Annotated in this window: 50 protein-coding genes and 1 tRNA gene (1 of these 51 running past the window's edge); 11 read left to right on the top strand and 40 right to left on the bottom strand. The window is 53.6% G+C overall.

Annotated features, from left to right (window positions below; translation table 11 throughout):
- Positions 1-832: 832 nt before the first annotated feature.
- The 6 genes from NYE33_RS28255 to NYE33_RS28280 all read right to left on the bottom strand — a co-directional run bounded on the left by NYE33_RS28255 (position 833) and on the right by NYE33_RS28280 (position 5528).
- A complete protein-coding gene (locus NYE33_RS28255; protein ID WP_042135668.1) occupies positions 833-2041 on the bottom strand; it encodes a M14 family metallopeptidase in 1209 nt (402 codons plus the stop codon).
- Positions 2042-2269: 228 nt separating this feature from the next.
- On the bottom strand, positions 2270-3076 hold the full coding sequence (racE, locus tag NYE33_RS28260; protein WP_039308737.1) for a glutamate racemase: 807 nt from the start codon (positions 3074-3076) through the stop codon (positions 2270-2272).
- A gap of 233 nt (positions 3077-3309) precedes the next feature.
- A complete protein-coding gene (locus NYE33_RS28265; protein WP_081969923.1) occupies positions 3310-3777 on the bottom strand; it encodes a YtxH domain-containing protein in 468 nt (155 codons plus the stop codon).
- A gap of 98 nt (positions 3778-3875) precedes the next feature.
- A complete protein-coding gene (locus tag NYE33_RS28270) occupies positions 3876-4541 on the bottom strand; it encodes a helix-turn-helix transcriptional regulator (RefSeq protein WP_171718466.1) in 666 nt (221 codons plus the stop codon).
- Positions 4542-4583: 42 nt separating this feature from the next.
- The gene (locus NYE33_RS28275) at positions 4584-5024 is read right to left on the bottom strand and encodes a DUF86 domain-containing protein (RefSeq protein WP_042135666.1); all 441 of its coding nucleotides are present in this window, start codon (positions 5022-5024) and stop codon (positions 4584-4586) included.
- Positions 5025-5240: 216 nt separating this feature from the next.
- Entirely contained in the window at positions 5241-5528 is a 288-nt protein-coding gene (locus NYE33_RS28280; protein WP_039308729.1) for a Dabb family protein, read from the bottom strand.
- A gap of 199 nt (positions 5529-5727) precedes the next feature.
- Between NYE33_RS28280 and NYE33_RS28285 the strand changes: the two genes are divergently transcribed.
- Entirely contained in the window at positions 5728-6312 is a 585-nt protein-coding gene (locus NYE33_RS28285; protein WP_039308727.1) for a helix-turn-helix domain-containing protein, read from the top strand.
- A gap of 83 nt (positions 6313-6395) precedes the next feature.
- Here the strand turns inward: NYE33_RS28285 and NYE33_RS28290 are convergent, their stop codons facing one another.
- The 8 genes from NYE33_RS28290 to rpmG form a co-directional block, all read right to left on the bottom strand.
- A complete protein-coding gene (locus NYE33_RS28290; RefSeq protein ID WP_341068806.1) occupies positions 6396-7019 on the bottom strand; it encodes a class I SAM-dependent methyltransferase in 624 nt (207 codons plus the stop codon).
- A gap of 67 nt (positions 7020-7086) precedes the next feature.
- Complete coding sequence (locus tag NYE33_RS28295; RefSeq protein ID WP_341068807.1) at positions 7087-7506, bottom strand: DUF6157 family protein; 420 nt, start codon at positions 7504-7506, stop codon at positions 7087-7089.
- Positions 7507-7659: 153 nt separating this feature from the next.
- Positions 7660-7929 (bottom strand): 30S ribosomal protein S14, encoded by a 270-nt coding sequence (gene rpsN, locus NYE33_RS28300; protein ID WP_039308720.1) that lies wholly within the window; start codon positions 7927-7929, stop codon positions 7660-7662.
- A gap of 24 nt (positions 7930-7953) precedes the next feature.
- Positions 7954-9084, bottom strand: a complete 1131-nt coding sequence (locus NYE33_RS28305; protein WP_341068809.1) for a metal ABC transporter substrate-binding protein — start codon at positions 9082-9084, stop codon at positions 7954-7956.
- Positions 9085-9105: 21 nt separating this feature from the next.
- Complete coding sequence (locus tag NYE33_RS28310) at positions 9106-9945, bottom strand: metal ABC transporter permease (protein WP_341070059.1); 840 nt, start codon at positions 9943-9945, stop codon at positions 9106-9108.
- Entirely contained in the window at positions 9891-10598 is a 708-nt protein-coding gene (locus NYE33_RS28315) for a metal ABC transporter ATP-binding protein (RefSeq protein ID WP_076244189.1), read from the bottom strand. Before NYE33_RS28315 ends, NYE33_RS28310 begins: the two co-directional genes overlap by 55 nt.
- Before the next feature lie 379 nt (positions 10599-10977).
- Positions 10978-12186, bottom strand: a complete 1209-nt coding sequence (locus NYE33_RS28320; protein ID WP_042135660.1) for a GTP-binding protein — start codon at positions 12184-12186, stop codon at positions 10978-10980.
- Between the two features lie 95 nt (positions 12187-12281).
- Positions 12282-12431, bottom strand: a complete 150-nt coding sequence (rpmG, locus tag NYE33_RS28325) for a 50S ribosomal protein L33 (protein WP_042135659.1) — start codon at positions 12429-12431, stop codon at positions 12282-12284.
- Between the two features lie 292 nt (positions 12432-12723).
- Between rpmG and NYE33_RS28330 the strand changes: the two genes are divergently transcribed.
- The 3 genes from NYE33_RS28330 to NYE33_RS28340 all read left to right on the top strand — a co-directional run bounded on the left by NYE33_RS28330 (position 12724) and on the right by NYE33_RS28340 (position 15722).
- Entirely contained in the window at positions 12724-13755 is a 1032-nt protein-coding gene (locus tag NYE33_RS28330; protein ID WP_042135657.1) for a CobW family GTP-binding protein, read from the top strand.
- Between the two features lie 22 nt (positions 13756-13777).
- Positions 13778-14776, top strand: a complete 999-nt coding sequence (locus NYE33_RS28335; RefSeq protein WP_341068812.1) for a permease — start codon at positions 13778-13780, stop codon at positions 14774-14776.
- Positions 14777-14864: 88 nt separating this feature from the next.
- On the top strand, positions 14865-15722 hold the full coding sequence (locus tag NYE33_RS28340) for a TIGR03943 family putative permease subunit (RefSeq protein WP_341068814.1): 858 nt from the start codon (positions 14865-14867) through the stop codon (positions 15720-15722).
- A gap of 8 nt (positions 15723-15730) precedes the next feature.
- On the opposite strand, the gene NYE33_RS28345 is transcribed toward NYE33_RS28340, so the two are convergent.
- The 9 genes from NYE33_RS28345 to NYE33_RS28385 all read right to left on the bottom strand — a co-directional run bounded on the left by NYE33_RS28345 (position 15731) and on the right by NYE33_RS28385 (position 24739).
- Positions 15731-16126 carry a NusG domain II-containing protein gene (locus tag NYE33_RS28345; RefSeq protein WP_042219308.1) on the bottom strand — a complete coding sequence of 132 codons (396 nt, stop codon included), beginning with the start codon at positions 16124-16126 and terminating at the stop codon, positions 15731-15733.
- 90 nt (positions 16127-16216) lie between these two features.
- Positions 16217-16405: a DUF6954 family protein gene (locus NYE33_RS28350; protein WP_042135652.1), complete on the bottom strand. Its 189-nt coding sequence runs from the start codon at positions 16403-16405 to the stop codon at positions 16217-16219.
- Positions 16406-16436: 31 nt separating this feature from the next.
- A complete protein-coding gene (locus NYE33_RS28355; protein ID WP_341068817.1) occupies positions 16437-19907 on the bottom strand; it encodes a PAS domain S-box protein in 3471 nt (1156 codons plus the stop codon).
- Positions 19908-20123: 216 nt separating this feature from the next.
- Positions 20124-20756, bottom strand: coding sequence for a hypothetical protein (locus tag NYE33_RS28360; protein WP_042135648.1), 633 nt, complete (start codon positions 20754-20756; stop codon positions 20124-20126).
- Positions 20753-21982 (bottom strand): ABC transporter permease, encoded by a 1230-nt coding sequence (locus tag NYE33_RS28365; protein ID WP_336101322.1) that lies wholly within the window; start codon positions 21980-21982, stop codon positions 20753-20755. The genes NYE33_RS28360 and NYE33_RS28365 overlap by 4 nt, the downstream gene beginning before the upstream one ends.
- Positions 21979-22905: an ABC transporter ATP-binding protein gene (locus NYE33_RS28370; protein WP_341068818.1), complete on the bottom strand. Its 927-nt coding sequence runs from the start codon at positions 22903-22905 to the stop codon at positions 21979-21981. Before NYE33_RS28370 ends, NYE33_RS28365 begins: the two co-directional genes overlap by 4 nt.
- Positions 22895-23188 carry a hypothetical protein gene (locus NYE33_RS28375; protein ID WP_042135644.1) on the bottom strand — a complete coding sequence of 98 codons (294 nt, stop codon included), beginning with the start codon at positions 23186-23188 and terminating at the stop codon, positions 22895-22897. Before NYE33_RS28375 ends, NYE33_RS28370 begins: the two co-directional genes overlap by 11 nt.
- A complete protein-coding gene (locus tag NYE33_RS28380) occupies positions 23151-23891 on the bottom strand; it encodes an RNA polymerase sigma factor (RefSeq protein WP_076244179.1) in 741 nt (246 codons plus the stop codon). The genes NYE33_RS28375 and NYE33_RS28380 overlap by 38 nt, the downstream gene beginning before the upstream one ends.
- Positions 23892-24061: 170 nt before the next feature.
- Positions 24062-24739, bottom strand: a complete 678-nt coding sequence (locus NYE33_RS28385) for a TetR/AcrR family transcriptional regulator C-terminal domain-containing protein (protein ID WP_336101320.1) — start codon at positions 24737-24739, stop codon at positions 24062-24064.
- Between the two features lie 264 nt (positions 24740-25003).
- Between NYE33_RS28385 and NYE33_RS28390 the strand changes: the two genes are divergently transcribed.
- Positions 25004-26476: an MDR family MFS transporter gene (locus NYE33_RS28390; protein ID WP_341068820.1), complete on the top strand. Its 1473-nt coding sequence runs from the start codon at positions 25004-25006 to the stop codon at positions 26474-26476.
- A gap of 1136 nt (positions 26477-27612) precedes the next feature.
- Here the strand turns inward: NYE33_RS28390 and NYE33_RS28395 are convergent.
- Positions 27613-27696 (bottom strand) — tRNA-Leu (locus NYE33_RS28395).
- A gap of 214 nt (positions 27697-27910) precedes the next feature.
- Between NYE33_RS28395 and NYE33_RS28400 the strand changes: the two genes are divergently transcribed.
- The 3 genes from NYE33_RS28400 to NYE33_RS28410 are packed head-to-tail and all read left to right on the top strand — an operon-like array spanning position 27911 to position 30254.
- The gene (locus NYE33_RS28400) at positions 27911-28378 is read left to right on the top strand and encodes an Lrp/AsnC family transcriptional regulator (RefSeq protein ID WP_341068822.1); all 468 of its coding nucleotides are present in this window, start codon (positions 27911-27913) and stop codon (positions 28376-28378) included.
- Positions 28375-29007, top strand: coding sequence for a LysE family translocator (locus NYE33_RS28405; protein ID WP_341068824.1), 633 nt, complete (start codon positions 28375-28377; stop codon positions 29005-29007). The genes NYE33_RS28400 and NYE33_RS28405 overlap by 4 nt, the downstream gene beginning before the upstream one ends.
- On the top strand, positions 29004-30254 hold the full coding sequence (locus NYE33_RS28410) for an MFS transporter (RefSeq protein WP_341068826.1): 1251 nt from the start codon (positions 29004-29006) through the stop codon (positions 30252-30254). The genes NYE33_RS28405 and NYE33_RS28410 overlap by 4 nt, the downstream gene beginning before the upstream one ends.
- A gap of 6 nt (positions 30255-30260) precedes the next feature.
- Here the strand turns inward: NYE33_RS28410 and NYE33_RS28415 are convergent, their stop codons facing one another.
- The 4 genes from NYE33_RS28415 to NYE33_RS28430 form a co-directional block, all read right to left on the bottom strand.
- Complete coding sequence (locus NYE33_RS28415) at positions 30261-31862, bottom strand: helix-turn-helix domain-containing protein (protein WP_341068828.1); 1602 nt, start codon at positions 31860-31862, stop codon at positions 30261-30263.
- 110 nt (positions 31863-31972) lie between these two features.
- Entirely contained in the window at positions 31973-32995 is a 1023-nt protein-coding gene (locus NYE33_RS28420; RefSeq protein WP_341068829.1) for an ABC transporter substrate-binding protein, read from the bottom strand.
- Positions 32996-33396: 401 nt separating this feature from the next.
- Positions 33397-34629: a CynX/NimT family MFS transporter gene (locus NYE33_RS28425; RefSeq protein WP_341068832.1), complete on the bottom strand. Its 1233-nt coding sequence runs from the start codon at positions 34627-34629 to the stop codon at positions 33397-33399.
- Between the two features lie 240 nt (positions 34630-34869).
- Positions 34870-34974, bottom strand: coding sequence for a YjcZ family sporulation protein (locus NYE33_RS28430; protein ID WP_216626667.1), 105 nt, complete (start codon positions 34972-34974; stop codon positions 34870-34872).
- Between the two features lie 220 nt (positions 34975-35194).
- Between NYE33_RS28430 and NYE33_RS28435 the strand changes: the two genes are divergently transcribed.
- A complete protein-coding gene (locus NYE33_RS28435) occupies positions 35195-36910 on the top strand; it encodes an ABC transporter ATP-binding protein (RefSeq protein ID WP_340946917.1) in 1716 nt (571 codons plus the stop codon).
- A gap of 150 nt (positions 36911-37060) precedes the next feature.
- Positions 37061-37765: a hypothetical protein gene (locus NYE33_RS28440; protein WP_144026084.1), complete on the top strand. Its 705-nt coding sequence runs from the start codon at positions 37061-37063 to the stop codon at positions 37763-37765.
- Positions 37766-37861: 96 nt separating this feature from the next.
- Here the strand turns inward: NYE33_RS28440 and NYE33_RS28445 are convergent, their stop codons facing one another.
- The 3 genes from NYE33_RS28445 to NYE33_RS28455 form a co-directional block, all read right to left on the bottom strand.
- A complete protein-coding gene (locus NYE33_RS28445; protein WP_042135629.1) occupies positions 37862-39091 on the bottom strand; it encodes a M20 family metallopeptidase in 1230 nt (409 codons plus the stop codon).
- 640 nt (positions 39092-39731) lie between these two features.
- Positions 39732-41183: a DEAD/DEAH box helicase gene (locus tag NYE33_RS28450; protein WP_341068834.1), complete on the bottom strand. Its 1452-nt coding sequence runs from the start codon at positions 41181-41183 to the stop codon at positions 39732-39734.
- Positions 41184-41273: 90 nt separating this feature from the next.
- Positions 41274-41927 (bottom strand): HD domain-containing protein, encoded by a 654-nt coding sequence (locus tag NYE33_RS28455; RefSeq protein WP_076244154.1) that lies wholly within the window; start codon positions 41925-41927, stop codon positions 41274-41276.
- 287 nt (positions 41928-42214) lie between these two features.
- Between NYE33_RS28455 and NYE33_RS28460 the strand changes: the two genes are divergently transcribed.
- A complete protein-coding gene (locus NYE33_RS28460; RefSeq protein WP_336102212.1) occupies positions 42215-43495 on the top strand; it encodes a histidine--tRNA ligase in 1281 nt (426 codons plus the stop codon).
- A gap of 498 nt (positions 43496-43993) precedes the next feature.
- Here the strand turns inward: NYE33_RS28460 and NYE33_RS28465 are convergent, their stop codons facing one another.
- From NYE33_RS28465 to NYE33_RS28505, 9 genes are all read right to left on the bottom strand, one after another.
- Entirely contained in the window at positions 43994-45772 is a 1779-nt protein-coding gene (locus NYE33_RS28465) for a glycoside hydrolase family 2 protein (RefSeq protein ID WP_336102211.1), read from the bottom strand.
- An 81-nt stretch (positions 45773-45853) separates the two neighbouring features.
- Positions 45854-47494 carry a response regulator gene (locus NYE33_RS28470; RefSeq protein ID WP_336102210.1) on the bottom strand — a complete coding sequence of 547 codons (1641 nt, stop codon included), beginning with the start codon at positions 47492-47494 and terminating at the stop codon, positions 45854-45856.
- The gene (locus tag NYE33_RS28475; protein ID WP_336102209.1) at positions 47487-49298 is read right to left on the bottom strand and encodes a cache domain-containing sensor histidine kinase; all 1812 of its coding nucleotides are present in this window, start codon (positions 49296-49298) and stop codon (positions 47487-47489) included. The genes NYE33_RS28470 and NYE33_RS28475 overlap by 8 nt, the downstream gene beginning before the upstream one ends.
- 29 nt (positions 49299-49327) lie before the next feature.
- The gene (locus NYE33_RS28480; protein WP_336102208.1) at positions 49328-50650 is read right to left on the bottom strand and encodes an ABC transporter substrate-binding protein; all 1323 of its coding nucleotides are present in this window, start codon (positions 50648-50650) and stop codon (positions 49328-49330) included.
- A 45-nt stretch (positions 50651-50695) separates the two neighbouring features.
- Positions 50696-52360 (bottom strand): family 43 glycosylhydrolase, encoded by a 1665-nt coding sequence (locus NYE33_RS28485; protein WP_336102207.1) that lies wholly within the window; start codon positions 52358-52360, stop codon positions 50696-50698.
- Positions 52361-52838: 478 nt separating this feature from the next.
- The gene (locus NYE33_RS28490) at positions 52839-53672 is read right to left on the bottom strand and encodes a carbohydrate ABC transporter permease (protein ID WP_042135609.1); all 834 of its coding nucleotides are present in this window, start codon (positions 53670-53672) and stop codon (positions 52839-52841) included.
- Positions 53673-54566, bottom strand: coding sequence for a carbohydrate ABC transporter permease (locus NYE33_RS28495; protein WP_231575329.1), 894 nt, complete (start codon positions 54564-54566; stop codon positions 53673-53675).
- Positions 54567-54660: 94 nt separating this feature from the next.
- Entirely contained in the window at positions 54661-55965 is a 1305-nt protein-coding gene (locus NYE33_RS28500) for an ABC transporter substrate-binding protein (protein WP_340946928.1), read from the bottom strand.
- A gap of 998 nt (positions 55966-56963) precedes the next feature.
- Positions 56964-57671, bottom strand: partial view of a phosphotransferase enzyme family protein gene (locus tag NYE33_RS28505; RefSeq protein WP_042135604.1) — the 3' portion only. Its footprint extends 315 nt past the window's final position; 708 of the gene's 1023 nt are visible here — the last part of the coding sequence; its start codon lies off the right edge, out of view; its stop codon occupies positions 56964-56966.

Here is a 57671-nt window from a genome sequence, read left to right on the forward strand (position 1 = left end):
GAGCTGGAGCTGGTATAGGCCGTTGGAGTAACGTTAGCACCTTGTGTGGGGGGATGTGGAGGAATGGACGTATGTATGCTCTGCGAGCGTGCATTGTCTTTGCGTATACTTAGCAGAACCTCTGCCAGGTTCAACTAGTGATGAGGACTGAGATTCCGCTAAATGATGGAATCAGGCGAAATCGCCTGTCAAGCGCACAGATTCCGTTATGTGTCAGAATATCCCCCATCTTGAGCCCGAATGAACAAATTAACGGAATCTCAGTCCGCGTCTCTCCATTAGAGTGCCCACTCCTGCATCACCAGTAACCAATTTTGGCAAGCCACTACCCAAGCGGCTGTCTCCGGAAAAATTAGTTTAACTTATTCGTCCATCCAGCCCACTTCCGGCGGAATCAGGGGCATTTCTGCCCCTCATTTACTCCACCCAGCCCACTTCCAGCAGAATCAGGGGCATTTCTGCCCCTCATTTACTCACCCAACCCACTCCAGGCGGAACCAGGGGCATTTCTGCTCCTCATTTACTCACCCAGCCCACTCCAGGCGGAATCAGAGACATTTCTGCTCCTCATTTCCCCCTTCTCCCCAGCGAATACAAAAAGAAACCGCCCCTTAAGCGTCGGGGGGCAGCCCGCCCGCTCTTTAAGGAACGATTTCTTTGTGTGCCTATTATTGCGTTTATTATTGCGACTCTTAAACGACTCCATGGACCCGATTGGTCTCCAACCGGCAATACATTAAAAAAAGGATACAGCCGCGGAGGATCGATAGGGAGGATTGCGGCCGTGCCCTTTGCTGCTATCTTACGCAAATTTGCAGAGATTGTTTCATTATTATTTCAAATTTGAGAGTATCGCCCCGAGTATGAGTCCGGTCTCCAGGGCCATATCCTCAAAATCAGCCGCAGGCAGCGGATTCTTGCCTATGCCCAGCTCTACCGTGAATCCCGGCTTGCGGAAGCGCTGGATGAACCAGTCCTTGTATCCGGCATCGCTGCCGGTCAGCTCGACGGCCCGGTAGCCGCTCACCGCCGCAAGCCCCGCTGCCCACCGCTTACTCTCCGGCGGCTCGTAGCCCCGGTAGTTCCAGTAAATCTCTGCACCCTGGCTGTGCAGGGATACGGCCGCATCGCCGGGAATCCGCTCGGTCAGAGCCGCCAGCGCCGCTGCCTCCGGCTCACAGAGCGGCGCATGCCCGCTGTAATCCCGCGGAGCCGGACCGGGAACCTGCCGCCGGTCGCGTTCCTCTTCCCAGTGGGCAGGGAACTGATCGCCAAGATCCACGCCGCGGATGTTGGCCTTCCAGTGGCGGAAGCTGCGCCTGCCGCTGTTCCATTTCATCAGCGCATCGTAATAAGGATGGTCCGGCAGCACACCTTCCTGCACCAGCTCGACACCATCGGGATTCGCCATCGGCACCGCCCATAGCGTCCAGTCCCGGTGCCAGTCCGCCGGCTGATGGCCATGCCACGCGCTGCCTGAAGCAAAAGCTGCTGCGTATTCTTCAATGAAGCGCATCAGAGCAGGCGCTGTAAGCCATTCGTTTGCATGCAGCGCGCCATTCACATGCAGATGCCGTGCGCCGCTGCCGATCCGCAGCAGAGTGATTGGCTTGCCGAGCACGCTGGTGCCGATGGCTTCAGTGCTGACAAAAGGATATTTGCCCGCCAGCCTGGCGGTATCCGCCTCCAGGTCAGCCGGTCCGTATTCACCGCGCAGATAGACTTCCTCACGGCGGGCTGCGGCCGGAATCACAAGCACCTTGCCCGGTATGCATATGCGCCCCGAGCTTACTCCCGGATTCAGCATTTCCAGTTCGTCAATTCCCACACCGAACAGGGAAGCGATGCTGTGTGCATCGTCCCCTTCCTGCACCGCATAACGCTTACGCGGAGCAGACGGCAGGAACAGCACCTGCCCCGGATATAAATAAGGCTGGCTTCCAGCCCATGGATTCCCTTGAATGACATGCTCCGGTGTCAGTCCTTGTCTTGCGGCTATACGGCTTACGGTGTCTCCCCTGCGGGCAATATATTGCTGCATATGTCTCATCCTCCCGGCCCTCTTGAGCCGCCGTCCCCTCCAGCCTGTCCGGGTCTCTCCGCGAATACAGGCGGGACACAGCCCTAGCCTAGTATATGAGCAGCAGCTCCATGTCATGAAAGATTTGAACATACAAAAAGCCGGGAATCCCGCTCCCGGCTTGTAACATCCGCCCCGTGATGCCTGGGGGTTTGTCCCTATTCAATTCACCACAGAGAGCATCCCAGCCTACATCGAGGATACCTGCCATACTACAGGGGTACGGCTAATCTGCTCGCCAAGCCAGTCCCGGGCGATCCGCTGGAACATCTCTGCATCGCCGCTGCAGAAGAATTGGTGGATCGGGCTTTCATCCCCGCGCGCCAGCTGGCCTTTGTCATACAGAATGGTGCTGATCTCCCGCGCCGTCTCGTCTGCCGAGCTGATCAGCTTGACTCCCGGCCCCATTACTTTACCGATCGGCTCGACCAGGAACGGATAATGGGTACAGCCCAGAATCAGAGTATCAATCGGCTCGTATTTGATGCCGTTCAGCGACTCTGCTACGGCAAGGTGACTCTCCTCCGAGCGGAACAATCCCTGTTCTACAAAGGGGACAAGCGCCGGGCAGGCCTGGCTGACCACCTGCACGAACGGTGACAGTTGCTTCAGCGCCGCCGTATATGCACCGCTTTTGATCGTACCGATGGTACCGATGACGCCGACCTGGCCATTCTTGGAAGCGCTGATGGCTGCGCGGGCACCGGGGTGAATGACTCCGATCACAGGAATGGCTACCTTGGCGGAGATATAATCAAGAGCTGCCGCTGTTGCCGTATTGCAGGCAATAACAATCATTTTAGGATTAAATTGAATTAAGTAGTCCACGATTTGTTCAGTGAACAATTTCACTTCCTCAGTCGAACGGGGGCCGTACGGAGCTCTCGCCGTATCGCCGAAATAGATGATTTTCTCCCTGGGGAGCTGTCGCATCACTTCCTTGACAACGGTCAATCCTCCCACACCTGAGTCTAATATAGCTATTGCTTGCTGCACGAACACACCGCATCCTTTAACTTGTTTTGTGTAGCTTATGTAAGGCCGGAATAAAGTGTACCAGGATTTCAGCCCCAATTGCAGATAATACCCCATTTACCGGCTTAGTTCAAGTAAGGGATTCATCAGGCACAGCCCCGGGCCGGAACAGGCCCGACCTGGGGAGGGACAGGAACGGCAAAAGCCGCCTCCCGCCAGTCTGCGGAAAGCGGCTCCTCTATTGTTTGGTAAGCTTAGGAAAGCTCGCCTTCACTTTTGCCGTCAACAACCTCTTCAGCTACAGCAATATCCGTGTCTGATTCAGCTTCGATCTCAGCTTCAATGGCTTCCTCTTCCAGCACAGCCTCAGCAATTTCAGCAACTTCATCCGCTTCTGAGGCTTCCACAGCCTCTTCAGCAATTCCGCTTACGGTAGCCGTCTTAGCTTCTTCAACTGTATCTGTGACGGCTTTGCTCCATTCTTTGACTTCACTGACGACCGACACTACAGCTTCTTTAGCCTTGCCGTAGATCTCTGTAGTCTTCTCACTGGCCTGAACAGCGATTTCCTGGACCTTATCGACTGCTTCAGTCGTTCCTTCGGCAATATCCTTACGGAGCTCCTTACCCGGTTTAGGCGCGAACAGCAATGCTGTCACCGTTCCGACCACACTGCCGGCAAGCACACCCCAGAGCAAGCTTTTGGTATCCTTTTTCATCATCAATCTCTCCTTTGGATTCAAAGTGCCTCTGCCCGGCCGCCCGGGCGATCGCCTAGTTCTGGTATATCATAAGCATAGAGAGTTTGTCCTGTGACTGATCATTTGGAGTTTTCCGAAGTTTTCTCCTTTTTGTTCGGTGTGATTGCATAACGGCAGCATTGGCCGCCTTCCGCCATACATTCACTGCGGGTAACCTTCGCATCCAGCAATTCCTCGAACAAATGCTGCTCGCACTGGCAGGCCTTGCGGTACTGGGTAGCGACCTGGCGGATGGGACAGTTAAATTCACGCATCACATACGAACCGTCCTCTTCCTTACTCCATTCCGCCATATACCCTCCGGCATTCTGAATCGCTGACAGCTCGGCAACACGCTGCTCAAGATCGCGGTTCTGCATCATAGGGGTGTACTGGGCAAGCATACGCCGCCTGCGGCCTTCAAAAAGCACATTAACCGCATCCAGCCCGCTCCCGTGATCCAGCTCCCGCAGCAGCTCCAGCGCCAGATTGTGATAGCTTTTGGGAAAATGATCTTCCGCCCGCTCGGTAAGCGAGTATACATGCATAGGACGTCCCATGGCCTGGCGCACCACCTTGGTCTTGGCAAGCGACTCCTGCTCCAGTTGAAGCACATGGCGGCGGACGCCCATTTCGGTAATGCCCAGCTCTTCCGCCAGAGCGCCGATTGTCAGCGGCCCTTTCATCTTCAGCAGCGTCATAATCATCCGCCTTGTCGAACCGCTTTCCTGACCCTTCTTCGCCATAAAGGACCTCCTTTCTGTCTGACTACATACTTTACGTTATGATTACACCGTTACTTCAATTCCCAGCTCCCGGTCCAGATAGCCGCGCACCTCGGAGGCGAACTGTTCCAGCACACCCGGCAGCACCAGCGTCAGCGGATGCAGCGCCTTCCGTTCCCACACATAATAGTCCTGAACCAGAGGCTTGCGCAGGGCTACCAGCGAGGTCAGATCAGGGTAAATCCCGCTGTCACCCAGCACCTTTTCCTCATGAATAATGGAAATAATATCTTCATAGCTCCCGGCATCCCGCATAATGAACCCGTCGATCAGACAGCTGCCCACATCGGTAACCACTTCTACCGCCAGATGCAGGCAGCGTTCCTGTACAAGACCAAGTATCGTACTGCCATCCCAGGAAGATGCCGCGTGCCGGAGACCGTTATTCAGATCAGGGATTTGTTCAAGTATCGTTTCAATTTGCTTACGGTTGACATAATACACAGATGACCCTCCACCCTGCAGTAATTTGTCCTGCCACTCCATAATTGCCGCTACTTCCCGCGTTTGCCCCGGCGCTTCAGCCAGAACAGCATAATGAAGCAAGCCGCCAAAAATACAACCAGATACGTTAACGCTTCCATTGGATACTCAAGCTCACGCATAACCGTCACCGCTTTCCGTACTTATTGGGTTCCAGCCTTGCAGATCATTTGCTGCCTAAATCTCGTAATCCACAGCCACAGAAACATCTTTGACTTCGTTAATGTGGGCGATAACTTCCTTGTGGGCCGGATGAACCTGGTAAGCCTGCAAATCTTCCATGGAGGCTACAACGGTAACCAGGGCAATATCATACGAACGCTCGGAGTGAATCAGATCAGCCCCTACTTCAATAGAGATAAGCTGCGGAATTCTTCCTTCCATGTTGCGTAGAACGGCTACTGTCTCTTGTACTTTGTCCGGGGACCGGTCCTTTAATTTGAAGAATACAATATGCTTGATCATCTATCTCGCTCCCAGCTCTTGATTAATATAAATTTGATTACTAAAAATATATCATAAACAGCAGCATTACTGAAAGAAACTTAGCGCTGCACGAAACGGAGGCATTTGATCTGGACGAAAGCATTGGTGTAATGTTAAAGTCATATACAGCTAAACTAGAAGAATTACCACTTCATTAATTCAGTATATCGGAGGAATTATGCCTAAGAATCAGCAAGAACCACATAAAATTCAGGCCTGGTCTCTGATCAACCGCAAATATCTTGGACAAGGTGTACGTGTCAAAAGATTCCGCCGGCCAAAGCGCAGCCAGATCCGCAACCGCGTTCTGCTGGCCATTCTGATGGCTAAGGACATGAAGCTCTCCAGACTTGCAGAAGAGCTATCCGTTTCCTCGCGCAGCGTAAGCGCATGGGTGTATGAAGGCCGCATTCCCTCCAGAACCAATCTGGACAAGGTCTGCCGCCTGCTCGGTTATCCGTCCCATATCTTGTTCAATGAAGCTCTTCTGCGGCAGAGTCCGATTGTGTGCCAGCCGACCCCGTCCCGTTTCATGAAAAGAACGATTGCCCGTTCACCGCAAAGCAATGCCATCCTGACCGGACTCTGCATGGTGTATGACTTCTCGGTAACCGATGTCAGCATCTGGATCGGTGTCCATCCCGGCACGTTCCGCAAGTGGCTGCACCAATGCCATCTGCCTACGCTGGCGCTGCAGGAGAAAGCCGAGAATTTCTTCCGGATTCCGCGCCATATCCTGTTCGCCGATTGTGAGCTTCACTAGTGTAACCGCCTGAATAAACATCTGAATAAGGCCCTCCTCCTGTTTGGAGAAGGGCCTCTTGATGCTGCGCTCCCTGCACCTGTTTATTTTTTGCGCGCGAGAATGTATCTTAGTATGTATTCATGGGTCCCGCCCTGCGGACTCTCCAGCGGTTCGGTAAATGCACCCGTCTCCAGAATCTCAGTACCGGCAAAATGCCCTCTTAAATCGCCGTCGCTGAAAAAATGGGCATACTTATCTGCCTTGTATTCATAAGTGCCCGGTTCAAGCTCCTTCCCACACCCATAATTAGGATCTTCATCGGAGAAGCTGGTGAAATAGAGCAGTCCTCCGGAGCGCACCTGCTCAAGACACGCTTCAATCAGCCTGCGGCGGTCATCTGCCAGGAATAGATGCAGCACGTCATAGCAATACACGGCATCCACCGGATGTTCAAGCTGCGGCTGCAGCGCAGATCCGGCGATAAAGGTTGTCCCGGGATCCCATTCTGCGGCCAGCTCCAGCGCGGCTTCACTTAATTCTATGCCGTAAACGGTAAATTCGGGGGCAAACACTTTGGTGTTCCGCCCGTAACCGGCACCCGGAACCAGGACGGAAGACGCCCCGTCTTCCATAAACCTTTGTTTGGCCCACCCGGCAGTCGGACTGGGCCGGCTCCCCCAGATCATCCCCTCCCGGGCAAACCGCTGACTCCAATACTGTGACATAACGCTTCCTTCTTTCTATCCAGGAAATTGTGATGGTACTTTGGGCTCCCCGCTCCCGATTCCCTGCTCAGCGGCGCTTACTGCGCATAGCATTCAGCAGCTTCACCCCGGCTTCACCGCTGGAAGTATAATAATCGTACTCTGGAGACTCTTTGGCGTACAAGGCGATTTTGCCTTCAGCATCATAGTGGACTCCCCAGCCGTACTTCTTGGGCAGCATGGAGGCCCGCAGGCAAGGATGATTCTTCGCGAACAGCTCTGCCCAAATCTCCTCCCGGCGTGAATCCCGCTCCTCTTCTGGAATTTCTTTGTGCCGCACATGTACCTGATACAGCAGCTCTTCATGGTTATATTGGTAAGGCGCACCTGCCAGCAGCTGGTATTGAATGACATGAGCGGGCAGAAGCGGCCGTCCCGAGACCGGGGTTATGCCAATTTCTGCCGGACAATCTTCAGCAACACGGATAAAAGTATCGGTATAGCTCATTTAGAAGCCTCCTTCAGCTGCGGAATATCTTTTTCCTCTATCATAATTCACTCCGCTGCATCAGGCAAAGTCAATGAATATGGCAAGACGGCTGGTCCCCTGTATCCCAGAGAATCAGCCGTCTTGCGGCAGAGCATCTATGAAGTTAACGGTCTACCAGCTGGACTTGGTGATACCGGGAATTTGTCCCTGGAGTGCGAGCTCGCGGAAGACGATCCGGGAAACATGGAATTTGCTTAAGTACCCCCGTGGTCTGCCGGAGACGGTGCACCGGTTTTTTTGACGGGTAGCCGAGGAATCACGGGGCAGCTTCTGCAGCGCCATATAATCTCCCGCCGCTTTCAGCTCTCTGCGTTTGTCCGCATATTTCGCCACCAGCTCCTGCCGCTTCAGTTCCTTGACAACCTTCGATTTCTTAGCCATTGTATGGATCAGCCTCTCTTCTTCTTATTCGTTCAGCGCCGCGCTCAGAGCTTCAAGATTCTGGCGCATAACGCCCAAGTAATCCAGATTATTCCTGGTGTCTTCCTCCGTCAGTCCTTCAATCGGATTCAGCACAGCTGTCTTCGCTCCAATTTCCTGGGCAATAGTGTCAGCCACGCTGGAGGATACCAGAGTTTCGAAAAAGATCGTTTTTACGTTATTCACCTTGGCAAATTCTACGATCTCTGCCATTTGAGCAGCGGAAGGCTCCTGCTCCGGTGACAACCCGGCGATAGGCACTTGAGTTAAGCCATATTCACGGGCCAGGTATCCGAAAGCGGCATGCTGGGTAATAAAGTCCCTACGTTTCGTATCCTTCAGCCCGTCTTTGAACTCCTGGTCCAGCTGCTGCAGCTTGGCGATATAGGTTTCGCTATTCATTTTGAAGGCTGCTGCATTCTCAGGCGAGGCTGCGGATAAAGCCGCTTCAATCGTGCGGACCTCCTGGATCGCCATAGCCGGGGCGAGCCACACATGCGGATCAAGGCCGCCGTGATCATGGCCATCTCCGGCATGTGCTTTTTCCCCATGTTCATCCTCGTGGTCATGTTCGTGATCGTGACCAGCCTCGCCGGACACTGTGCCTTCTTCATGGGCATGCTCATGCTCATGCTCATGGTCATGTCCCTCTTCCTCTTCCGTTCCTTCCATGATTTCCAGCCCTTTACTGGCTTCAATGGTAATCAGTTTGCTGCCGGAAGCCCCGTCCACAACCTGCTGCGCCCAGCTTTCCATACCGGCTCCGTTATAGACAAGCACATCCGCATCAGAAATCTCAGCCATATCCTTAGCGGTCGGCTCCCAGTCATGCGGCTCGGTGCCGGCCGGAATCAGCACTTCCACATCCGCAAGCTCACCGGTAATATTCTTCGTGAATTCATACATCGGATAGAAGCTGACCTTAATATTCAGCTTGTCCGCCGCAGGTACGGTTGTAGCTGCAGCCGCAGAGGACGGGGCGTTAGCAGGGCTGCCGGTAGAGGCAGCATTGCCTGCAGTATTGTTTCCGCAGCCGGAGACAATAAGCATAGCGGTGAGAGACAAGACAGCAAGGTGGCGGATTTTGAATTTGGACTTTGATTTGGAATTCATCATATTTTTCGGAGACCCCTTTTCTTAAATGGTAGTAGATTTATGAATGTTGCGGCGGTTTTTCAAGGTAATCAGCCGTTGCACAGCAATGGCAATTAGCAAAAATACGAGCAGAATAAGTGCAATCGTGCCTCCGGGAGGCGTGTTGATATAATACGAAGCCGTTAAGCCGCTAAACACGCCGGTCAAACCGACAGCGACTGAAATCAGAATGGCTGTGGTAAAACCGGACGCAACCCGCAGCGCAATGGATGCCGGGAGCACAATAAGAGCGGATACCAGCAGCACACCTACAACAGGCATGGCTGCGGCAACGGTCATGCCGGTAAGAACGGCGAACGAGAAGGACAGTAATCCGGTATGGACTCCGCCGATGCTGGCGGTTTCCTCGTCAAATGTCAGGTTGTACAGCGGCCGGCGCAGCACAATGAAGTAGACAAGTCCGGCAGCGGCCACGATGGCAATCAGCTTAAGCTGGGTATCACTCACGGCAACGATGGAGCCGAACAGGTAGGAGCTGAAGCTCTTGGTCAGGTTCTGCTTCAGGCTCATCAGCACGACGGCCAGCGCCAGGCCGGAGGTCATAATGATAGCTACCGGAAGCTCACTGTATGTACGGTAAGAACGGCGCAGCTGCTCGATAACCAGCCCTCCGGCTACGGCCACAGCGAAACCGCTGATGGCCGGGTTCCACTGCAGGACTGAACCCAGGGCCACACCTGCAAGTGAGACATGGGACAGGGTGTCCGCCATCAGCAGCTGCCTGCGCAGCATCAGATATACGCCAAGCAGCGGACCAATAATGCCAATCAGGCCTCCTGCCCAAAATGCACGCTGCATGAATTCGTAACCAAGCATGTCCAGCCCTCCTGTTCCTGCCGTTCCAGGCTGATCACCGTATCCAGATAGGATCTTGTCTCTTCCAGGCCATGTGTAACCATAATGACGGTGCGGCCATGCTGGCTGACATAATGCCGCATCAGCTTGTAGAAGCCGCTGCGGCTGGCAGTATCCATGCCGGTTGCCGGCTCATCCAGCACCAGCACCTGCGGCTGCTGGGCCAGCGCCCGGGCGATGCAGATCCGCTGCTTCTGCCCGCCGGACAACTCGCCGATTCTGCGGTTGCGGTACTCCCACATATCGACCTGACGCAGGCTGCTCTCCACCAGCGCTTCCTGTTCCTTCGTGAAGCGGCGGAACAATCCCAGCCTGGAGTAGCAGCCGGAACGGACCAGCTCGATGACCTTGCTGGGGAATCCGGCATTGAAGGAGGCAACTTGCTGCGGCACATAGCCGATCACCAGCCCGCCCCCGACGGTAAGCTCCTTATTCAGGGAGACCGTTCCGCTCCAGGGCTTCAGCAGGCCCAGCATAAGCTTGAGCAGCGTTGTCTTCGCCGCTCCGTTGGGGCCGGTGATCCCGATGAACTGCCCGGCTTCAATATCCAGCGACAAGCGGTCAATGACCGGCTCGTTCCCGTAGCCGAACACAACATCCCGCATGGATGACAAAATCATAGCGTATCGTCCTCCCTTCTTCATTCAACTTCAGACGGAGCTAATGCACCGGCAAAGTCTATTAACATTCGCAGATAATGAATTTATTCGTAATAATTACGTTTTAACTCCATTGATATTATCGTAATAATTACGATCTGTAAACCCAAAACCGAAAATTAATCGTAATCAAACTGATTAACACTGTAATCTAGGCAGCAAAAAGCCGGAACCGACAGTCCCGATTCCGGCTCTTCCGCGAAATTAGATGCTCTTCTTGCATACCACCGTAACTCCAGATGCCTGTCTTGTATTCCACCCGGATATAAATCCCTTGTATCACCCGAGTTCAATTCTTAAACCCTAACCTTCCGCCCGCTGCACGCTCCTCCTCAGCCCTCTATTCCTGCCCGGCAGCAAGCAGCTCGTCTGCCGGCCATGGCAGCGGATTGTTGAACTCATTCCAGTCCAGCTGCATTTCTTCCGCGCTCAGCAGGCAGCGGTCCAGCCGGGCTTCGATGTCTGCACGGTTCATGCTGACGCCGATGAACACGATCTCGTTCAGCCGGTCGCCCCACTGCCCGTCCCACTTCGCCTTCACATCCGGCTCGGCGGCCAGCACCTCCTGCTGCTGGTCCTCCGGCATCGTCGCCAGCCAATAACCGGCCGGACCGAACTGAATGGACGGTCCCGCCTGGCTGACGGTTGCGGCCAGATCCCCGCGCGCGGCCAGCCATACCAGACCTTTGGCCCGGACTACCTCGGCCGGCCAGTTGCTGAAGAAGAAGCTCAGCCGTTGCGGATGGAACGGCGTTCTGCGCCGGTAGACAAAGGAGGTGATGCCGTATTCTTCCGTCTCCGGTGTATGCTCCTCCTTGCCGAGCTCCGCGATCCAGCCGGAGGACAGACTGGTCTGCTCGAAATCAAACAGACCCGTATTCAGGATCTCTGAAGGGTCGACCTCCGCATTAACCGTACGGATGATCTTCGCGCGCGGTTGAAGCCTGCGCAGCACAGCCTCCAGCTTGTTCAGCTCCTGCTCGTCCACGAGATCGCATTTGTTCAGCAGCAGCACATCGCAGGTCTCAATCTGGTCAATCAGCAGATCAACGATATCCCGGAAGTCGCCATCGCCCGCAGTCATATTGCGGTCAAGCAGACTGTCCCCCGATGCAAAATCATGCCAGAAACGGTTGGCATCGACTACCGTAACCATCGTGTCCAGTCTGGCAAGCTCAGTAAGATCAATATCCAGCTCCGGGTTCGCATAGGTGAAGGTCTGGGCTACCGGAACCGGCTCGCTGATGCCGGAAGACTCGATCAGAATATAATCGAAACGCCCTTCCGACGCGAGATTATTCACTTCCCGCAGCAGATCATCGCGAAGCGTGCAGCAGATGCAGCCATTGGACATTTCCACCAGCTTCTCCTCTGTCCGGGAGAGGGTATTGCCGGATTTTACCAGGCCCGCATCCACGTTCACCTCACTCATATCATTCACAATGACCGCCACCTTCAGGCCATCGCGGTTATGCAGGATGTGATTCAGGAGTGTGGTTTTGCCGGAACCGAGGTATCCGCTGAGTACAGTAACAGGAATTCTCTTCATTGATTTACTCCTTACACAAATTTAGTTTAGGACAGCAGCGCACCCGCCGCCCGTCTATCAGAACTTCTTCCTTCCCAAGGTACGGCTCAGCATGCTTAGCGGGTCTCACGGTGCAGCGTTACACGCTTCAGGCGCGGGCAGTATTTCTTCATCTCAAGCCGTCCGGGCGTGGTTCTCTTATTCTTCGTAGTGGTGTAGTTGCGGTCGCCAGTCTCTGTGCAGGCCAAGGTAACGATTACTCTCACTAAAATTCAACTCCCTCTCTTTTATTCGTAATTATTACGATTTACACATTCTACATGTTCCGCCTGTCCGCTGTCAACTGGTGATCCGCAAAATTTCAACTCTCTTAGAATTGTGGTCTTTCCTGCGGAGGAATTACGTATAGATGGAATTACAAGTGAAAACGGCTTGGCCTCCTTCAAGAGCGGGGCCGTTTCAGCAGGAAACAGACGATTGCTCTGGTGAGATGCATCGAAGGTTTTATTACAAAGATATGATTCTTGCAATTCCAAGAACGAAGCGGGAGAGTGAGCCATGAAGATACCTGTGATCATACTGAGCGGATTTCTGGGGAGCGGAAAAACTACTCTGCTGTTAAGTCTGCTGAAGGAGAGCAAGCGGCGGGGGCTGAATCCCGGCGTAGTCATGAATGAGCTGGGGAAAAAGGATGTCGACGGCTATATTCTGCAGGAGAATACCGGCACTAGTGTGGAAAAGCTGCTGGACGGCTGTGTATGCTGCAGCCGCAAGGAAGAGCTGCCGCGCAGCCTGGCCGCCCTGCTGGCGCGCCGTCCGGATATCATCTACATCGAGCTTACCGGCGTAGCGGACCCCGATGAAATTGCCAAATCGCTGCTGGAGATGCCTTTAGCAGACCGGCTGAAGCTGCACTTTACCATCACGCTACTCGACGCCGAGAATGCGCTGGACTATAACAGCCGCTTCTCCGCCGATAAACAGCTGGTCCGCACTCTGCGCAAGCAGCTCACGGTGGCCGATCTGATTATCGTGAACAAAAGCGATCTGGTCGAACCGGAAACCCTATGGAAAATCGAGAAAATGGTCTATAAGCAAAACTCTGAATCTGAGATTGTTTTTACCCATTACAGCCAGATTAATCTGGCCCCGCTGCTGGCAGGCATCGCCGCCCGTGAACTGCGGAGGCCTGCGCCGCAGCGCGGACCTGGTACTATAAACGGCACATCGCTTAAACGAACCAGTCCTGGCTACGGGGGGAGCGCGACTGCTGTACAGGAGCCCGAGTCCGGCTCAAGCACCTCCTATTCGCAGGTAGCGGCAGTTACGCTGACCGTTCCGCAGGGGGGGAACGGAAGGATCCGCCGGGAGCAGCTGGAGCTTTTTTTCCGGGAATGGGGAGACAGTCTGCTTAGAGCCAAAGGTCATGTCCAGCTTGCGGAGCAGGATTCCGTACAGCTCGTGCAATATGCGGGACACCGCACAACCTGGGAAGCCTCGCGTTATCCGGGCCAGCCTTACATTGTGTGCATCGGCCTGAATTTGGACGAGAGGGCGGTCAGCCGCCGCTGGGCAGCCTTGTTCAGCTAATATCAGGCGCGGGAAGGAGCCGATGAAGCCTTTGACAACCTTTTCTTCGTTCAAAATACTGCCGCTGCTCATTCCCGCTGCCTTCCTGCTCACGATTGGCATTCTCTGGCTCCCCGGTCATCCGGAGCTGCTTAACAACGGGTATGTGGACACGTTCAAAACAGCGTTTCTCGGCATTCTGCTCGAAGCCCTGCCGTTCGTGCTCCTGGGTGCGCTGCTCTCCTCACTGCTCCGCGTCTTTGTTCCGGACGAGATGATCTCACGCTGGATTCCGCGCCATCCGGTTCCGGCTATTCTATTCGGCTGCCTGCTCGGGATCATCTTCCCCGTCTGCGAATGCGGGATGATTCCGCTTGTCCGCCGGTTAATGCACAAAGGCATGCCGCTCTACGTCGCCATCGTCTTCATTCTATCCGGTCCGATCCTGAATCCGGTCGTCTACGGGGCCACCCTGACGGCTTTCCGTTCCCATCCGGAACTGGCCTATGCGCGGATGGGACTGGCTTTTGCCGTAGCCGCCCTAATCGGCCTTGTCATCTATGCCACCGTCCGCAAATCACCGCTGCGTCTATCCATCCCCCGCGAGGGCGGCGAGGAGCATCACCGCACTACCCGCGGCGGGCGTTTAGTCGCAGTCTTTGTGCATACGTCGGATGAGTTTTTTGAAATGGGCAAATATCTGATCATCGGCTGTCTGTTAACCGCCGGTATCCAAACCTTCATGAATCACGGCAGCCTGGCCACTATCGGAGAGCGCCCGCTGGGCTCCTACCTGTTCATGATGGGGCTGGCCTTTGTACTCTCGCTCTGCTCCACCTCAGATGCCTTCGTCGCCTCTACCTTCCTGCATTCCTTCCCGGCCGGATCTCTGCTGGCGTTCATGGTGCTGGGCCCGATGCTCGACTTCAAAAACTCACTGATGCTGCTGTCGCTGTTCAAAACCAGATTCGCGCTTTATCTGTTCTTCCTGATTGTCTCGGCCGTCTTCACCGGCTCGGTGCTGGCTTCACTCTGGCTGTAGCACCCTCACAAACTCAGCATATGCTTCCGATGCAGTTTGTCCGCAGAAACTCAGGGAGCAACCCTCACAAACTCTTAGGAGGTTCCGTATGAATAACGCCCGGAGCATCCGGTTTCACTATTTACTGAGGGCGGTTATTCTGCTCGCCTTCGCCCTCTATATCGGACATCTGGTCCAGCAGGACGCGCTTCATTACTACGTTGCCCCCAAGCTGGCCCGCTGGATCAGACTGTGTCCGGTTCCGCTCTCCCTGATGGCGCTGAGCCTCGGGCTTCAAGCCGTCCTTGGCAAAAGCAGTGTCCTGTGCGACTGTGAGCACCGCCTCCCCCGTTCCGGGCTGGGCAGCTCCGCACTGTACAGCCTGTTCCTGCTTCCGCTGCTGCTAGGGTTTCTCCTGCCTGACCGCGCACTGGGCAGTGCTGCAGCGGCCAGAAAAGGCCTCACCCTGTCTTATACAGCCGCAGAGTCCGGCAGCGGCGCGAAGTTCACTCCCTCTAACCCCTATGAGGCGGAATTTGCCGAGCTGGCCGGCAAGCTGTTCGGAGAGTCCGTTATTCCTGTATACCCGGAGATTTTCTCCGAGACCCTGGGCGCAATCAACCTGTATAAATCACAGTTTGAGGGCCGGGAAATCTCGGTATCCGGCTTCCTCTACCGCGAGCCGCAGGGTGCGGGCCAGTCCAGCTATGCGGTCAGCCGGTTCCTCGTCCAGTGCTGCACGGCGGATGCCACTCCGTTCGGTATTCTGCTGAAGCCGGGAACACAAATAAGCCTGCCCGCCGATACCTGGATTGAGGTTCGGGGCAAGCTTCATGTGGTGCTCTATCAGGGAGTGGAGACACTGCAGATTACTCCGGAAGTCCTAACCGCAGTTCCTGAGCCGTCCACACCTTATGTATACACTAGTGCCGACGCCGCAGCGGCCTGGGAGGAGCTGCAGCCTTGAGTGCCAGCTTAGATCACCGCATCCAGCGCATCATCGTCATCAATGGATGAACCGGGATTTACGACCTCAATGAGAAGCCGGGCCGGAATACAGATAATCTGCTGTTTGGGCCTGGAGATGAACCCCATATCCAGCGCAATGGTCAGGGGAGCATCCGAGTAAGTCATCTGTATCCCATAGTCGAACACCTTCAGGGTATTGTGGCCGAACTTGGTACGGATGTCTATAATCTGTTCTTCCTTGGTCAGGTTTACCGTCTTGTACGCCTTGCCGTTCACTGTAATAACAGCCTTCAGATCTCCCTGTGCATAATGCTCATTGTGATTCGAGAACCACTTATAGCCGTAAATGGAACCGGCGGCAAGCAATACGACCAGGATCATGATGAAATCGCCACGTTTCATGGTTTTCAATGCCGTAACCCTCTCGCTGACTCTTTTATAATCGTAATAATTACGATCCCTATAAATAATAGTTTAGCCAGGGGAAGATTGTCAACGTCTGCCCAGCCGCTTCAGCAAACTCCGCAGCCACCAGGTAATTCCGGCATAGATCAGCAGTACAATGGCCAGTGTCAGCATCCGCTCCCGGAACGATCCGTCAGCCAGCAGCACCGGCCCCAGCCCATATAGCGTTGTCAGCCCATAGAGTATGGCAAATAAAATATAGATGATCCATCTCATTCCTGTTTGCTCCTCCTCAAGGCTCTGCCTGCTAATTCCGGAGATTAATCGACCATTCCCGCAGAACCCTGTCCAGCTCTTCCACCCGGATCGGCTTGGAGATAAAGTCCTGCATCCCTGCTCGAAGGCACATTTCCTTATCTTCTTTCCGGGCAAAGGCGGTAACCGCAATAATAACCGGAGATAATCCCATCGCCTCGCGGATCCGCCCTGTAGCCTCAATACCATCCAGCACCGGCATCTGAATATCCATAAACACCAGATCATAATGACGTGTGAGCACAGCGTGAACCGCCTGCTCCCCGTTCAGGGCCACATCCGAGGTATAGCCGCGCTTATTCAAATACTTCTGCAGCAGGTGCAGATTCACCGGATGATCCTCGGCAATAAGGATCGACAGCGGACCATATTGCCCCTCCGGATAATCCATATCAAAAATTCCGTTCTTATACTCTTCAGCTGCAAGGATCTCCAGGGGCAGCGGAGGCCCCGCAACCTCACCAGACGGCATAACCTCAATCGTGAAATAGAACTCCGAGCCCTCATCTTCGGTACTGTCCACACCGATCGCACCATCCAGCAGCTCGACCAGCTTCTTGCTTATGGCCAGCCCCAGTCCGGTTCCGCCGTATTTGCGGTTAATGGAAGGATGCAGCTGGGAGAACGACTGGAACAACAGGCTCTGGCTGTCCTGCGGAATTCCAATACCGGTATCTGTCACCGAGAATCTGAGAATCATTGACCCGGGTTCCCGTACAGGTTCCAGCTTCACGGAAATACCGACTTCCCCTTCTTCCGTGAATTTCACCGCATTGCCGACCAGATTCACGAGGATTTGCCGCAGCCGGATTTCATCCGTTATTACAAGACCGGGAATCTCCGGGTCTGCTTCGCTGCGCAGGGTCAGCCCTTTTTCTTTGACCCGCGGATAAAAGAGTTCACATACATTCTGAATCACTTGCCGGACATCGACCGGCTGCAGATCCAGCGTCATCATACCGGATTCAATCTTGCTGAAATCCAGCACCTCATTCAGAATATGCAGCAGTGCTCCGCCGCTTTTATTAATAATCTGCGTGTAGTATTCCTGCTCTTCCGTAAGCTCTGTCCCCGAGAGCAGATCAGCCATGCCAATAATCCCATTCATCGGAGTGCGCAGCTCGTGGCTCATAATGGCCAGGAATTCTGATTTGGCCCGGTCGGCCTGCTCCGCTGATTCCTTGGCACGCACAACCGCCTTCTCCTCGGTAATGTCACGGAATACCACTACCGCACCCTTGCGTTCCCCGTTATCATATAATGCCGTCATGCGGTATTTAACGAGGAAGCTGGAACCGTCCTGTCTCCAGAAAATCCCTTCCTGCTCCCGCTCATAGGAGAGATTAGTCGTAAGCAGCTCTGCGAGGGTCCTATGCCCTCCGCGGTAGAGTTCCCCGTCCATCCAGGTCTGGGCGATCGTCTGCAGCTTGATATTGCTGGCCAGCTCCCCGGGAGCGTAACCCAGCATAATGGAAGCCGCCGGATTAATAAAGACCGTATCCCCCTGCAGATTGATGCCAAAGATCCCTTCCGAAACCGAATTCAATATCAGCGCATGCTCATAACTGAGCTTCTCAATCTGTTCCAGATGCCGTTTGCGTTCGGTGATATCGCTCGTGATCGCAAACACGCCTACCACCTGGCTGTCCAGCAGAATAGGTACATAAATCATGCCAACCTCAACCGTCTGCCCGTCACGGCGGATGATCCGGGTCTCAAAGGTCTGGGCCATCCCCCCGGCAGCGGCAAGAAAACGGTTATTCACAAATGCCAGCTCATCCGCATCAATAATCTCACTGTAGCTTGAATGCAGCAGTGTTTCACGGGAATAGCCGGTGAGCTGCTGCAGACTGGCATTCAGCGACTGGATGCAGCCCTGCAGATCCATTGCACTGATCGCGGACGGATTATATTCGAACAGCGACTTGTACCGGTTCTCGCTTTCCAGCAGCTTCAGTTCATATTGCTTGCGCTCAGAGATATTCCGGGTAACCCCAATCATCTCTGTAATTCCCGGGGTTCCCGTCTCCGTATGCCGCAGCGTAGTCTCCACCCACAGATAAGAGCCGTCCTTGCACAGATAACGGAAGACGATAGGCTCCAGCTTCAAGCCCTTCTTACTGTCGTCCAGAAAAGCCTGCACACAGGCAAAATCGTCAGGATGGATATAATCCATCCCATTCGTGCCGACCATTTCTTCCGGAGTATATCCGAACATCTGCTGGCAGACCGGAGAAGCATACAGATATGTCGCCTGTTCATCTGTCGCATTGCGTGAGATAAAGTCCTGAGAATTCTCCGAGATCAGGCGGTAATTCCGTTCGCTGTCGCGAAGCTGTTCTTCCATCCGGTGGCGTTCCGTAACATCCTGCACAATGCCGCGGATCTGCTGAACCTTGCCTGTCGCATCAAGGATAACCTCCCAGTGCGCATAGATCACTTTACGCCCGCCGCTGCCATTCCTGATTCTGAAGGTCGCCTCACCTTGGGTGCCTGACTTCAGTGTATGATGCAGCTCCTCACGCAGCGCCCCCAGATCATCCTTCACCACACAATCCAGGAGCAGCTGATAATCAATCCGGGTATGACTGCCCTGGCAGCCGCCCAGTTCAAAAATAGCCCGCATCTGGCTGGAAACCGTCAACTCCGCATAGACCGAATTCCATTCCCACGAACCCATCTGCCCAAGCTCCTGTGCAGACGCCAGCATCTCCTCATATTTCTTCCGTTCTGTAACATCACGGGCAATGGTCAGTACCTGCTGCACTTCACCTTCACTGTCCCGCATAACCTGAAACGAGCTTTCAATCCAAATGTAATGGCCGTCTTTATGCCTTGCCCGGCGGGTAAAGACATCGTTGTCCGAGTATAGCTTGCCCTGCTCGGTCATCTCTAGCGCGTCAACTTCATGATAATATTCCGGCCTTTTCCTGCCGATCATCTCACTTGCGGAGTAACCCATCACTTTCTCAACAGAGGGAGAAACATATCGCAAGGTTCCATCCGGATCGGCAAAGGAGATCATGTCCGGAGTATTTTGCGTAATCAGCTTGTAGAGCTGGTGATCCTCCTCAATCTTCTTCTCTGCTACCTTGCGTGCGGTAATATCGGTCATCTCCGCAATCAGCTGCAGGGGCCTGCCTGTCGATTCATCAATAATTAAAAATAGATGCAGCGCCACCCAGATGATCTCCCCATCTTTGCGCACAAACCGTTTCTCTTTATCTACAGCCGCGCCGGGACTGCGCAGCAAATACTTCATAATCACGCCGTGATCCACGATATGCTCATCCTCCGGATAGGCAATATCCAGATAACGCAGATCCTTAAGTTCATCCTCTGTATATCCGAACATCCCGCAAAAGGCAGGATTGGCCATGAGCATTGTACCATTGTCAATGGATACTACCGCATAGCCTATGGAAGAACGTAAATACAAATGCTTAAAAAGTGTGTCAGACAAAGCTCGAGCCTCCTCTGTGAAAGTGGGGGACATAAATTATTATCAGTATACCTTTTTTTCGGAAAATATGCTCCAGCTCTGAAGTCACACCAAAAATCAGGCAGTATATTCAATGCGTCAAAAAACCGCCCCGGTCAAGTAAATGACGTCAAGGCGGTTGTTATATGATTTTTATAATATTGGATTGTACCTGATATAAGACAGGGCAGGCCTCTATTAGTCCAGCCTCTTGCGCGGCAGCCAGAAGGCACAGAACACGGCAAGGACAAGAGAACAGCCTGCGAGCAGCCATTTATCGTTATCCCATTCGCTATTTATCAGGCCGAATAAATAAAATCGGCCGGTCAGCTTGCCTTTGGTCATGAAATCAAGCAGATACCAGGAGAACCCGGCAATGTATCCGGCAGAGATGTTGCCGATCAAGAGCGCAGCCGTCATTCCCGCTGATCCTATCGCAACTGCGGTAATCACTGTCCCGCCGATCATCGGCCACAGTTCAAAATCAGCACCGCTCCCATGCATCCATGTGAATAAGGCAGTCACCACAAGGAAGATATAGAGAACGGTGAGCAGCCAGCGGAAAAGAAATACCGGATGATGCCTTACCCGCTTGGCATAGAGCACTTCACCAATCCCGCCATCCTCCAGCAGGCCCAGGTGGGGGAAGACAATCAATCCCAGAAAGCTGATCAGCTGTTCCCCCAGCTTCGCAGCCTGAACCCTGTTCATCAGTGCCGGCTCCATGAAGAACGGGACGACAGCCAGAAGCACTGCGGACAGGAGCCATGAATAATGTGCAGTCAGCCTGAGGTTGTACCCGGCCAGCGGGCGGATGATCTGCCGGCTCATCTAAGCGCCTCCGCTGCAGATGCCGCCACACTTCCTTTAGCTGTCTTCCTGCTCAGCGTTTTGGCTGAATCCAGCCGGCTGCGGTTTCTTTCCCATAACCAGGCGGCTCCTGCAGCCAATAATACAGAGAGTATTAAATAGAAGCTACGGTTAAGTGCAATCTCATCCGTCCACTTCCAGTATAACTCGTAGTCATTAGGCGAGTTGAAGCGGATGAACAGCCGGTTCAGCCCATAAGAGCCCAACAACGGCAGTACCGATACGAACCACCAGATAATCTGCAGGGCGATGGGTACGATCCCCCGGCGGAACAGCATCGAGCCGAACATCCCGAAGGCAACGGAAACCCATAACGTCGGCAGCAGCCACCATGCTGTGTATCCAAGGAAGATTACAATAGCCTGTCCCGTCTGGCCGGTAAGCCCCAGTGAATATACGGTCTGCCAGCCGCCGATGACAGCCAGGATGAGGTAGATCAAAGAGAGCATGACACCTTGTGCAATAAACTTCGAACCGACATACACCCAAGGCGAAATCCTGCGGCTGTAAATCAATTCATTCATCCGGCTTGAGCGGTCCCGGAGCAGCAGAAAGGCAGACAGAAAGACCGGAAAGATCCCTGCTGGCAGCGAGAGATAATCACTGAAGTAGCGTGCGGCTCCGGGCAGCAATTCACCTGCATCCACCTTAGCGTTATAGCGGGCAAGATCCGCTTCCTGCGCCTTTATGGCTTCATCAACAGACTCAATGGCAGAACCGAATTCCCCCAGCCCTTGCTGGTATATACTTTTCCCGCCCAATTGATTGTTCACTGACTCAGCGATAGTGTATACCTCATCCATAGTATACTTATCCGGATTCTTCAGAACCTCATCCAGCTGGGAGATCGCTGCAGACAGGGCTGTCTTCTCCTTCTCGCTCAGCTTAACCTTGAATGGAAAACCCAGCCTGATCTTCTGGCTGGTTCCGGCATCCAGATTCCAGCCCATTTCCTTCCTCATTTGTTCGGCCAAATCGCGGGTATCCGCCGGCTGCTTCCAGCCGTAATACGGGTGTTCAATAGTACCTACATTCTGCGGCGTACTTATAACCGGGGAACCCAGCTCGCCCCAGGTTTCCTCCGTAGCATAAGAGGTGAAATAGAAGAACACGCTCGCGATAATAAACAGATAAAAAACCAGGCTGCGCAGCGTCATGCGCATCTCTTTGCCGATCAGTGCCATCATACGAAGGATTCCTCCCTGCGCATGAGATGCAGATAAGCATCTTCAATCGACGGCGCGGTCTGCTGTGCCCCTGCATAAGGCTGTTCATCTGCCAGCACCCGCACCCGCATATTCCTTCCTTCCGGCACAGCTGACAGAACCGGGAACCGGTCGCGGTCGCGGTCCCGTTCCCACTCCACCCGGTCAAGCTCGGCTATCCAGACACGGCCGGCGGCGGCGGCAGTCAAATCGCCTATTCTGCCGTGATAACGCAGGCGCCCCTTATGCAGCACGGTCATCTGCTCACAGGTGGACTCCACGTCTTCGACGACATGCGTGGATAAGAGAACAATTCTGCCTTCGGCAAACCGGCTGAGCAGCCGCCGGAAACGGATCCGCTCTTCAGGGTCCAGCCCTGCAGTCGGTTCATCCACGATCAGTAGCTTCGGCTCATGCACCATTGCCTGGGCTACGCCGAGCCGGCGCTTCATCCCTCCGGATAATGCCTTCACCTTGGTACGGCGCTGCTCGGTAAGGTTAACCAGCTCCAGCAGATTGTCTATTCTCCGCTTCCGCTCCGCGCGGCCGGCTATGCCCGATAGCAGCGCCAGATAATCCATCGCCTCCACTACCGTCATCCCCGGATAAAAGGCGAATTCCTGCGGCAAATAGCCGACCAGTTCCCGGATCCGGGCCTTATCTTTCAAGGCAACACCACCAATCTCCACCGTTCCCGAGGTAGGCTCCAGCAAGGTGGCAAGCAGACGCATCAGCGTGGTTTTACCTGCTCCGTTAGGTCCGAGCAGGCCGTGAATGCCTTCGCCCACCCGGAAGCTGATATCCTGCAGTGCCTGCTTGTTTCCGTAGGTCTTGGTTAAATGATTAATAATTAGCTCCATCCCAGTCTTCTCCCCCGTTCTTACAATTCCCTGTTCACCCGTCATTCTCCGGACTCCACGACAATTCAAGCTTCTCAATCAGCAGACCTGCTGCGATCAGAAGGAGCGACAGCGCCACGCATAGTTCCTTATCAATCTTTCCAATCGAGATCATCAGGGCAAAAACAGCCGTTAGGATTGTGACACATGATATTGTCATTGCCTTGCGCCTGGCCAGCATCCTGCGGTTATGCAGCACTTTCTCTGCATCACGCTTGTCATATTCCAGCAGACGCGCTTTGCGGTAGACCTCATCCAGAAATAACTGTTCCGGTTCGTTTGACCTCACAATCCCACTCCTCCTTTTCGTAAATCTGCCTAAGCTTCTTGCGCGCCCGGTGCAGCAGCACCTTGAAGCTAACCATATTGCGTCGCATTACTGCTGCCGCCTGCTCATAAGACATCTGTCCCACATCCACCAGATAGACCGCCTGGCAGTAATCCGGCTTCATCTGGCGCAGCCTTCTGCGCCATTCCAGGTCTTCTTCACGGATAATAGCCAGCCGCTCGGGATCGTCTGTTCCCTGTGTATGTACGCAGCCGTATCTCTCGAATCCGCCGCGGTCTGCCGGACCATCACCCTGTGACCTGCGGTCTTCAGGATTATGGCTCTCTTCCGCGGTCAAGGTACGCTGTCTGCTGCGCTTGCGGATGGAGTCAATGCTTTTATTGCGCAGGATCGTGAACAGATAGGTTTGGAAGGATGCACGGTGATCATACTTCTCCGGATACACCAGCAGATAAGCGAAACAATCCTGCGCCAGATCCTCGGCCGTATGATAATCTCCGGTCAAGTGGTACGCAAAACGTACCGCCGGCTTCCTGTACTTACACACCAGCCACTCAAAAGCCTCCAGGCTTCCGTCCCGGAACCTGACCAGTACAGCCTCTTCTTCCGCGGAATTATCCTTCGCTTCCTCTGACTCAGGGTCTTCCGCATGTTCTCTTCCGTTTCCGTTCGTCTTACGCCGCCTCCTCTCCCGCTGAGCCATCTACTGGTTATTCGTTTACCTCCGGCAAAAGGTTACAGTCTGTCCGCAAAAAATAACCCCACTAAGTGGGGACCCCAAAACAAAAATTATCCTTACAACAGAAACGGTAATGCCGTCCTAATGAGGGCTGTCGTTTCTTCAAGAAGCTGGATGGAGCAGCAGACTATGGCTTACGCCTGCTGCTGGGCCAGCTGTGAGATTCCTGCAATGATTATTTTCAGGCCTGTACGGAACATGTTATCCGAACCCAGCTCGCGGAATAAGCCATTATGGTGCATACGCTGCACCACGTTCGGTCCTTCTCCGGACAGATGTGCAAGCGAATCCATAAACATTCCTTGCGCTCCGCCCTCCGCTTCCTTCTTCATGGCTGTATCGACTCTGCGTTGCTCATATTTATCGAGTTCAAAAGCAATCACATAGTTCAGCAGGCAGGCAATCGAGGAAAACTTGTCGCTGTCGCTGACGGGAAGATGATCCACGATCTGCAGAAGCGAGTTGATTAAGGCCAGATAGTCCGGCTCGGAAGGTACCGTTCTCATTAACAGCTGGGCGGAACACGGATACTTAATCATTACGCTGCGGATCATCGATGCACATTGAAACAGCTGCTCTTCCCACTCTCCTTCGAGCTTAGCAGACTGCAGGGCCTCTTTCGCCACCTCATTGGCGAGCGTCTGAAACAGGCTCTGCTTGCTTTTGAAATGCCAATACAGCGAAGGGGCCTGGATATGCAGCAGATCCGCCAGCTTCCTCATACTGAAATCCTCAATGCCTATTTGGTCAAGCAGCTCCCAGGCTGCCTTGATGATATTTGGTTCGGTAATTTGCAGATTTTTGATTCTCATACGAGCCCTCCCGAGTACAAGCTGTTTCTATTCTAAGCGATCCTGCAAACAGGGTCTACCATCGTTAGATAATTCATGCGGCAGAATAAACTTACAGCGTTAGATATTTTCCTTTACAGTTAAAAAAGGCAGTGCTATATTAATCTCACACCGTTAGATTGAGGGTGCAGAGATCCTTACCGGCCGGAGGGGTCAGCTGCTTTCCGATCATTATTCAAGCTTCGCAGGATGACCCATATTAATTTTAAGAGGACGTGTACTGCAATGAATCCATCCGCAACAGAAGCCGCCCTGCAAGGCGGCAAGCCTTTTTCGATCAAACCGCTTATCCCTGTACTCTTCTCGCTCATTGCCGGAATGCTGCTGGTTATGCTGGACAATACCATTATGAATGTGGCCATACCTGAGCTGGAGAATGTATTTCACACCAGCCTAAAGACCATCCAATGGGCGATTACCGGCTACACGCTGGCTACCTCCATGATCATTCCGCTCGCAGGGTGGTTCTCGGACAGATTTACCGCTAAGCGTGTTTTTCTTGTATCTATTCTATTGTTCACTGTCGGCTCCCTGCTGTGTGCAGCGGCCCAGTCCCCGGCTCAGCTGATTGTTTTCCGGATTATGCAGGGTCTTGGCGGCGGCATGGTGGCTCCTATCGGCATGGCCTTATCCTTCAAAATCGCCCCGCCTGAGCGGAGAGGCGAGCTGATGGGCTTCCTCGCCATGCCCATGCTGATCGCTCCGCTGCTCGGCCCCGTGTTATCCGGATGGCTGCTTGAATATGTGAGCTGGCATTGGATTTTCCTGATCAATCTGCCTATCGGCCTGATCGCAATCTATTTAGGGATGAAGTATCTTCCGGTCTCCGACAAAGGAGCCTCCGCCAAGTTGGACATTTGGGGAATGATCCTGTCCCCGCTGGCCTTCTCCAGTCTCGTCTTCGGAGTGCACAGAGGTGGCGCGGAGGGTTGGACAGACTTCTATACATTGCTGCCGCTTACCTTCGGCTTAGTTGCTCTGTCATTATTTATTGTTGTAGAGCTGCGACAGAAGGAGCCGCTGCTTGAGCTGCGCTCCTTCCGTTCCTTCGAGTTCACCAAAGGCATTATTCTGGTCTGGATTAACCAGATCGCGTTATTCGGTTCGATACTGCTCATTCCCTTATACCTCCAGCAGGTTAGAGGCTTCTCTTCGTTTGAATCGGGGATGATGATCATTCCGCAAGCGCTGGTCAGCTTCGCCGGCGTTATGGCTGGGGGCAGACTTCTCGACAAATACGGAGCACGGATTCCTGTGTTCTCCGGTCTTGTGCTGCTCTCGGCTGCACTCGTTCTTCTGTCACGGCTGGACAGCGATACGACGATCTATGCGATGATTGGATCCTTCGCCCTTCTGGGACTGGGCCAGGGCCTCACCACCATGCAGCTCGGCACCCATGTACTCAAGTCGGCACCCAAAGACCTGATCAGCCGGGTAACCCCGCTGACCACCTCCGCCCAGCAGATTGTCGGCTCCTTCGCCATTGCCATCATCTCCGGTCTATTGTCTTCCAACATCGCTGAGCACATGAGCCAGGCCAGCTCCGCTTCAGCTTATGCCCATACTGCAGCGATGGTTGCAGGGTTCCACGACACCTTCCTGCTTCCGCTGAGTCTGGCACTTTGCGGGGTTGTATTGAGTCTGTTCCTGCGGAAGCAGGAGCACGGAAGCGGGAGCACGGAAGCGGGCAGTGAATAAGGTATTTAAAGAGGCCATCGCGCTACGCAAGTTGATCGGCATGAAGTTAAGTGCATCCGGATTCGCCTCACATAGCGTACATCACGTATATCACGCATCACGCATATCACGCATATCACGCATATCACGCATATCACGCAAAAAAAGATGCTCCCCTTACCGGGTAGCATCTTTTGCGGCTTCACGTTTCTCATCCCGCCCACATCAGTCCTATAATTGGTGCATTGTCTTCGGTTTTTCGCATACATCCGGCCCATCTGCCCTAACATTGGTGCATTGTCTTCGGTTTTTCGCATACATTCGTCCCATCTGACCTATCGCTGGTGCATTGTATTCGGTTTTTCGCATACATCCGGCCCATCTGCCCTAACATTGGTGCATTGTATTCGGTTTTCCGCATACATTCGGCCCATCTGCCCTAACATTGGTGCATTGTATTCGGTTTTCCGCATACATTCGGCCCATCTGCCCTAGCGTTGGTGCATTGTATTCGGTTTTTCGCATACATCCGGCCCATCTGCCCTATCGCTGGTGCATTGTACTCGGTTTTTCGCATACATCCGACCCATCTGCCCTAACATTGGTGCATTGTCTTCGGTTTTTCGCATACATTCGGCTCATCTGCCCTATCGCTGGTGCATTGCTCCGATTGTATTCGGTTTTTCGCATACATCCGGCTCATTTGCCCTATCGCTGGTACATTGTATTCGGTTTTTCGCATACATCCGGCTCATCTGCCCTATCGCTGGTACATTGTATTCGGTTTTTCGCATACATCCGGCTCATCTGCCCTATCGCTGGTGCATTGTATTCGGTTTTTCGCATACATCCCGCTCATCTGGCTACTTTTGGTGGACTCAGAGGGAACTTCACCCCCTGATTTCCCCACAACGCCTACTTTCGGCGAATTCAGGGGCACTTTTACCCCTCATTTCCGTTTGCCGCCCAATTCCGGCAAATTCAGGGGCACTTTTACCCCTCATTTCCGTTTGCCGCCCAATTCCGGCAGATTAGGGGCACTTCTGCCCCTCATTCACCCACCCAGCCTCTTTCCAGCCTACATTCCACCCATTAGCTCAAAAATCAAAATGGCCCGTAATTGCCTGAGCAATTACGAGCCATATTTGTAAAACGGATGCGGTCAAGAGGACTCGAACCTCCACGATATTGCTATCACTGGCACCTGAAGCCAGCGCGTCTGCCAATTCCGCCATGACCGCATATTATGTAGTTCAGTGATTCAATCACCGTAATTAAGAATATACTCTCTTTAAATATAAATTGCAAGCATTATTTATTGGTGATTATTACAGCACTATGAAAGTCCAGCTATCCACTCAATGACCCGCAAATAATATGCATGGAATATTATTGAAATACTTATTATTATAATGTATATTCCTCATATGGATTAATAATATAAGGAGGAATAACATGGATTCTTTGGATTACAAGATCATCTCAGCAATAATGAATAACGGCAGGATCACCTGGTCCGAGCTTGCAGGATTGCTGGGTCTTTCTTCTCCTGCCACTGCAGACAGGGTTCGGCGGCTGGAAGAGCAAGGTGTCATTACCGGATATACGGCGCTGATCGACGCGGAATCTGCCGGTTACGGATTGGCTGCACTGATTGCCGTATCGCTGGAGCGGCCGGAACACCGGCAAGGCTTCATAGAACTCGTGATGAAGCTGCCGGAGGTTCAGGAATGCCATCACACTGCCGGGGATGATGATTATGTCCTGAAGCTGCGCTGCCGGGGAACGCGGGATCTGGACCGGATCATCAGCGAGGAGATCAAAGGCCTGCCGGGTATCGTGCGGACCCGCACTACGATTATCCTCGGAACGGTCAAAGAAACTCCGCATGTACCGCTGCCCCCGGCAGAACGCACACCATGAATACATGGCTGGTCCTGTTAAGCGGTCTCAGTTTCGGCTTCATTATTGCCGCTCCTGTCGGCCCGATGTCTCTGCTGTGCATGAACCGTACACTAAAGTCCGGCTTCACTTCCGGCCTCGCTACGGGTGCCGGAATTGCGCTGGCTGACGCCTTCTATGCGCTGGTGACCGTTGCCAGCTTCCGGGTTGTGAATGATTTCACCACCGTCTACGCCCTTCCGCTCCGTCTGCTCGGCAGCCTGTTTCTCGGCTATCTGGGGCTGCGGGCGCTATGGCCGGGTCCGGCCAAGGGAGATCCGGTAACAACCGCCGTGCGCAGCGGAATTATCTACAGTCTGTCCTCCGCCTGCCTGCTGACTCTGGCTAATCCGGCAACACTTCTGTCCTTCATGGCTCTTGCCGCTTCCCTGGGCCAGGCAATCAGCGCCTCCCTGTTACTTCCGGCAGGTATTGCTCTGGGCTCCTTCGCCTGGTGGCTGCTGTTATCCGGCCTGATCTCCCTGATCAGGGGCAGGCTGTCCGGCAGCTTCAGCCGGTTCCTGAGCCTGGGCACCGCAATCATACTGGTTCTGTTCAGCTTATACGGCAGCTTCACCGTATTGTCCACTTATTGGGGGCAATTGTTATGAAGACCGCCCGCGGTTCCTCTGCTAATCCAGCCTCTGCTTTGCCGCAAGAACAACAGCGTCACTCCCGGCCGCACAGCCCGCTCCAGCTGGTGCATTTCCTGGCCGGATATTTCATTTCCAGAATCGGAGACGCCCTATACACCTTTTGTCTGCCGCTGCTCTCCTACAGGCTGACCGGGTCTGTGCTGGTAATGAGCTCGCTGTTTGCCGTCAGTGTGCTGCCGGTCATACTGTTCGCCCCTTTTGCCGGAGTGATCCTCGACCGGTTCAATCGCAAGCAGCTGATGCTCTGCGCAGATCTGATCCGAATGGGGCTCATTGCCCTCATTCCTATACTGGCACATTACGGACTGCTCGCCATTTGGCATCTGTACGTCATTTCTCTGCTCTTATCCATTGTATCAACAGGTTATGATATAGCGGTTGTAACCCTCATTCCGGCGCTGTCAGGGAAGAATCTTACCCGGGGGAATGCCGGAGTGCAGACCGCAGGCCAGCTGGCCGATATGCTGGGACCGGCAATCGCTGGCGGATTGGCCTCGCTTATGAGCATTACCTCCATCCTGTGGCTGGATGTCGCTTCCTTCGCGGTCATTCTCTACGTTCTGTATCGGCTTCCGCAGGAACCCGCACGGACACGCAGCGCCAAGCCTGCTTTTGCCGCCGAAATGTCCCAGGGCTTCCTCTGGCTGATCCGCAGCCCGGTCCAATTGGCCCTCTCTGTACAGGCAGCCATCGGCAACTTCGGCTACAGTGCAGCGTATGCCACCCTGACCTACTACCTGATTACTAATCTTCATTTAACTACAGGTCAAATGGGCATGACTTATACCTTGCTCGCTGCCGGAGGAGTCGCCGGGAGCCTTGCGGTTATATATCTTGACCGTCATTTCAGGCGCGGCCGCCTGATTCCGTTGCTGCTGCTGGCCGGAACCTGCGGATTTGTGCTGGCCGGCTTTGGCGCCTCCTGGCTGGCGCCGGGAATCGGCTTCGGCCTGGTTGCTGCCTGCAACACCTCCTGGTCCGTCTTGTCCGCTTCCATCCGCCAGGAGCAGGTTCCGCCCGAGCTGCTCGGCAGAGTGCTGAGCTTCTCCAGAGTCGTCACCCGCACGGCTATGCCGGCCGGTGCATTACTCGGCGGCTGGATGAGCGGTGCATTGGCCCCCGGTGCAGTATTTCTGCTGGCCGCCGCCGCCAAACTGATCGAGGTGCTTATTGCTGTTGCTTCACCAATCCGCAGATTGTGACTGTGCCTACGCCAGTACCTTCAGCACATCCTCGATTTTACGCTGGTGGGACAGCACACCATAATTCATCCAGGCCATGAAGTCAACCTCGTACACGCAGCGGTTGCGCACAGCGGGCAGGCTTCTCCATAGCTGTGTATCGAGCAGCTCCCGGCTTTCACCTTCCTGCTTGTCAAACGTTATAAACAGATGATCTGCGGTCAGCTCAGACAATTCTTCACAGCTCAGGTTCACACGCTTCTGTCCCCGGGTAAGCCTGCTGACGAATCCATGCCGCTGGAGCCCCAGATCCTCATGCAGAACGCTTGCTGAATATCCCAGCTCATCACAGCCATACAGAGCAACTCCATAAGCGGATATCCGCAGTAACGCTACCGTCTGTCCCCTGATGCTGCGGCTGAGCATCCGCTTGGCCTGCCGGGCCTGCTGCTCATAATGGCCGATGACCTCCTGCACCCGTTCCGTTCTGCCGAAGACAGCGGCTGCGGAGCGGAGCGTTGCCCGCCAGTCCTCCTGATGGAACGGAAGCCGGAGCAGCGGGGCCACCTGGCGGCATTCCCCCAGCTGCCAGCGCTGAAAGCCGTCATCCAGCATAATCAGCTCGGGCATATACCGGGAGAGTCCTTGCCAGTCTCCGCTCGAAATATCAAAGGCAGGAACCTGATCAAGACCCAGATACTCCTGCTTCCCCCACTGGGCATGACAATATTGCACCACCGGAGTAATCCCCAATGCCAGCAGATAATCCTCCAGAAAAGGGGCAAATACGCGGACTCCCTCCTGATGAAGGCTCCTGTATTGGCCGGGAGTTACACCAACCGTTCCTTTGAAGCGGCGGTTGAAATAATACTCATTGCTGTAGCCGACAGCCAGTGCAACATCATGCAGGCGGTCCCTGGTCAGCAGCAGCTGCTGCTGTGCCCGTTCAATACGCAGTCCATTTAAGTGCTCCAAGGGAATCTGACCGGTAATCTCTCTAAAAAGCTGGGTATAACGCGCACGGCCAATCCCTGCAAGCTCAGCCAGCTGGTCGACAGATAAGGATTCATTGAAATGGTCCTCCATATAGCGGATCGAACGCTCCACCGCCTCATGATCATCCCTGGTCTTCATCGCCGGTGAATTCGCCCGCATGATCAGCAGCAAGAGCTCCTGAAAGCGGGTCTGAGCCGCAAACCATTCAATATCCTCCGCACTCCTGCGGCTATGATAAATGGAATCCAGCAGCAGTACACACTGCGAATAAGGTCTGCAGTTAAGAAATCCCGGCCGGAGCATGCCATCTCCAGACTCCCTTTCCACTCCGTTATGTTTGCTGTCTCCGGTATGAATAACCTCAAAGCCTATCCGGTAAAAGCTCAGCCCCCGCTCTCCGGCCCGGATTCTGTTTAGAGATCCGGCCTCTATCAGAAATCCGGCACCTTTCTCCAAGGGATATTGTCTATCATCCGCTTTGAGCCAGCCCTGCCCTTCCGAAACTATAATTAATGTATGTTCCTTATACACATCAATCGGGTCATTTCCAGACGGGTACTGGGCAACGGTTTCTATGTTAATCAGGCTATAGAATAGCCTTCTTCCGGTATTTTCCTTTACTAGATCCGCCATTCCACCCCTCCTTATTGAGAATCATTATCACCAATTCAGTGTAAAACAAAAAAGAAGATCTATCAACTGTGCTGATAGACCTTCTTTTCACTTGCTTCATCAAAAACATGTTATTTCACTAATACCTTAAGCAGATCCTCAAGCTTCATCGTATTTGCCGTTATTCCACCGGACTGCCAGTGGGAACGTTCCATTCTGTAGATGTTTCCGTTCTTCACCGCAGGCAGGTTCTTCCACAGAGGGCCATCGAGAATCTGGATCGCCTCCTGATTAGCCGCAGTATCCCAGTCTCCGTTGTCAGGGAATACAATGATGTGATCCGCTTCAAGCGCTGGTATCACTTCTTCGGAAATAATGGACTGATATTCCGTCATCTCAGCAGCCATCGGGACAGGAGTCAGACCGAATTGATCATAGAGCACACCGGTAAAGCGGTTTTTAACTCCAAAAAGAGCAAAGGTTTTGTCCGCGACATTAAGCCGGATTACAGCTACCTTTTCCTGTCCCAGAGCCTGCTGCAGCTTGGCTTTACCCTCGGCTACCTTCTGGTCATACTCAGCAAGCACAGCCTCACCCTTCTCCGGAATACCCAGCGCATCGGCAATCGCTGTGAGCATTAGCCTTGAATCCTGCAGCACGCTCTCCGGCAGACGGTAGGTTGGCGCCACCATGGAATATTGTTCATACTTAGCGGCATCTGCACCGCCATCGGTAATAATCAGATCGGGATTTTTGTCGAGCAACGCTTCCATACTGCCGCTAATATCGAATTCAGGCACATCCAGATTCAGATAATCCTGCTTGCCCCAGCTTGGATGATACCACTGCACCACTGGAGTAACGCCTAGTGCCTTCAGATAATCTTCTACATAGATCCCCGCCACCCGCTTAGGATTTACGGGAATTTCTACATCTCCGAATTCTCCGGTAATCGTACGGGTCGCTCCTTCTTCTGAGGCATTATTGCTGCTCTCTGTAGGAGTTGCACTGGCTGCTGCTGCCTCTTCCGCTGTATTCCCTGCTTGGACAGCGTTGCCCTCCGCAGCCTTGTTAGCAGTCCCGCAAGCCGCCAAAGCGGACATTGCCAGCATAAGTACGATTGTCCAGATAAACTTCCGGCCCCGGTTTGTCATTTCTCTTCACTCCTATGTCTGTTTTCATTGATTATCATTCTCATGTAATCTTAATGATAATAGTAGCATGTCCTGATCAGCTTTCAATGCACTTTCTCTGCCAAAATCTTATACAAACTAAGCGTATTGAATTTTGCTGTAAGTGGGAACGACATTGCCGCCCTTGTGTATGGACGGTACCGTTTCAGTGAGAAATAGAAGGATAAGTGATCCTGTGAAACATATAAATTCTTGTAGTTATTAAAAAAATTGACCCCGCCAGCAAGTGGCGGAGTCCATAGTTCATAAACATATATAGCACATACAAGCTGAGGATATCCTTAATATACCATCCGATTGTAAATGGAATGTGTGAGGTAATCCATGAAAATAATAAATATATCCGTGTTCATTATAATCCGCTATCCCCTGTCACCCACGTATCTGTCCCGTCCGGCCCCCATTCCAGCCGCGAACAAGAGCACGCTTGCCGCCGCAAGCAGCGCCAGTGGTGTGTTCCAGCTGTTCGTAGCATCATGCAGCAGACCAAACAATGCGGGTCCCATCGCGGCCAGCAGATAACCGGCCGACTGGGCCATGCCTGACAGCTCACTGGCTTCCTGCGTAGTCCGGGTGCGCAGGCTGAAGAACATCATCGCCAGTCCAAAAGCGAATCCCCCGCCGATTCCAATGCATACCGCCCATACCGCCATCAGCTCCGTGCTGCCCAGCCAGATTCCAAGGATGCCAATGATAAACAGAATAGAAGTAATAACTACCAGCAGGCGCTGATTCTTCATCCGTCCGGCCCAGAGCGGTACAAAGAATGTAAACGGCAGCTGTGCCAGCTGCATCAGTGAGAGAATCCATCCCGCATGGCTGGAGGACATTCCCCGCTCCCCGAGAATAACCGAAAACCAGGCGATCAGGACATAGTAGAGCAACGACTGCAGCCCCATGAACAATGTAACCTGCCAGGCGAGCGGGGAGCGCCATACGCGCACAGCCGAAGACCGCACGGCGCCTGTACTGCTTGGGCTAAGACTCTTCATCTGCGGAATCCAGAGCAGTGTAGCCAGCGCAGAGATGATAAACCATAAAGCCAGGGTTCCCCTCCACCCGAGCCCCGCATGGGAGGCCAAAGGAATACTGATGCCTGAAGCAGCAGCTGCACATACATTCATGGAGACCGTGTAAATTCCGGTCATCAGGCCGATGCGGTGCGGGAATTTCCCCTTGATCAATCCCGGCAGCAGCACATTGCAGACGGCTATGGACAGGCCAATCATCGCCGTACCCGCAAACAAGGTGACGGTTCCGGAAGCTGAACGGACGAGTATTCCCATCGACAGCGTAAGCATAGCCAGCATCAGGATATTGGCAAGTCCCACTTTGCGGGCTAGCTGTGGAGCGAATGGAGATAGTAGCGCAAAGGCCAGTAGCGGCAAGGTCGTGATCGCTCCGGCCAGGGTATTAGACAATCCCAGGTCATCCCGGATTGTCTCCAGGAGAGGTCCGACTGAAGTGAACGGGGCGCGCAGCGCAGCAGCGACACAAATTATGCCGGTGATGAGCATCCACCGGCTGGCGGTATTTGAATCATGCGCGGGCAAACCTGGCTCCGCTATGTTGCTTTTTTGACGGCTGAATTTCATGTTGTTCCTCCAAGGCCGCAGCAAAACACCCGTCAAGCCGGGGGCTTGTCAGGGAATAAAGCTGCTGTATGTAGTAGACTTTCAGATCCATGGCACATGTCGCCATTATATCTCTTTACGCTGGAGGCTGCACAAATTTAAGTTAGTTCCGAGGGTTGACAATACGTCTGAACATCATCCGCAGCAGGAAAAACCGCCGGTCTCCGGGGACCGGCGGCGGCACACATAAGTGAGGCTTAATTAAATCCAGAAGGATTTAGTAATGATTACGAGCAGGATGAACAGAACCAGAATCGCGCCAGTGGAAGTGAATACTCCGCCGTATCCCCCAACATTTTCGCTCATGTTAACTCCTCCTTTATACTTGAATACAGTTAAACTATGTGGAAAAAGCCATTCGCGACTGGGTGAACCGGCAATAAATCAGATGAATTACATGTAATTTTAAACATCTTACCGTTGACAAATCATGTAACCCTCTTTAGTATCCTAAGAATAAGGTTCACTTGAGAATCAATCTCAATAACCAGATACATAACACACTACAGAAAAGAGTGAACAAGAGATGCTGCGTCGTTTTTTCTCCTATTACCGTCCTTATAAGAAGCTGTTTATCCTCGACTTCACCTGTGCGGTAGGTGCCGGTCTGCTGGAGCTTGCTTTTCCCGTAGCGGTCAATAAATTCATTGATGATCTGCTGCCGGGTCAGGACTGGCCGCTGATTCTGATTGCCTGTGTGGTCTTGCTCGGAATTTACGCGCTGAATACGGCAATGAACTATGTTGTCACTTACTGGGGGCACATGCTGGGCATTAACATTGAGACCAATATGCGCAAAAAAATGTTCGATCATATCCAGAAGCTGTCCTTCCGCTTCTTCGATAATAACAAAACAGGTCATCTGCTCGGCAGAATTACCAATGACCTGAACGATATCGGCGAAGTGGCCCATCACGGGCCGGAGGATGTGTTCATCGCTGTCATGACACTGATCGGTGCATTTATTCTGATGGCGGATATCAATCTCCAGCTGGCTGTGATCACCTTCATCATCGTGCCGGTTATGGCCTGGGTCATCATCCATTTCGGCCGCAATATGACGGAAACTTACCATCGTCTGTTCGGCAATGTGGGTAACTTTAATGCCCGGATCGAGGACAATGTCGGCGGGATTCGTGTGGTTCAGTCTTTTGCCAATGAGGAATATGAGAAAGAGCTGTTCGCTGTGGACAACCAGAAGTTCCGCCAGACCAAGCTGATGGCTTATAAGCTGATGGCCAAAAGCTCCTCGGTCAGCTATATGATGACCCGTCTGATTACCATTGTAGTAATGGTCTGCGGCGCCTGGTTCTTCATTCAGGGAGAGCTTGAGATCGGGGAATTCGTCGCTTTCATCCTGCTGGCTAACGTCTTCTTCCGCCCGATTGAGAAAATCAACTCCGTCATCGAGAGCTATCCGAAGGGGATTGCCGGGTTCAAGCGTTATCTTGAAGTCATTGATACCGAGCCCGATATCGCGGACAAGCCGGATGCTGTAGAAGTAGGCTCACTCCGCGGGGATATCAGCTTCAGCAATGTCAGCTTCGGCTATGAAGCGGACCGTACGGTTCTGGCGGATATTAGCCTGAACGTAAACGCCGGTGAAACCATTGCCTTCGTCGGACCTTCCGGCGCCGGTAAAACAACGATCTGCAGCCTGCTTCCCCGCTTCTATGATGTGACCGGCGGAGCCATCTCCATCGATGGGATCGATATCCGCGATATGAAGCTCACCTCGCTGCGGAAGCAGATCGGGATCGTGCAGCAGGATGTGTTCCTCTTCTCCGGCACGATCCGTGAGAATATCGCTTACGGTAAGCTGGATGCAGAGCTGCCGGAGATCTGGCAGGCCGCACGTCAAGCTCACCTGGAAGAGCTGATCAACAGCCTGCCGAACGGGATGGATACCGTTATCGGGGAACGCGGCGTCAAGCTGTCCGGCGGACAGAAGCAGCGCCTGGCGATCGCCCGCATGTTCCTCAAGAATCCGCCGATTCTGATTCTGGACGAAGCCACCTCGGCCCTCGACACCGAGACCGAAGCGGCGATTCAGCAGTCGCTGGCTGACCTGTCCGTGGGCCGCACAACCCTTGTCATCGCCCACCGCCTGACAACGATCAAGAATGCCGACCGGATTATCGTGGTCAGCGAGGACGGCATCTCTGAGGAAGGCCGCCATGAGGATCTGGTGGGCGCCGGAGGCACTTATAGCCGCCTGTATCAGGCGCAGTATAATGCTTAGGAGTACACATTAAAAACCTTGCGAGATGCGGCCTGCGTGCTGCACTTCGCAAGGTTTTTTTCGTTCACGGGCCTCATTCCCGCAACCTCCCGTGAACAGTTTCGTCAATTAGTATATGTAATGCAACTGAAGAAAGGCGGGGGTCTTAGGATGAAAATAAAAATACTCATATTGCTAACGGCTGTTATAGTCCTATGCGGCTGCTCGAGTAGTACTCGGATTAAGGGCGGCTCTGCAATTGATTGGGTGGATTTCCTAAAGTTGAATGGACATTCCTACACCGGATCTTGGGAAAACGTGATTAAGAATCCGGATCAAGTCACCACTGAGACTGTTGGTAAAGTGGACTTTAAAGTCGCGGATGTCGTTACTAATCCTCATTACCAGACGAAGGATGGCGATGCTGCCTTTTTGGAAAAAGGAACTAAGCTATACCGCATTGAAGGCTTTAAGACAGACGAAGTTATTGCCGCTAAAGATGAAACACGCATCGGCGGATACCGCTTATATGTGGAGGATGATTACTCCAATAACCTGCAGCAGCGATATAACGACGTCATTAAACACAATATAGAGCGGGTTGAACTATATCATCAGGATGATGTGAAGCCTTACAAAACTCTAACCGATGATGAAACCAAGCGCTTCATTCACTTGCTGGAAAGCGGAAAAAACACGCAAAATTACAGCCCTCAGAATAAGGACGGTGATCCGGAATATTATCAGGTAGTCCTATATACCGGCGGGCCGTTTGCCTTCTCCTTTTCTCTTGTTGATGACGGTGTGAATGTGTTCTTTTCGCCTTGGGATACCAGAATTGTCGGCGACGAAATCCGAAGTTTATTACAACCTTAGAAACGGCCTATAAAGTACAATCAACCAAACTGCAAGGTTACCTATGCCCCAGTTTGTTCGTTTAAGATTGGCATCTGCTCATCAGCGTTAAGTGTTCTAATCATCAGTCCTGCCCAGAAAACGGATCGCCAGCTCTCTATAAAAGTCGATTGATTCCAGGTAAGCCTCAATATCCACCCACTCATCCGGCTGGTGGGCAAGGCGGTGGTCGCCCGGTCCGTAGATCAACACCGGAAGCCTGCCGTTATCATGCAGCACGGAGCCGTCCGTGTAGTAGGGTACGCCTTGAATTGGAGTTACGTCTCTTGCCGCATCACCTTCTGCTTCTTCAGCAGGGCCTCCCGCTTGGCCCTGCCGCCTCTGCTGCGCAGCAATTTCCAAAGCCGTAGTAATCAAACGCTGGCCGGGATCAGTATAGACCACACTGCGGTCCAACAGCTGCTCTACCTGATAACGGTAGTCCGCATGACGCTGCCGGATATCCTGGAGCTTGTCCTCAATCTCCCGCAGCAGCGGACCATGCTCCAGCGGCGGAACGGTGCGGATATCCACATCGATGGTGCAGGAATCCGGGACCACATTGGTCTGTACACCACCGGTAATCTTGTTCACGGACAGGCTGCTTGAACCAAGAACCGGATCTGTGGCCTGCCACTCCAGAGCATGGCGGTGCAGCAGCGCGATTACCTCCATCATGCCCTCCACCGCATTGAGTCCAAGCTGCGGCATGGAGCCGTGGGCGCTGCGTCCGAAGAGGGAAATGCGCAGCCAGAGGGCGCCTTTGTGGCCGACCGCCACCCGGCTGCATGTCGGCTCGCCGATGACGAGGCCGTCCAGCTCCGGCAGGTCGTGCCTGTGCTGCTCGGCATATAGCCGTGCGCCGCAGCTGTCCACCTCTTCCCCGGCTGTCGCCAGGATGAGCAGATCACCGGCCAGCCGGATGCCGTCCTGTTGCAGGGAAGCTGCGGCGAGCAGCATGGCGGCCAGGCCGCTTTTCATATCCGAGGTGCCCCGGCCATACATCCGGTCCCCCTCAATCACCGCGCCATGCGGGGGATAGCTGCCTGCTGCTTCGCTCCAGGGACTGACCGTATCAAGATGGCCGCAGAACATCAGCTTCCGGTTGCCGGAGCCGGCAATCACCGCCTCCAGGTTGCTCCGTCCCTGCTCCACAATCGTAATGCTGCTGGATATGCCCAGCTCCCGCAACACCTCCTGCAGCAGCAGAGACAGCCTGTGCTCATTGCCGGGAGGATTACAGGTATCCACTTGGATCAGACGCTGCAGAAGAGGCACGGCAAACTCGCGGCTTCTCACATTGATCATAGTTCAACATCCTCCTTGGTTAGGTAGTTTCAATTCAGTTTAGTTCAACTCAGTCCAGTTCATCCTCGTTTCGGCCAAGTTTACAGCACGCCCATCCAGATCATGCATATAACTTATGTTGAAATCTACGTGATCTCCGGGATTTTTGCAGCCGCAAAAGTCACGTTGTCCTGGAGCATACGTATCACTCAGGACAAAACCTTGGCGCCGCTAAACGTATCAGCTTCTTTACCTCCAACATTTCCCGGATGATCGGCTTCCCCAGCTATCGGAGGCATATTGTATTCGGTTTTTCGCATACATTTGGCTCGTTTACTCCATTCGTGGCACATTGTACTCGGTTTTCCGCATACATTTGGCCCGTTTGCTCCATTCGTGGCACATTGTATTCGGTTTTTCACATACATTTGGCTCATCTACTCCATTCGTCGCACATTGTATTCGGTTTTTCGCATACATTTGGTCCGTTTGCTCCATTCGCGGCACATTGTATTCGGTTTTCCGCATACATTTGGCCCGTTTGCTCCATTCGTGGCACATTGTATTCGGTTTTTCACATACATTTGTTCGCAGGCTCTCATACATCGCAAAAAAGCCGCCACCCCGTATAACAATTGGTGTGACAGCTCTTTGAAACGGCTTATTTTTTGGCGATATGGCACTTCAGCAGCTTGCCCTTCACGGTTATCTCCTTCATCGCCTGCAGCACAAGCGATCCCTTGCCGTTCAGAATATCGACGTAGGTTACGTTGTCCTGGATCGTGATGATTCCGATGTCCGCAGCCGTGATGCCCTCAAGCTTGGCGATAGTGCCAACGAAATCGACCGCGCGGAGCTTCTTTTTCTTGCCGCCGTTGAAGTAGAGCTTCATGATGTCCTGGTTCATGACCTCGGTTTTGCCGGCTTTGCGGACCTGCTGCTTGCCCAGCTTCAGATCGAACGCCGGTTTGGCGTAGGCCACGGCATCATCTGAAGGAGCTTTCATCTCCGGCAGGGTGAAGCCGATGTAGCCTTCGATTTCCTTGACCCATTTGTGCTCGTTTGGCGTAACGAAGGTGATCGCTTTGCCGCTTTTGCCTGCGCGGGCGGTCCGGCCGGTGCGGTGGACGTAGCTCTCTTTTTCGAGCGGGATATCGTAGTTAATGACATGGGTGATGTTCTCGATATCAATCCCTCTGGCTGCAACATCGGTGGCGATCAGATAACGGAACTGGCCCCGCTTAAATGCATTCATGACCTCAAAACGCTCGTCCTGCTCCATGCCGCCGTGGATTTTGTCCACCGGATATTCCAGATCCGCCATCCCGCGGAAGAGGGCATTCACCTGCTCCTGGGTGCGGCAAAAAATAATACAGCTATCCGGATTCTCCACTGTCAGCAGGTCGCTCAGCAGTCCAAACTTGGCAGCTTGTCTCACTTCAATCAGCGCATGCTCAATCGACGCCGTCGTAATTCCGCTGGCTTCGATCTCGATATCCACCGGCTCCGTCATGTACTTACGGCACAGATTCTTAATCACTTCCGGCAGCGTCGCCGAGAACAGCATCGTTACACGTTCCTTCGGCAGCTGCTTGATAATCTTCTCAATCTGCTCAATGAAGCCCATGCTGAGCATTTCGTCCGCCTCATCAATCACCAGATATTTAATCCGGCTAAGATTCAGCGTTCCGCGGTCGATATGGTCGAACACACGGCCCGGCGTGCCAACGACCACATGCGTCTTCTGAGTCAGCTCGATCTTCTGCGGGGCAAAAGGCTGCTTGCCGAACAGCGCTACCGCCTTAATCCGCTTGAAGCGCCCGATATTCGTAATATCCTCACGCACCTGCTGGGCCAGCTCTCGGGTTGGGGTCAGCACCAGTGCCTGGGGTTTGTTCTCATTCCAATCGACCAGCTCACAGAGCGGGATGGCGAAGGCTGCGGTTTTGCCGCTGCCCGTCTGTGACTTCACGATCAGATCCTGCGCCTTCAGCGCTACCGGAATGACCTTCCGCTGCACCTCGGTGGGGTCTACGTACTTCAGAACCTCCAGCGCGCGGATAAGCTCTTCATTCAAACCATAATCACTAAACTGTACTTGTACTTCACTCATATTGTATCCAACCTCTTCTATGCCGATTGTTCCGGTTCAAGCGGGGTTTCCCGCGTTCCATCCATCTTGCGCATTATTCCATTATAACACCTACTCTGCCCCTTGATTCCATTCCTTATGAAATTGCTCCAAAAAAATCAGCATAAACTGATGCCGCTCCTCCGCCAGCTGTTTGCCGTAAGAGGTGTTCATGAGGTCCTTCAGCTTAAGCAGCTTCTCATAAAAATGATTGACCGCCGTTCCCTTGGAATAGTTGCGGTATTCCTCTTTCAGCGAGTCGTCCCTTGGCGGAATTTCCGGATCATAGACCGGACGGCCCTTCGCTCCTGAAAAGACCATTGTACGCGTAATCCCGATCGCCCCCAGCGCATCCAGACGGTCCGCATCCTGCACCACTTGTCCTTCCAGCGTAGACATCGGTGCGCCACCGCCGCCGCTGAACGACATCGTCCCGATGATCTCCATAATCTGCTTGTTTGCAGCTTCATCCGGGAGATGTGCGGCCAGCCAAGTATGTACTTTGAGCAGTCCTGCTTCTTTGGAGGGATTCAGCTTCTCGTCGGCCACATCATGCAGCAGCGCGGCGATTGTGCAGATCACCACGTTGGCCCCTTCCATCCCTGCGATCAGCGCCGCTGTATTGCGCACGCGGTTAGTGTGAAACCAGTCATGGCCGGTGGTATCCTGGCCCAGTTGCTCCTTGGCGAAGTTCTCTGCTTCTGTGATAAGCTCTGTATGATTCATTATGATTGCTCCTTTGTAAAAATAGGGATATGGTGTTGCACAGCTGTCCCTGATCCGCTATAATGTGCAGTAATTAAAAGCTGAAGGGAATTGATTCACATGAACTGCCTGTCCATCATACCGAATCAACTTCATCATCACAAGCAGCGTTAGCACACACCTGAATTCATTCAGGGAGGGCTAACGCATTTCGCGTTTGACCTCCCTGCGGCATATCGAAGCGCGCGGGACCACGGGGTCCGGCGCGTTTTTTATTTTACCGGAATTCAATAACAAGGGAGCTGCTAATGATGCAAAATATTAAAGGAACTTATGATTATTTCGGCCGGGAACAGGCCATCCGCCAGAATGTCCGGACCACACTCCAGGAGCTGTTCGAGCTGTACGGCTTCGAGTCGATGGATACCACGCTGCTGAACGAGCTGGAGCTGCTGACCTCCAAATACGCCGGGGGCGATGAGATTCTCCGCGAAATGTATCAGCTGGCTGATCAGGGCGGGCGCAGACTGGGGCTGCGTTACGATCTGACGATCCCTTTTGCCAAGGTGATTGCCATGAATCCGGGAATCGAGTTCCCATACCGGCGTTATGAGATCGGCAAGGTGTTCCGCGATGGGCCGGTCAAAAAAGGCCGCCTGCGCGAATTCCTGCAATGTGACGCGGACGTCGTCGGCATTGCCGGCCCGCAGGCTGAAGCGGAGCTAATGCAGCTGGCAGCGGAGGTCTTCCGCAGACTGGATATTCCGGTGGTTCTGATGTGGAACAACCGCCGGTTCCTGGGCGAGATTCTGGGCGCGGTCGGCGTTCCGGCGGAGGAGCAGCTGTCCGTGATGCTGACCCTCGACAAGCTGGCCAAGATCGGCAGCGGCGGGGTGCTGGCAGAGCTGACGGACAAGCAGCTGACTGCGGACACGGTTCGGCTGATTTCGGAGCTGCTGGAGCTGGATAACCCGGGGTTCGGGCAGCTGGTGGAGAAGTATAAGCTTGAAGGCCAGCCCGGCGCGCTTGAAGTACTCGCGCTGCAGCAACTGATTGATGCGATTGGGCTTGGCGCCGTTTGCGTCTTCGATCCCTTTCTCTCACGCGGCCTCTCCTTCTATACCGGAACCGTCTATGAAATCTTCGACGCATCCGGCAGCTATACCTCAAGCCTTGGGGGCGGAGGCAGATATGATGCGATCATCGGAAAGCTCGTCGGGCGTGATAATATAGAGTACCCTACGGTCGGCATCTCGTTCGGGATGGAGTCGATCATGGCCCTGCTGGGCGAACGCCCGGCAGATACGGCGGAACGTTCCGGGGTCCTGATCATTCCGATCGGCGGATATCTGCCGGAGGCTCTGGTTGCCGCCGCTGCGCTGCGGGCCTCCGGCATCCGCACGGGCGTAGACACCGGCACGCGCAAGCTCAAAAAAACGCTGGCCGCAGCGAGTGCCAAGGGCATCCGGTATGTCATTATGGTTGGTGAGAGTGAAGCGGCTGAGGGCAAGCTGCGGCTCAAGGATATGACGCTGGGGAGCGAGAGATTGGTTACGGTGGGGGAGGCGGCTCAGTTGATTGCCGGGTAAAGCTTGTTGAGTCTGCTCCAGGTCCAAAGTCACTGTCAGACAGACAAGTTTGCATACGCTCCCCTCACCAGTATCTGAATACAGATGCCGACGGCTGATAGTTGTACGTTTTGCAGGATTGCTATCAGCTTGCTTGACCTCTGGGACTGCTTATTGTTGTAATTTGTGCAAGATTTCAGTCAACCGGTTGCGCTGAGCCGAAAAATGTTGTACTTTTTGCAGGATTTCCGCTCAGTTGGCGGCTGCGTTCACAAATTGTTGTACTTTTTGCAAGATTATCTTCAGATTGGCGCATCCCGGGCGCCGATTGTTGTATTTCGTACAACAATTCCCTAAAACGGGATTTAAAAAGCACCGATTGTTGTATTTAGTGCAGGATTTCTCATAGCTCCGTGCTAAAAAAGTTAAAAAGCTGCCTCCGTACGATTTCCGTACCGGAAGGCAGCTTTTCTATAGCCTGGACTTAACAGCATGAGCTTCGCCTAACTATTCCTACGCCTATTTCCCCTCATTAATCGCCCGGATCAGCTCCAGCGGCAGCTTCGGTACGCGGTCATACGTCAGCAGGCCGTTTATCTCCTGTTCCACATCCGTAAGCTGGGTGTAGCAGTAGCCCTGCACCACCCCGGACAACAGCAGCGGCTGTATCACCGCCCGCAGACGCGCGGCGAAGTCTTCGTCGTTCTCTGCGCCGGAGTAGCCCCAGCCGTCCCAGTCGCTTTTTTTGTAGGCGACACCGCCGAATTCTGTGATGAGAATCGGCTGGTCCGCATACGGGAAGCCTTCTACCGCCAACTTGCGGTTACCCGGCAGGCCGCTGACGGCCAGCTCCACGGAGGAATAGCGCTGCTCAAGCACCTCGCGCCGCCACTCGTAATCGTGGATGTTGAACAGGTCTGTGGCGACCAGCTCCCAGCCGTCATTGGAGACAACCGGCCGCATCCCGTCCAGCGACTTGGTCAAATGGTACATCGCCTGGGCATGCTGCTGCTGCTGTTTGTCGGCGGCGATGTTCGGTACGCCCCAGCTCTCGTTGAGCGGAACCCAGACTACAATGGAAGGATGGTTGTAATCCCGTTCGATGCTCTCCTGCCATTCCTGGGTGAAGCGGCGGACATACTCTTCCGAGTATTCATAGGCATTGGCCGCTTCGCCCCAGACGAGCAGACCCAGCTTGTCACACCAGTACAGGTAACGCGGGTCCTCCAGCTTCTGGTGCTTGCGCGCACCGTTGAAGCCCATCTCCTTGGTCAGCTCGACATCCCGGCGGATCGCCTCATCGCTGGGCGGTGTCAGGTTGCCGTCCGGAAAATACCCCTGATCCAGCACCAGCTTCATGAAATAAGGGCGGTTGTTGAGGCAGAGTCTGCCGCTTTCGACCGAGATTTTGCGCATACCGAAATAACTGGTTACCAGATCCAGCACCTTCCCGCCATCCAGCAGGGTAAAAGTGACATCATAGAGATTCGGCTGCTCCGGCGACCACCAGTGCCCGTGCCCATGGTCATTGAAATCACTGAGGGTAATGCTCCGGGACTCTTCCGGGTTGCGCACAGAGTACATATCACTTGAAATCGGCTGGCCTTCAAACGTGATCTCCACCTGAAGTTTCAGGGAATCACTGTTCAGCTCTCCATTACTGGTTAGCGCACCTTTAATGAAGGAGCGGATTTCAATGCTCTTGCGGTCAATATCCGGCGTCAGCTTCACCTTGCCGAGATAGACGGAGGATACCGCCTCCATCCACACCGTCTGCCAGATCCCCGTTGTCCGGGTATAGAAAATGCTGGCTGAATCGCTTTTCCAGTATTGCTTGCCCCGGGGCAAAGTTACGTCCTTGCTGTAATCCACAGCTTTGACCACCAGAATGTTAGGCTGACCCACAGGCGCGAGTGCGGCGCTGATCCCGGCATGGAACGGCGTATGCCCGCCCTCATGCTTCGCCACCAGTATTCCGTTGACCCAGACGGAGGCCTCATAATCGACAGCACCGAAATGCAGCAGAATCTCCTTACCTGCAAAAGCCTCCGGAATCTCCAGCTCCCGCCGGTACCAGACGATATCATGAAATCCGGGATCGCCGATCCCGCTCAGGCTGCTCTGAAAAGCAAATGGAAGCTGTATCCGCTGAGCCAACGGTTTATTTCCCAGATGCCACTGTTCCCGGCTGCCTACATTGTCATCGTCAAAAGCAAACTCCCACTCCCCGTTCAAATTCACCCAATTGTCGCGTACAAATTGCGGACGCGGATATTCCGCACGTTGCTGATTTGTCATTATTTCATCCTCCAGTTTCCCGTGTGATTAAATTTCATTGCCATCCGGCCTTGCTGCTGCAACCCTTATTAGTCCTTACTGTCACTCCCGGCCATCCATAGAAGCCGCCTGTGCCTTGCGTATGCTGTCCCTGTATTCTTTGGGCGAGATACCGCAGCAGTTCTTGAACACCCGGTTGAAGTGTCGCACATTGCCAAAACCTGTCTCCTCAGCGACCCTGCTGATTTTCTCACCTGTGAAGGCCAGCTTCTTGCGGGCTTCTTCTATCCGGATATGTGTCAGGAACTCGATAAAAGTAACGCCGGTCCTCTGCTTGAACAGATTGCTGAAATATGCCGGGTTCAAATACACCTCGTCCGCCACTTCCTTAAGGCTTAGCGGATGATCATAATGCTGCGAAATGTAGCGCTGGGCGGCGGCAACCGGATCGAGATCCTTCACCTCTCTGGACTTCGCAATACAACCCGTCAGGGTAAGCAGCAATCCGCGGCATTTCTCGGCCAGCTCCTGCCGCGAAGACAGGCTGCACACATCGAACAGCACCTTGCGGATATCCTTTGACCCCAACCAGGATTCGGTAACATTAAGCTCTTCGGATAATTCGTAGTAGTACAGCAGCAGCTTGCAGATTTGCTGATGAATGCTCTCCGGCGATTCTGCCATACTGCACAGCTCTTCAATCATATGTTCAACAATCGGGCCGATGCTGGCCACTCTGCCCCCGGTAATCGACTTCTCCAGCATCTCCCATGACCATTTCAAGGGTCCGCTTCCGGAATGGGGGCGCTCTGTCATTTGGGCATAATCGAGCAGCTTGTCACCGCCTTCGATTAACCGGTATAAGAGGGCAATTCCGGCTTCATTATAAGCTTTCGGAATACCCGGCAGTCCTTCCGCCGGATTACTGACCCCGATGGTTACCGTCAGGTTGGACAAAGAGCGTATCTGTCTGCGGATCAGGTCGCCTAGAGCTCCCGGTGCCGATAAGGAATGCTGCGGCTCAGCTATATTCAGCAAAGCCACGACCTCGGTATCCGATAGCACGAAGCTTATGCCTGTAGCATGGCGGTCAATCATTTCCTGGACTACCTGCTGGATATACAGGAGGAACAGGGAGGCGTCGCCCCGCTGATAACGCTCCTTCTCCACCGAATGCTTATCCAGCTTGATCACCATGCAGATGAAGTAGGGATGCCCGAAGGCAAAACCCATCTCCCGCAGCAGCTGCAGGTCGCTGTCTTCTGTTTTGCCCTTCAGCAGACTCTCGATCAGATGACCGGCCACATGCCGCTTCAGCACAGGCTGGACCTGCCACAGTTCTTCCTTACGCGCCGGAAGCGCCTTGCGCTCGGCCAGTTCCCGCCCCAATCTCTCCAGCACACGCCCCAGCTCCTGGCGTTCGACCGGCTTCATCAGATAATCCTTCGCTCCCTGGCGCATTGACTGCTGCACATAAGCGAACTCGTCATAGCCGCTGACCACGACGGTCATCAGATCCTTGAAACGTCCTCCCGCCATCTGCTGCAGCTGGATTCCGTCCATACGCGGCATTCGAATATCAGTGAGCAGCACTTCAGGCGACAGCTCGGCCAGCTTGTCAAGCGCATCATAGCCGTCAGTGGCTTCACCGACCACCTCCCAGTTCCCCTCCAGGCTGGTGATCATTTTGCGCAGACCTTTGCGGAAGACAGATTCATCGTCAACAATCAGTATTTTAGGCAACTCCGTCATCCTCCCTTGCTCTGCCCTGATGGGTAATAACCGGCAGCTTGAGCACTGCCTTGAAACCCTGATAAGGCATACTCTCCAGCGAAAGACCATATTCATCGCCATAATGCAGCACAATCCGGCGGTGAACATTCAGCAGACCGTTGCCTGAGCGTCCTCCCAGCTCCTGCGTATTCCGCAGATGCAGCCGGAGCGCCTCAAGCGCTTCCGCATTCATGCCGATGCCGTCATCTTCAACGGCGATTCTAAGCACCTGATCGCTGCTGTCTGCAGTCAGCGATATGCGGCCCCGGCCAACACCTTTGTCCAGTGCATGATTAATTGCATTCTCCACCAGCGGCTGGATCATCAGCGGAATGACCTCACAATCCAGCAGCGAAGGTTCGATGGTCATCGTGAAGTGAATGCGTTCTTCATAGCGCATCTGCTGGATTGCCATATATCCGCCGACATGGTCCAGCTCATCCTGAAGCGTCACATGCTCCTTGCGTCCGCTGAGGCTGTAGCGCAGCAGCTTGCTTAGATTGTTGGACATTGTAATAATCTCCGGACTTCCCTCTAGCTCGGCGTACATGCTGATGGAACCCAGTGTGTTGTACAGAAAATGCGGATTAATCTTGCTCTGCAGCGCGGCAATCTGCGCATCCTTCTCCCGGATCTCTGTCTCATAGAGCAGATACCCCAGCTCGCTGAGCTTGGCAAGCATGCCGTTAAATGAATGGCCCAGCATTCCTACCTCGTCCGTACCGCTCACCGGAAAAGCCCTGCTGAGGTCTCCCCGCTCGACACTGCGCATCAGCCGGCTCAGCTTGCGCAGAGGCTGGGTGATCCGGTAGGCGATGAACACATACAGGAGCAGGGCCAGGCCTACACAGATGATGCCAATAAGAATAATGTAGGTGCGCAGAACCTCGGTATCTTTCATCAGACTGGAGACCGGTACAATGCCCACCGTGGTCCAGCCGGTCACTTCAGAAGTTACGTGGGCCATCAGCAGCCCTACCCCCTCTGACTTCACATGTCTTACCCCTTCACTGGCATTATCCGGAGACAGGGAAGGCGCTGCCTGTGGCAGCCCATGATCCTTACCGATGACCAGTTTGCCGGAATCATCCGTAATGTACAGCAGCTCCTTGGCGTCCAGCTTTACTTTGGACAGAATCTCACTGATGAACTTGGGGTCCACATCAATGACGATGTACCCGAGGGTCACCCCGTCATCGAAGCTGCGCAGCTCCCGCACAATGGAGAACGCCTGATACACATTTCCGCCGCTTGAGCTTAAGTCATGTGTAGCAACATACACGGGCTGCCCGTAGTGACCCTTGAACTTGTTCAGCCAGCTGACATTTTCATCGAGCTTATAGGTCGTCACATACTGGCTCTCCGGCATGACCACATAAGAGGCACCGCCGGTGCCGTATAATGAGACACCCAGAATATCTACCCGGCCGTTCAAAAACACCTGAGTGACGAAGCTGTTCAGTCCGCTGATCTCATCCAGTGTCAGAGGTTCGCCAGGAGCACGCTTGGTTGCAAGATATTCGGTAACCTTGGGATACTGATAGGGCATCACGGTCAGCCGGTTCAGCTCATTCATATAGGTGTCGATATTCAGGGTAAGCTGCTTCAGCGTCTGAAGCTGATAATCGCCAACCTTGCGCTCCGTTGTTTCGGTGAAGCGTGCGAAGGCGAAATAGCCCGTCAGCCCCAGCGGCAGCACAATGAATACCACATTGATAAGAATAAGCTTGCGCGCGAGCGCCAGATTCCTGAACCAGCCGCGAAATGATTTCAACCGCATTCTCCCCTTTGATCCCCTTACAGTCATTTCTTCAGCTGAAGGTTAATGCTGTCCACCGCATTTTGCAGAGCCTGCTCCGGGCTTTGCTCCTTGTAGATCATTTTCTCGAATTGCCGGATAATCTCTTCATTAATACTCCACTGCTTCACATTTCTCGGCCAGTAGGCTACGGAGTTGGCGGTATTGGCATAATCACTGCGGAACTTCAGTGCAGCATAAGCTTCGCTCTCCACGACCTTCCGGGAACTCGGCACATGCCCTGCTTCCGCCCACATCACTCCATGCTCCACCGCCCAGCGGGTAAAAATCATAGCAGCATTACGCTTCTCCGCACTCATCTCACTATTGGCCGGAATAGCCAGCGTATGCGAATCTCCCCAGACCGCCGGATGGTCGTAGATGACCGGAACCGGCACCACGCCCAGCTCCAGGTTCTCATCCTGCTCAAAAGCGCCGGTTCCCCACACACCCGTAATCAGCATAGCGGCCTCCCCGTCATAGAACAGCTTGAACGCATCATTAATATCCGGCGGAATCAGCTCCTGCTGATACAGGCTGTTCACGAACTCCAGTGCCTGAAGCGATTCCGTGTTGTTAAAGACAGCCTGCGTACCTTCCGGATTGTAAAAGACACCACCGCCCTGCATCTGATTGTACAGGCTCCACCACAGCCACACGGAATCAATACGTGTGCTGGGCAGAGCCAGCGGAGCCACACCTGGCGGTAACTCTGCCTTCAACTGCTGCAGGAACTCCGTAAATCCCTGCTCTCCTTTGACGATCAGCGGTTTGTCCCCGGCATCCAGCAGCCCTGCTTCTTTTAAAAACTTCTTATTGTAATAGAGCACTAACGTATGCGTATCCAGGGGTACAGCATAATGGGCACCGCCGTAGACCGTGGACTCAGCGATTCTAGTATTGAACTGGCCCCAGTCCAGCCCGGTATCCGCAGCGAGTCCGTCAAGCGGCTCAATATAACCGTTCTGTACGAATTGCGGCAGATTGGTAGCATGGATAATCGCCAGATCCGGTGCATTACCGGACAGAATTGCCGTACGCAGCCGCGAATAATAATCATCAAGCCGGGAATTGATCTGATCGATCCGGATATCCCCGTGCTCCCGGTTGAATTGCTGCACAAGTTCGGTCATGAAAATGTTATCTCCGCCGCTGAATGGAGTCCAATACTCCAGAGTTACCGGCTCAGCGGCAGACTGTGGGGATTCCTCTGCCCCGTCTGTACCGCAGCCGCCCATCACCAGCACCAGAAGCATAGCCAGCAGCAGAATTGAAAGCGCAATCAGTTTGTTCCGTTTGTGTCCGCTAAAGCGTCCCGTATCTCTCATATGATTAAGCCCCCGTCAAGCATGCAATCTATGAATCTACCCGGCTTATTCACTCTTCTGCCATATATCCATATAATCTATACCGAAGCTGCCTTGTCTGTCAAAAAGAATAATTTCATTCGCACCGCCCTGTAATTCCAGCTCCAGTTCAATGAAGGATACCCGGTTTCGTCCCTGAGATTCCGGGGTCAATACGATCGTAGAATCCCCGTTCACCCCTACCTCCAGCTTCGCATCCGGTGAAGCGTTAAGGACAGCTACGGAGACAGTGTAAGTCCCGCTTCCCGGTAGACGGATGTTGCTGAAACGCAGCGCCGCATCACTTCCGCTGAGGGTTGCCGCTGCCCCGCCCGAGGCATACGGGTTATCCTCCGCATCAGCATTCCCCTCCAGCGTCTGGGCTTCACCTTCATAACGCGGAATTTCAATAGCCTTCAGTTCAACTGCGCTTCCCTCCGGCAGCCCAAAGGCTACTGTATTCATCCCGGCTGTGAACGGTATGCTCAGATAGGCGTATCCGGTTTGGCCTCCCCCGGTAGGCGGCAGCTGAAGCTTTGACGGCGTTCCAGCATTCACTGAAACTGCCGCCTCCGCCGGTTCTCCACCCGGATTCACATAATGCGCCAGCAGCGGAGTATCGCTATCTACTGTGGACGGCAGAGACGGGAACTCCAGCCGGTTCCCGCTGCGGATGGCATTCTCAGCCTGGAATACTCCCATTCCAGCGGGAACCTCAAGCGCCGTGCTCAGCGCCAGCGGCTTCCCGAACACAGGTTGGCCGCCATCGTCCCAGTTGACCGGCTGGGCCCGTGCTTTGCGGTTGTTCCAGCCGTCCGCCGCTCCAGTAGTCGCGTGATAGACAATCCACTGCTCGCTGCCATCCGGCGACACCGTAAACGAGTTATGCCCCGGCCCGTACACTCCGGCGGCTTCATCCATTGCCAGCAGCGGCTGCTCCGTCTTGGTCCAGTCTGCCGCCTCCAGCGGATTGCCGCCGGGCTTCAAGGCCAGCAGGCCCAGACTGTAATGCGGTGTCCAGCTGCCCGCGCCGGAATAGACAATGAAGACGCGTCCGTCATGATGAAGGACCGACTGGCCTTCATTGATGTACGGCGGACCTCCAGCCTGCTCCCACGGAAGCAGCGGCTCGCTCAGCAGCACCCTCGGACCGCTGATTGTCAGCGGATCACTCATTGGCGCAATATAGGTGTTCTGCGCAGCGTTGACATCGCCCTCCCAGCCGGACCAGACGAAATACAGCTCATCATCCACTTCCATTGCCAGCCCGTCGATCGCCCACTTGTTGGTATCGTCGGTGACTTGGCCCTTGAAGGTATAATCGCCCAGCGGATCACCGCTGTCCCCCTGCAGCACATACATCCGGTGATTCTCGTTATTTCCATCATCTGCGGCAAAATAGATATACCAGCTGCCCCGGATGTACTGGAGCTCGGGCGCCCAGAGATTCGCCGAGTAGGCGGTCTCCGCCGGCGGATACCATACCACTCTCCGCTCGGCCTGGCGGAAATCCAGGGTACGTGACTTCATCACCATAATATCCGTTCCGTTATGGGTGAAGGTCATGTAATAATATCCATCCTTGTAGATCACGCTCGGATCAGGCGTATCGATCCCGGCAAGTGTGTTCTTAAACGTTCCGCCATGCCCGTTATAGACTTCATCTATCCTGCTATTATTGTGCTGCTGCACTAAATATGCACCTCCCGCCAATATAAGTAACAGAACCGCCGCAAGGGAGTAGACTATTCTACGTGAGTTTTTACCTGTCCATGCCTCGTGCGGTTTCGCTGATTTCATTTCCATCTGCTTCCCTCCAAGGGTTATGGAACAGTTTTATATAAGATGTACAATAGAAATTAACAAAAAGCAGGTAGGAACGAATGGGGAATTTGGAACTATAGGAGCGGTAGCGACCGCCTGAAAGCTTTCCACAGGAAAGCTCGCTACGGAAGCATAATCAGTCACCAGATTTCCACCGCGAAAAAGCGGTTCTAATCAAGAAATCTGGGGACAACAGCGGCCGGAAGTCCAAATGTTCACCGTAGTGACGAATATGCTTCAAGTTCAAATCTTAAGTGCGGACGGAAGTCCAAATATCTACAGTAGTGACGCCTGAGCTTTATGTTAATTTATGAAGTACAGCTTATATCTCCTGTTCTATCACCCGTTATTTCACACCCGAGCTCGTAATCGCCTTAACGAACGACTTCTGGCCGACAATGAAGATAATCAGCACCGGGAGCGCCGCGATGGTAGTCATGGCCATTAATTTGCCGTAGCTCTGGGTGTAGCTTCCGGTAGCCATCATAGCAATCCCTGCGGTGATCGTCCGCATCTCCGGTGAAGTGGTTGCATACAGCGGCCAGACAAAGTCATTATAGATCCCCATGAAAGTGAAAATGCCCAACGTCATCATGATCGACACTGCGGAAGGCAGCAGGATCCTGGCATACAGATCCCATTTGTTCACCCCGTCGATCCGGGCAGCCTCTTCGATTTCTTTCGGGAAGGAGACAAAGAACTGATACAGCAGGAACACGCCGAACGCCCCGGCTGTAGCCGGCAGAATCAGCGCCTGATACGTGTTGATCAGCCCCAGTGTATTGAACTCAATGTACATCGGCAGAAAGGTCAGCACGCTGGGAATCATCAGCGAGGCAATGAACATGGACAGCAGCGTACGGCGCAGCGGCAGATCCGGCAGCCGGGCCAGGGCAAACGCCGCCATCGAATCAATTAGCAGCACGATAGCTGTGCCCACAATCCCTACTGACAGGGAATTGATGATCCAGCGCAGAATCGGCGTATTCATCAGCTCCCCGCTCAGCCCCTGAACGAAATTATCAAGGGTAGGCTTCTGCGGGAAGAAATTCATCCGCCCGGAGAGGGCTTCGAAGTCATTTTTGAACGCAGTGGACAGCATCCACACCAGCGGCAGCAGCACGAACAATGCAATCAGAATGGCCAGCAGCAGCAGGCCGGTTTTTTTGGCTTTTCCCATTTATACCTTCTCCTTCCGGTTCGTAAGACGGAACTGCACGATAGACACCATCATGATCAGCAGCGCCATCAGAATCGCCATTGCGGAAGCTGAGCCGATATCCTTGCGCACGAATGCCTGGTCCAGCACATTGATCAGCAGCACCTTGGTGGTGTCTCCCGGCCCTCCGCGCGTCAGCAGAAACGGCTGGGCATAAATGTTGAAGGACGCGATTGTTGAGGTAATCATCACGAACAGCATCACCGGCCGGATCGAGGGCAGTGTAATTGACACGAACCTGCTCCAGGCGCCCGCCCCGTCAATAGCAGCAGCCTCGTAATAATCTTCAGGCACCTCATTGAGTGCATTTACAAAAATAATCATATTGAACCCGATCGTCCACCAGAGCGTCGTGAGCACCAGCGCAATCCATACCCAAGGCGTAGCCGTCAGCCACGGAATGCCAGTCAGGCCCAGCTTTTGCAGCAGACTGTTAATGAATCCGGCATTGGTATCGAACATCATCAGCCAGATCACGGCCATAACCGAAGCCGACAAGGCATAAGGCAGGAAATAGAACGTCCGGAATAAACCCCGGAGCTTCGCCGGCAGGGCATTGACCAGCATCGCCATCCCCAGCCCCACAACGATCAGCAGCGGCACGGAGTACAGGACAAACTGGAAAGTCGTCCACAGCCCGCGGAAGAAGATACTGTTCTCATAAGTCCCCGGGGTAAAAATCGTTATATAATTCCGCAGTCCCACAAAGGGATGCGCGGCAGACAGCAGCTCAAAGTCCTGCAGGCTGATCACAACACCGTACAGGATCGGAAACAGCAGAAACAATCCGAAGGCTGCAAGATAGGGCAGTATGAACAGAAATGAGGTGAAGCGGGAAGTCCATGTGCTTTTCAAAAGAGATTCCTCCATTCCTTCGTATAAAGAAAAGCGGGAAGCTATTCCGCGCTCCCCGCTTTTGCTTACCGAAAAATCCAATTCATCATGAGCGCTATTTCATCGCCTGACGGGATTTGGCTACAGCATCATCCATGGCCTGCTGCGGTGATTTTTTGCCGAGAATGGCATTGCTCAACTCGCTCCACACCGGCTCAACAATGGTGCCCCAGTTCAGCACATTCGGTGCAAACTGTACAGAGGAGAAGCTCTGGGATACGGTACTCTGGAACTCCATAGCCTTGAATTCTGCACTATCCATAACGGTTTTGGAAGCTACCGCCTGACCGGATTCAGCCCAGTCCAGTGAGTTGCCAGATACATATTTAAGGAAATCACCGATGCCGGCCAGTGTGTTGCTGTCTGTTACAGCCTTTGGAACTACAAAGCCATGTGAGCCTGCATAAATGGCCTGCTTTGCTTTGCCGATCTGCGGCATAACGGCTACGCCATAATTGAGTCCGGCTTCATCAAACTGCGATTTCATCCAGGGTCCGTTGAACTGAATCGCATTCTTGCCCTGCAGGAACAGCGTATTCTCGCCATCCTGCTGCACATTGGCCGGGGAGATGCCCTTGTCGACCATATCACGCAGCCACTGTACCATTTCTACCGCTTCCGGAGAATTGTAAGCTACGTCCGTTCCGTTCCACAGCTCTCCGCCATTCTGCCAGACAAGCGAGGGGAAGATGAACTGCTGCGGCCAAAGGGTAGGCACTACATATCCGTAGATCCCCTTGGATTTATCCGTCAGCTTCTCCACTGCCGCGTCGAATTCAGCACGGTTTGTTGGCGGTGCGGTGACTCCCGCTTTCTCAAACAAATCCTTGTTGTAATACATCACTACGGGATGAATATCGAGCGGAATGGTGTACAGCTTGCTGTCGATGGTAGCGTACTTCACCGGGGCTTCGGCAAAATCAGCAGGATTAATTCCGGCTGTTGCCGCCAGCTCATCTACAGCCTGCAGCTGATCCTTGCTCTGGTAGGTCGGCACCTGATCCACGTGCATAATCATCAGGTCCGGCCGTTCCTTGCCGGTGCTGAGCGCAACATCCAGCTGCTTGTAATACTCACCATTGGGCTGGATCACGAAATTCACTTTGTATTTATCCTGGGAGCTGTTGTATTTATCTACGATTTTCTTCATGAACGGGCCATCCGAGCCGGAGAACGGTGACCAGAACAGAAGCTCTGTCTTCTTGCCGCCGCTGCTGCCTTCTCCCTGCGTCTCCTTGCCGCTGTTGCCGGCGTTTGCGCTGTTGTTCTTCGCATTGTTCCCGCTGCAGGCGGTTACTACCATTGCCAGCATCATAACCATCAGTAATAGTGATGTTACTTTTTGCATGGATCGTTTCATCTGTGTACTCCCCTTTTACCCGGTAATTCAAAGCTGGCTGCGCTTTGATGTCTTTATGTTACCGCCCCAAGGGATCGCAAAAAATGTCCTCAGTCTAGGATCAATGGACATATTTACAGATTGGCGGGCACGCTGCCGGGGTCTAACGTATGAATTCAACGCTCAGAGGTCCGAATCCAACGGCGGCTCCCGGAGAATAAAATCGCCCTGAGGGCACAATTCCTCCACCCTATTCCTTCGCTGCGACACATTGTATTCGGTTTTTCACATACAATAGGCTCGGTTACCCTCGCTGCGACACATTGTATTCGGTTTTTCACATACATTGGGCTCAGTTACCTCACTGCGACACATTGTATTCGGTTTTTCGCATACATTGGGCTCGGTTACCCTCGCTGCGACACATTGTATTCGGTTTTTAACATACATTGGGCTCAGTTACTTTCACAGTGAAGCATTGTATTCGGTTTTTCACATACATTAGGCTCGGTTACCCTCGCTGCGACACATTGTATTCGGTTTTTCGCATACATTAGGCTCGGTTACCCTCGTTGCGACACATTGTATTCGGTTTTTCGCATACATTAGGCTCGGTTACCCTCGTTGCGACACATTGTATTCGGTTTTTCGCATACATTGGGCTCGGTTACCCTCGCTGCGACACATTGTATTCGGTTTTTCGCATACATTGGGCTCGGTTACCCTCGCTGCGACACATTGTATTCGGTTTTTCACATACATTGGGCTCAGTTCCTCTCGCAGTGACACATTGCTTTTACAGCACATTTCCTCCATAACTCACTGCGGGAATCTCATTAATACATCGCATAACTTCCCAGCATAATTACTTAAACTGCACAAAAAAACGGTTGATCAGATATCTCCTAATACATCAAAAAAAAGCTGCCCCACCGGCATAATCACCGGGGAACAGCTGATGTTGAAGAAACAGACCGCAAAGGGCTCTGCTATTTATTAAGTACAACTGGACGCTGCCCTCACTCTATCACGAAGGGTTCGATGCGGCTGAACAAAAAACGCTCACCCTGCAGATATTCTCTCAGGTAAGCCAGTGCATACGTCTGTTCTTCCCGCAGACCGGGGATTTCATCCGGATTAGAGATGTGATGGCTGTAATTTCCGATCATGATCATAACGAAGAAGCATTCCAGCTTCCGTTCATAATCCGGTTCCAGCTCCCGGACACTGCTATATCCCTGGATCAGGCTACCGCGCTGTGCCGGGGAGAGCTCCAGCAGCGCGGCAGCCATATCATAGAGGAAATATCCGTATCCGCAGCGGCCGAAATCGATCGCACGCGGCTGGCCTTGGTCAAAAACTATATTTCCGCTATGCAAATCGCCGTGAATCAAGCCGTAGCTACTGGCGTCAGGCTGCATGGCTTCGAGATCAGTCCGTATTTTCGCGGCAGCAGCCTGATAGAGCTTCCATTGTTCCTCCGTTACCATTACCGCGTGATGCTCCTCCAGCTTGCTCCACTCCAGCTTGAAGCTGTCTGCTCCCCATACCGGGCGGGTGAAGCCGGCAGACGGAACGAACGTTGTGGCCGCTTCGTGCATACCGGCCAGCATGTTCCCCATCCTGAAGATATGATCATCCGGCAGATTGACCTCTACGGGCTCCCCTTCCACCCAGTGCATCACCGTTGCCCAGGCAAGCCGCCGCTCTTCGCATCCAGTCTCCAG

This window comes from Paenibacillus sp. FSL R10-2199, assembly GCF_038000235.1.
GTDB classification, from domain to species: domain Bacteria; phylum Bacillota; class Bacilli; order Paenibacillales; family Paenibacillaceae; genus Paenibacillus_AQ; species Paenibacillus_AQ phytohabitans.

Excerpts from the sequence above, each read along its gene's own strand:
- NYE33_RS28295 (WP_341068807.1), bottom strand. The coding sequence starts at position 7,506 with ATGAGCTATACCGATACTTTTATCCGTGTTGCTGAAGATTGTCCGGCA.
- NYE33_RS28270 (WP_171718466.1), bottom strand. The coding sequence starts at position 4,541 with ATGGCGAAGAAGGGTCAGGAAAGCGGTTCGACAAGGCGGATGATTATG.
- NYE33_RS28265 (WP_081969923.1), bottom strand. The coding sequence starts at position 3,777 with ATGATGAAAAAGGATACCAAAAGCTTGCTCTGGGGTGTGCTTGCCGGC.
- NYE33_RS28315 (WP_076244189.1), bottom strand. The coding sequence starts at position 10,598 with ATGATTTTGTCATCCATGCGGGATGTTGTGTTCGGCTACGGGAACGAG.
- NYE33_RS28370 (WP_341068818.1), bottom strand. The coding sequence starts at position 22,905 with ATGACGGGTGAACAGGGAATTGTAAGAACGGGGGAGAAGACTGGGATG.
- NYE33_RS28405 (WP_341068824.1), top strand. The coding sequence starts at position 28,375 with ATGAATACATGGCTGGTCCTGTTAAGCGGTCTCAGTTTCGGCTTCATT.
- NYE33_RS28490 (WP_042135609.1), bottom strand. The coding sequence starts at position 53,672 with ATGGGAAAAGCCAAAAAAACCGGCCTGCTGCTGCTGGCCATTCTGATT.
- NYE33_RS28440 (WP_144026084.1), top strand. The coding sequence starts at position 37,061 with ATGAAAATAAAAATACTCATATTGCTAACGGCTGTTATAGTCCTATGC.
- rpsN (WP_039308720.1), bottom strand. The coding sequence starts at position 7,929 with ATGGCTAAGAAATCGAAGGTTGTCAAGGAACTGAAGCGGCAGGAGCTG.
- NYE33_RS28305 (WP_341068809.1), bottom strand. The coding sequence starts at position 9,084 with ATGATGAATTCCAAATCAAAGTCCAAATTCAAAATCCGCCACCTTGCT.
- NYE33_RS28335 (WP_341068812.1), top strand. The coding sequence starts at position 13,778 with ATGAAGCCTTTGACAACCTTTTCTTCGTTCAAAATACTGCCGCTGCTC.
- NYE33_RS28480 (WP_336102208.1), bottom strand. The coding sequence starts at position 50,650 with ATGAGAGATACGGGACGCTTTAGCGGACACAAACGGAACAAACTGATT.
- NYE33_RS28380 (WP_076244179.1), bottom strand. The coding sequence starts at position 23,891 with ATGGCTCAGCGGGAGAGGAGGCGGCGTAAGACGAACGGAAACGGAAGA.
- NYE33_RS28460 (WP_336102212.1), top strand. The coding sequence starts at position 42,215 with ATGATGCAAAATATTAAAGGAACTTATGATTATTTCGGCCGGGAACAG.
- NYE33_RS28455 (WP_076244154.1), bottom strand. The coding sequence starts at position 41,927 with ATGAATCATACAGAGCTTATCACAGAAGCAGAGAACTTCGCCAAGGAG.
- NYE33_RS28360 (WP_042135648.1), bottom strand. The coding sequence starts at position 20,756 with ATGAGCCGGCAGATCATCCGCCCGCTGGCCGGGTACAACCTCAGGCTG.
- NYE33_RS28400 (WP_341068822.1), top strand. The coding sequence starts at position 27,911 with ATGGATTCTTTGGATTACAAGATCATCTCAGCAATAATGAATAACGGC.
- NYE33_RS28415 (WP_341068828.1), bottom strand. The coding sequence starts at position 31,862 with ATGGCGGATCTAGTAAAGGAAAATACCGGAAGAAGGCTATTCTATAGC.
- NYE33_RS28430 (WP_216626667.1), bottom strand. The coding sequence starts at position 34,974 with ATGAGCGAAAATGTTGGGGGATACGGCGGAGTATTCACTTCCACTGGC.
- NYE33_RS28255 (WP_042135668.1), bottom strand. The coding sequence starts at position 2,041 with ATGCAGCAATATATTGCCCGCAGGGGAGACACCGTAAGCCGTATAGCC.
- NYE33_RS28435 (WP_340946917.1), top strand. The coding sequence starts at position 35,195 with ATGCTGCGTCGTTTTTTCTCCTATTACCGTCCTTATAAGAAGCTGTTT.
- NYE33_RS28450 (WP_341068834.1), bottom strand. The coding sequence starts at position 41,183 with ATGAGTGAAGTACAAGTACAGTTTAGTGATTATGGTTTGAATGAAGAG.
- NYE33_RS28285 (WP_039308727.1), top strand. The coding sequence starts at position 5,728 with ATGCCTAAGAATCAGCAAGAACCACATAAAATTCAGGCCTGGTCTCTG.
- NYE33_RS28365 (WP_336101322.1), bottom strand. The coding sequence starts at position 21,982 with ATGATGGCACTGATCGGCAAAGAGATGCGCATGACGCTGCGCAGCCTG.
- NYE33_RS28500 (WP_340946928.1), bottom strand. The coding sequence starts at position 55,965 with ATGAAACGATCCATGCAAAAAGTAACATCACTATTACTGATGGTTATG.
- NYE33_RS28290 (WP_341068806.1), bottom strand. The coding sequence starts at position 7,019 with ATGTCACAGTATTGGAGTCAGCGGTTTGCCCGGGAGGGGATGATCTGG.
- NYE33_RS28330 (WP_042135657.1), top strand. The coding sequence starts at position 12,724 with ATGAAGATACCTGTGATCATACTGAGCGGATTTCTGGGGAGCGGAAAA.
- NYE33_RS28420 (WP_341068829.1), bottom strand. The coding sequence starts at position 32,995 with ATGACAAACCGGGGCCGGAAGTTTATCTGGACAATCGTACTTATGCTG.
- NYE33_RS28340 (WP_341068814.1), top strand. The coding sequence starts at position 14,865 with ATGAATAACGCCCGGAGCATCCGGTTTCACTATTTACTGAGGGCGGTT.
- NYE33_RS28350 (WP_042135652.1), bottom strand. The coding sequence starts at position 16,405 with ATGAGATGGATCATCTATATTTTATTTGCCATACTCTATGGGCTGACA.
- NYE33_RS28425 (WP_341068832.1), bottom strand. The coding sequence starts at position 34,629 with ATGAAATTCAGCCGTCAAAAAAGCAACATAGCGGAGCCAGGTTTGCCC.
- NYE33_RS28345 (WP_042219308.1), bottom strand. The coding sequence starts at position 16,126 with ATGAAACGTGGCGATTTCATCATGATCCTGGTCGTATTGCTTGCCGCC.
- NYE33_RS28385 (WP_336101320.1), bottom strand. The coding sequence starts at position 24,739 with ATGAGAATCAAAAATCTGCAAATTACCGAACCAAATATCATCAAGGCA.
- NYE33_RS28410 (WP_341068826.1), top strand. The coding sequence starts at position 29,004 with ATGAAGACCGCCCGCGGTTCCTCTGCTAATCCAGCCTCTGCTTTGCCG.
- NYE33_RS28280 (WP_039308729.1), bottom strand. The coding sequence starts at position 5,528 with ATGATCAAGCATATTGTATTCTTCAAATTAAAGGACCGGTCCCCGGAC.
- NYE33_RS28445 (WP_042135629.1), bottom strand. The coding sequence starts at position 39,091 with ATGATCAATGTGAGAAGCCGCGAGTTTGCCGTGCCTCTTCTGCAGCGT.
- NYE33_RS28465 (WP_336102211.1), bottom strand. The coding sequence starts at position 45,772 with ATGACAAATCAGCAACGTGCGGAATATCCGCGTCCGCAATTTGTACGC.
- NYE33_RS28320 (WP_042135660.1), bottom strand. The coding sequence starts at position 12,186 with ATGAAGAGAATTCCTGTTACTGTACTCAGCGGATACCTCGGTTCCGGC.
- NYE33_RS28390 (WP_341068820.1), top strand. The coding sequence starts at position 25,004 with ATGAATCCATCCGCAACAGAAGCCGCCCTGCAAGGCGGCAAGCCTTTT.